The organism is Pseudomonas sp. Choline-02u-1, assembly GCF_002836515.1.
In the GTDB taxonomy this organism is placed as follows: Bacteria; Pseudomonadota; Gammaproteobacteria; order Pseudomonadales; family Pseudomonadaceae; genus Aquipseudomonas.
Genome location: NZ_PJBC01000059.1, coordinates 56,248 through 112,085, shown reverse-complemented (window position 1 = coordinate 112,085; position 55,838 = coordinate 56,248). Strand labels below are relative to the sequence as shown.

Sequence of the window (55,838 nt, the reverse complement as noted above, 5' to 3'; positions counted from 1 at the left end):
CGCCGCACCGATACCATCGGATATGCATACCAGACAAACCAAGGCATGGTCGGCCCAGAGGCCGCCAAGACAACCTGAGCGAGAAAATGTTAGCGTGCTTGCAATCAAGCCCCGACGAGCTCAAATCCAATGAAAAAAACAGTCCTGGCCTTCAGCCGCATCACCCCGCCCATGATCGAGCGCCTGCAAGAAGAATTCGACGTCATCGTCCCCAACCCCAAGACCGGTGACATCAACGCCCAGTTCAACGAAGCCCTGCCCCACGCCCACGGCTTGATCGGCGTCGGTCGCAAACTCGGCAAAGCCCAACTGGAAAACGCAACAAAACTCGAAGTGGTCTCGAGCGTCTCGGTCGGCTACGACAACTACGACCTGGACTACTTCAACGAGCGCGGGATCATGCTCACCAACACCCCCGACGTGCTCACCGAAAGCACCGCCGACCTCGCCTTCGCCCTGATCATGAGCAGCGCCCGCCGCGTTGCCGAACTCGACGCCTGGACCAAGGCCGGCCAATGGCAAGCCAGCGTCGGGGCCCCGCTGTTCGGCAGTGATGTGCATGGCAAGACCCTGGGCATCGTCGGCATGGGCAACATCGGCGCCGCCGTTGCCCGCCGTGGCCGCTTCGGCTTCAACATGCCGATCATCTACAGCGGCAACAGCCGCAAGACCGAACTGGAAAAAGAACTCGGCGCGCAATTTCGCAGCCTTGAGCAACTGCTCGCCGAAGCCGACTTCGTCTGCCTGGTGGTGCCGCTCAGCGACAAGACCCGCCACCTCATCAGCCATCGCGAACTGGCGCTGATGAAGCCTGGCGCCATCCTCGTCAATATCTCGCGCGGCCCGGTCGTCGACGAACCGGCGCTGATCGAAGCCCTGCAAAACAACCGCATCCGTGGCGCCGGGCTGGACGTCTATGAGAAGGAGCCGCTGGCCGAATCGCCGCTGTTCCAGTTGAAGAACGCCGTCACCCTGCCGCACATCGGCTCAGCCACCACCGAGACCCGCGAAGCCATGGCCAATCGCGCACTGGCCAACCTGCGCAGTGCCCTGCTTGGCGAACGGCCGCAGGATCTGGTCAACCCGCAAGTCTGGCGCGGCTGAAAAAAAGGGCCAGCGCATGGTTGCGCTGGCCCTTGATTACTCCTGATACATAACTCGCAACTGAACAACCCATCCCAACCCAGTAACTGCACTATAAGCTCTCGCCACCTATCAACTCATTGATGGGTTGCCATGGAGAGCATATTTTTTGAACACCCTGACCACCGACAAACTCATTCGTTACAGCAAAGTCATCCTGATGGCTTATATAAGTTTCTTCGGCGTGCTGGTGATAATTCATAACATCATCGACTATGAATCCAACTATAACTATGTCGCGCATATCCTGAGCATGGATACCACCACGGCCGGCGAAAACATCCTGTACCGCGCCATTGAATCGCCGATGATCCACCACCGGATCTACTGGTTCATCATCACCCTGGAAGTCACCTACACAGTGCTCTGCCTGATCGGCACGTACCAGTTATATCGCTACGTTGATGCTTCGGCAGCGGCATTTCACGAAGCCAAGAAGTTTTCGATCATGGGCATACTGGTCGCCATCTTCATTTATTACGTGTGCCTGCAAACTGTCGGTGTCGAATGGTTTGACATGGACACTTCGCAATCATGGAATGCCAAAGACTGGGCAAGACATATTGTCGACTTCATTTTCCCGGTGATGATATACATCAGCTTGAAAGTGGAGGGTTGAACAGCAGCGCTCGTTTATCAAGCCAACGTCCTCTGCCCGGCAGACAACAGCTTTTTCGGTTTACGGAACACCAATACGTTGCCCAGCATCACCAACACCAGCCCCGCCAGTGCCGGCGTGGTCCATTGATAACCTTCGGCAAACGCCGACACGTTCAGCGCCACCACCGGGAACAGCACCGTGCAATAAGCCGCACGCTCCGGGCCCATGCGCCCGACCAGCGTCAGGTACGCGGTGAAGCCGATCACCGAGCCGGGAATCACCAGATACAGCAAGGCGCCGACATAACGCGGCGACCAGTCCATGTCGAAGGGTATGCCGTTGAACAGACACCACACCGACAGCATCACCGCGCCATAAGCCATGCCCCAGGCATTGGTCGTCAGCGGCCTCAATCCCGCTTTCTGTTGCAGGCTTGAGAGCATATTGCCCGCCGAAAAACACAAGGTGCCGCACAACGCCAGACCAAGCCCCAGCAGCGTTTGCGGGCTGGCCTGATGCCCGGCCAATTGCGGCCAGAACAGCAGCCCCAGACCGAACAGCCCCAGCGCGCCGCCCATCAGCACATTGCGTGCAATGCGCTGGCCGAAGAACACCCGCGCATTGAGCGCGTTCCACAGCGTTGCAGTGGAAAACACCACCGCCACCAGTCCGCTGGGAATCCATTGGCTGGCCGTCAGAAAGCACATGAAGTTGACACAGAACAGGCACACCCCCTGAGCCACACAGATCAAGTGCCCACGGCGGTTCATCGGTTGCAGGCGCCGGCTGAGCAACAGCAGCGCAAACAACACCAATGCAGCCAGGCCGAAGCGGTAGACGATCGACACTGGAATTTCGACCACGCCCAATTGCCATTTCAAGGCAATCCAGGTGGTGCCCCAAATCAGCACGGTCAGCAGGTACAACGACAGGTTCATGGCAGGCACTCCTCAAACAGGTCTTGAGTGTCTGCCCGTGCGTCCTTCGACGCTTGCACAATCTTGCGCTTTTGTCTGGCGGCGGCTGGCAGCGCGCGGTCTACGGAGTAGGATGCAAGGCGTTGGAGAACCGCACATGGCCGCTATCGATACCCTGCAAGTGTTTCAAGCCCTCAATCGCTCGCCGAATGCACGTCTGGTGCACAGCGCCGAGCTCGGTGACGGCTTGTCTGCGGCTTTGTGGACCAACCACCACGATGCCCAGGAATATGAAGCGCCAAGTCATCACACGCTGTCCTGCTACATCGCCGGCGGCACCGGCACTTTTCGTCGTGGCCAGCCGGGCCGCAAGGGCGGGCCGGACAAGCTGTGCATCCTGCCGGCGGAACATGAGTCGGGCTGGGTGATCAACGGCGATATCCGTCTGGCGCACCTGTATCTCAGCGCCGAACAGTTCGCCCTCGGTTGCGTCACTTTGCTGGATCGCGAGCCGCGCGAGATGCAATTACGCGAACAGACCTTTCTTGAAGATCCGCAGCAGGCGCAGCGCTTCAGGCAATTGCTGAACCTGAACTGGCAAGAGCCGGCCGAGCGCTTGCTGACCAGCAGCCTCGCCCATGAGTTGATCAGCCACACGTTGCTCAGTCAGGTCGGTGCGCGTCAGGGCTTGCGCTTGAAGGGCGGACTGGCGCCGCATCAGCGGCGGCAACTGGTTGAGTACATCGACAACCAGTTGGCCGAACCGATCAGCCTGGGTCAACTGGCGGGGTTGTGTGCGCTCTCTGAATATCACTTTGCGCGGATGTTTCGCGCAAGCTTCGGACTGCCGCCGCACCAATATGTGCTGGCGCGGCGCTTGAACCGCGCACGGGAGCTGCTGCGCGGGACGGCGTTGCCGCTGGGCGAGATTGCGCTGGCCTGCGGGTTTGCCAGCGCCAGTCATTTCACTAATCGCTTCAAGCAGGTTCTGGGCGGGACACCGGGCGAATATCGACAGGCATTTTTGCGTTAGAGCCAAAATCTGTTTCACCGATACGGGCCTCTTCGCGAGCAAGCCCGCTCCCACATTTGCAATGCAGTCCCCTGTGGGAGCGGGCTTGCTCGCGAAGAACGATGACGCGGTTTGCGATCAGAACTCCAACGTGCTGGACAAAGAAACCTGCCGCGAATCCCCCATCGACACAAAGAAGCGGCTTGCCGACGAGGTGTAATAGGTGCGATCAAACAGGTTCTTTACGTTCAACTGAAACTTGACCTTTTGCCCCTCGACCGTGGTGTCGTAAGTGGCAAACGCATCCGCCACGGTATAGCTCGGCAGATCAAAATCATTCACCGCGTTGCCGGCACGCTCGCCGACATAACGCGCCCCCGCACCGACACGCAATTGGTCGCCGCCAAACACATTGCCGAAGTCATAGACCGCCGACAGCGAGCCGGAATTCTTCGCTACGTTCTGCAGGCGCTTGCCTTTGTATTGCGGGTCTTCGGTGACTTCGGCATCGGTGTAGGCGTAACTGCCGATCAGGTTCCAGTGCTCGCTGAGCTGCCCGCTCAGGTCAACTTCCAGCCCGCGTGAACGCACCTCGCCCGCCGCGCTGTAAATCGTCGTCGGACCTTCGGAGTTGGCCACCAGCACGTTGCGTTTCTTGATGTCGAACAAGGCGATATTGCCGGTGATGCTGCCGGGCATATCCAGCCGCGCACCCAGCTCCCACGACTTGGCTTCCTCTGGCGCGATGCTGCCGTCGAGCACGGTACTGCTGCCGCTCAGCGGGGCGATGGTTGAGTTGGGTTTGAACGATTCGGTGTAGCTGCCGTAGAACGACACGGCGTCGGTGTAGCGATACACAAGCCCTGCGCGTGGCACCCACTTCTGGCCGTTGCTGTCGGTGTTTGCCTTGAACGGCACGCCTTTGCCAGCGTACTGGTCGTACTCCTGAAAACGTCCACCGGCGACGAGAATCCATTGCTCGTTGAGGTGAATCGAGTCCTGCAGGAACAGCGAATCGCTGCGCAGTTTATCGGTCTGTGCGCTGTCGGGCGCACTCACCGTAGTGCCCATCACTTCGCGGCCATACACCGGGTTGAGATAGCTGAACGTGGTCAGGCTTTTCTGCCGGATCAGATCCTCGCGGTAGATCTTGCGGTATTCGTCATCAACGCCGAACACCAGATCATGCTGCAGGCCCAGCACATTCATTTTGCCTTCGAGGCTGGCGGTGGTGAAACGATCGGTGCTGATCGCGTTCCGGGTGCCGTCCATGCTGCGGGTCAGTGTGCCTTTTTTCGTGTCGATCGCAGTCACGCGCACCTGGCTGGCGTCGTAGGTTTCACGGTTCCAGCTGTAGCCGAAGTGGGCTTTCCAGTCGTCGTTGAGTTCATGGTCGGCTTCGAAATGGTAGAGGTCCGAGCGCCCTTCCATGTCGTTGAACGGCTCGTCGAGACGCTGCTTGCGCGAGATATCCAGCGGATGGTTGGTGCGCGGATCGATCAAGGTGCCACGGTCGAACGGGGTGAGAAATTCGCGATGTTCGTAGGCGAACAACAGCTTGGTGCGCTCGCCGTACCAGGCCAGCGACGGTGCGATCAGCGTCTCGCGGTGGGTGCCGAAGTTGCGCCAGTAATCTTCGTCTTCATGATCGACAACCATGCGATAGGCGAAGCCGGAATCGCCCAGCGCGCCGGTGCTATCGAAGGCGCCACCGCTGCCGTTCTTGCCGTCTCCGTAGGTCGAACCGCGCACGGTCACGGCGTTGTACTGGGTCAGTTCGGGCTTCTTGCTGACCAGGTTGACCACACCGCCCGGGTCCTGAATCCCGTAGAGCAACGAGGCCGGGCCCTTGAGCACTTCGACGCGATCCACGGTCGCGTTCATGCCGCGGCCCTGCACCAGCGGCATGCCGTCGCGCATGATCGAGCCGTTGCGGTTGTCGCCGAAACCGCGAGTCATCACCGAATCCTGTGTACTGCCCAAGGTGTTGCCCTGGGTGATGCCGCTGACATTGGCCAGCGCATCATCGAGATTGCGCGGCGCCTGATCGCGAATGACCTGCGCCGGGATGACATTGACGGTCTGTGGAATCTCTTGCAGCGATGCCGATGAGCGCATCACCGAACTGGTGGCCGGCGGCTGATAACTCATTGATTCGTCGCGCGTGGACGTGATGGTGGTGGCGCCGAGATTGAGCGCGCCTTCGGTCGGCATCGGCTCCAGAGCCAACGTGTGGCTGTCAGTGCGGCGAAAGCTCAGGCCGGAGCTGCCGAGCAGGCGTTGCAGAGCCTGTTCGGCGCTCATCTGGCCGTTGACTGCCGGAGCATTGAGGCCGTAGGGCGCCTCATCGGTGTAGACCACGCTTTGCCCGGTCACGCGGCTGAAGTCGCTCAGGGCTTGCGGCAACGGTTTGGCGACGAGGGCAAATTTGAACTGCTGTTGCGCCTGAGTACTCACCGCTTCTGCCGCCAGCGCGATACTCATAGGCAGCGATGCCAATGCGGAAAAACTCAACGCCGACACGCTTAACCACTGTTTGACCGAACCGGATTTTGCCCTGGACTTCATTGCTCAATGACCTGTGTAGTACCGCAACGGATGCGAATGGCTCGCAGTTTCAGTCACTACACGGATGGGGCTCGGCGTTACCTCACCACAGAAATGAAAATAATTTTGAAGATTAAAAGATCGTCCGAAAGCTCGGGCCGCGTTCGGATGATCTTTTGCTTTGCCTCAGCGCAAAATAATCAACTGCCCCAACACCCGATGCTGCTCAAACCCCAACACCCCTTGCAGCGAATTGAGCACCGCTTGTGGATCCTTGCTCGGAAAACTGCCGCTGACCTTGCGCGCCGCAAGCGTATCGTTGAGCAGCACAATTCGCCCCGGGTAATAGCGGCGCAGATCCTCGACGACATCGGCCAGCGTGGTCTTGTAGTAAGTCAGCCAACCCTGACGCCAGGCCAGTTGCGCCTCACTGTCCACGGCATGCACTTTTTCCGCCGTGCCGTCGGCATAAGCGACCTGCTGGCCGGCCGTGAGAATCTGCTGTTGACCATGCTCATCCGCCGTTACCCCGACCCGCCCGGACAACACCGTCACTCGTGCGCCGTGAGGTTGCCGGCGCACTTCGAACTGCGTACCCAGCACCCGCGCCTCGCCCTGCTCCGCCGCCACCACAAACGGATCGCCAGTGTGGGTGACGCTGAAGAAAGCAGCGCCACGGATCAATTGCACGCGGCGTTGACCGTGGCTGAATTCAACAGCAATCGCGCTGTCGGCATCCAGCGTGACTTGCGACTGATCGGCCAGTTTCACCGTGCGGATTTCACCGGGCGCCGTGACATGATCGGCGCGCAGATCGTCGAGCCAGCGCTGCGCTTGCCAGCCCGTGCCGAGGCTGACCATCAGCAGCAGACACGCGGCCATCGCCAACGCTCCAGACCAACGCAACAACCGCGAACGACGCGGGGTATCCATCGCCTGCAAATACCCTTGCAACGCGAGGGCATCTTCACCGGCCAACGTGCGCGCCGGGGCTTCACTGAGTTCCCAGATCACCTGCGCCTGCGCATACGCCTGGGCATGAGCGGGGTCAGCGCGCAGCCATTCGCTGAAGGTCAGTTGATCGCCAGTGCTCGGGCGATCGTGCAACAGGCTCAGCCAGGCCAGCGCGGCCTGCTCCTGGGCCGGTGTCGGTGTGATCGGATTGGATGGCTTCACGGTGCTTTCCCTGGCAGACGTGGCGCGGGATCGCGCAGGCTGGCCTTGCAGGCCTCGAGGGCGCGCATCATATGTTTTTCCACGGCACTTTGGGACAGCCCCATGGCCTTGGCGATGTCGGCGTACTTGCGTCCGTGAATGCGATTAAGCAGAAAAATTTGCCGGGTACGCTCGGGCAACGCGCGCAATGCCGCTTCGACATGGCGCAGATCATTGCCGGCTTCGAGCGCGGCCTGGGGTTCAGTGCCGTGGCTGTCGGGTTCGTCCGGCTGCCAGCCTTCGTTGACCCGCGCGCGCGTTCCTTCGCTGCGCAAATGATCGATGGCAATGTTGCCGGCGCAGCGCAGCAGATAAGTGCTGAGTTCTTCGACCTGCACCAGCGGCCGGCGCCAGAAGCGCAAAAACAGATCCTGAACCAGATCCGCCGCCGTCGCCCGGCAACCGACGCGCCGGTTCACCAGTGCTTCCATCTGCGCACGCTGGGACAGAAACACCTGGAGAAAATGCGCCCGCGCGCCACGTGCTTCGTCATCGCCCGATTCCGGCGGCAGACCGATCAACACTTCAGCACTGCGCCCATGCGGCAACCGGGCTGGCCAGCAGGCTCAACCCGGCCAATGCCAAGGCCAGACGCGGGCGATACGGCAGCAACAGCACCAGTGCCAAAGCGCTAAGCATCAGCACCGCGAACCAATCGACCAGACCGAAACTCCAGCCATTGGCCGCAACTGCCGCCCACAGCGACAGCGCCAGCAACAGCCATCCCGCCAACGCCAAACCGTGACGGCGGCGAGCAGACGGTTTGGCGCCGAGCAATTCGGCGTGATGGCGTGGCATCGACAGGCACAAAGCGCTGAAGCCGGCATAGCTGAGTAACAGCGCCAGCAGCATCAGCTGGCACCTTGTTCGACAGTGATCGGCCGAGGCGAAGCACTTGCTTTGCGAACGCTCACGCAATTGCCCGTACGCTGCATCTTGCGCGCAGCCCAGCCGAGGAAAATCCCTGTCGCAAGGCACGTCAGATCGAATCCGGCCAGTGCCCAGTCGCGCTGCATCAGGCTGGCGCCAAGATTCCACCGCGTGGTCAGCGCATTGATCAGCGGCACCGCGATAAACAGCGCTGCGCCAAGCGTCAGCTGTTCGATCCAGGCCTTGCGTCCCCGACGCAACAGCGCGTGCACCAAGGTCAGCGCCCAGGCCATGAAGAACGCATTCACTTCCCAATCGGCCCGCCCCGCCAGACTCACCGGCAACAACCGATTGGCCAGAAAGAACACCGCCACCGCCGACACCAGCCCGGCCATGCTGGCGATATTCAGCACCTCGACCAGGCGCAATTCGAAGGGCAGCGCTGCGCTTTTTGCGTGCCTGAGCTGCCGTTTGCCCAGCCAGATCACCAGCCCGGTGCCGATCATTGCCGTGCCGGCCAGACCGCACATGAAATACAGCCAGCGCAACAGCGGTCCGGCGAAATGGCCCATGTGCAAGCCATAGAACGCGCCACCCACGGCCATCGCTGCTGGCTGTTCAGGTGTGCTGCCGACGAGATCCCCGGTGACACCATTGAAAGTCACCGCCCGGCCGAAATCATGCACCACGCGATCACCCGCGCGGGACAGCACCACCGTGGCACTGGCATCGCCCGGATTGCTCACCGACAGGCGCGCGGTGTGGCCGCCCGACCATTGCGCGCTGGCCTTGGCCAGCAAAGGCGCCATGGCAGTCAGCGGCGCGGCGAGATTAGCGCGCTCGGGTGTTTTAGAGGCGGGGAAGACTTCATCGTAGAACTTGCGCACGTCGCTCCCGTAAGAGGCGACGATGCTGGCGGGCATGACCATCGACATGAAAATCACCAGGCTGCTGTAGGTGATCATCAAGTGAAACGGCAGCACCAGCACGCCCACGGCGTTATGCCCGTCGAGCCAGGAACGCTGGCCCTTGCGCGGGCGGAAGGTGAAGAAGTCCTTGAAGATTTTCTTGTGGGTGATGATGCCGCTGATCAAAGCGACGAACATCACCATCGCAGCGATGGTCGCCAGCCAGCGCCCCCATGGATAAGGCATCTGCAACTGGAAGTGGAAACGGTAAAAGAACTCGCCGCCCATGCTTTCGCGGCCCTGTACTTCGGCGCCGGTCTGAGCGTCGAGGGTTCTGGATTCGAAACGACCGCGCTCGCCGGGTTTGCCCGGCGCCTGCTGCCAGCGCACCGTCAGGCCCGGATCGCGGGCATCGGGCAAATCGATCAGCCAGCGCGAGGCACCGGCGGCGTGTTGCTGCAGATAGTTTTGCGCCTGCGTCAGGCTCGCTTCGGCATCCAGCGGATGCGCAGCAATTTCCGGCTGCATCCAGTGGCTGATTTCATCTTTGAAGTAAGCAAGCGTTCCCGTGAGGAAAATCGCGAACAGCAACCAGCCGAACACCAGCCCGGCCCAGGTGTGCAGCCAGGCCATCGCCTGGCGAAAGCCCTCTTTCATGCCAGCCCCAGACCGCGTGCGGCACCGGAAATCGTGGCGAGAATCACGCTCGGTACCAGCAAGCCGACCCACGCCGACCACGCGCTGCGGCAGGCGAAACACCAGAGCACCGCGACCAGATAGACCACAAAGGACACCGTCATGCCGGTGACCACCGCTTCTGCGCGGTTCAGCGGCAGCCACAACGTCAGGGTGACACTGGCCAGCGCCGCGACCAGATAGCCGCCGAAAACCGCCGCCAGCACTCGGGAAGTGACGGCCAGACGATAGGACATGGGAAGGGTTGCGAGTTTGCCTTTCATGTTTCGACCCTGAAACGAAAAACGTTCGGCCGACAAGCCGAATCTACAGGCGAGCAATATTAATGATAAATATTCTCATACGCAAAAGCATCTGATTGCCGGGCACCGCCTCCAGCCCCTACAATGCGAACCGTTCTTGTTCTCTAACGCACGTTCTCTACGCAAGCATTGCGTCCGGAGTCATTTCGTTGCCGCCCGCCCATCCTGTCGAATCGCTCTATCACGCTCATCACAGCTGGCTCACCGGCTGGCTGCGGCGCAAGCTCGGCTGCCCGGACAGCGCGGCGGACCTGGCTCAGGACACGTTCATCAAGGTACTGACCGCCCGCGAGCCACCGCTGATCATCGAACCGCGTGCCTTTCTCACCACGCTGGCCAAGCGCGTGCTGTTCAACCATTACCGGCGTCAGGATGTGGAACGCGCCTACCTCGAGACGCTGGCGCAAATGCCCGAGATGGTCGCGCCGTCGGAAGAGCACAAAGCGATCATCCTGCAGACGTTGATCGAACTCGATGAGCTGCTCGACGGCTTGCCGCGCCAGATCAAACGCGCTTTCCTGCTCGCTCAGGTCGATGGCCTGACTTATCCACAGATCGCCGCAGAACTGGGTATTTCGGTGGCCACGGTCAAACGCCATTTGAACAAGGCGGCCCTGCGCTGCTATTTCGCTTTATGAATCGTGTGCCGGAATTCTCCGCGCAGGTCGCCGAACAGGCGGTGCAATGGCTGCTGGAAATGCAGCAGGGCACGCTGACGCAGCGCCAGCAACAGGCCTGGCAACAATGGCTGGATGCGCACAGCGAACACCGTCGGGCGTGGGAACACATGCAACGGGTCAACCAACGCTTGCGTGGTGTGTCATCGCCATTGGCCCACGCCGCGTTGAACGGACCGAAGTCCGGCAGCCGCCGTCAGGCGCTGAAAATGTTGCTGATTCTCGGTGCCGGCTCAGCGGCGACCTGGGGCCTGCGCGAGCACACGCCGCTGCCGTCGCTGCTCGCCGACTACCGCACGCCGGTCGGGCAGCGGCGCGAGATCGCCTTGGGCGGTGCCGATTCGGTGCAGCTCAATACCGCCAGCTCGGTCGATGTCGATCGTGCGCAGCGGTTGATTCGCCTGCTCGAGGGCGAAATGCTGCTGAGCGCTGCGAGTCCGTTCGAAATACGCACGGCGCAAGGGCTGTTGAAAACCCACGGCGCACGCCTCAATGTGCGGCAGTTTGCCGATCGCACGCAGATCGCGCTGTTCGAAGGACGAGTCGAACTCACCGCCGAGCACCGCGCGCCTCTGCTACTGCCGGTCGCGCGGCAGCTGAGTTTCACTGCGAGCTCCGTCAGCGAGGCAACATCGCTGGATGCCAACAGCGGCGCCTGGACTGACGGCATGCTGGTCGCCGCGCACATGCGCTTGGGCGATTTCCTCCACGAGCTTGGTCGCTACCGGCGCGGGCAGTTGAGGTGCGACAGCCAGGTCGCCGATCTGCTGATTTCCGGGACGTATCCGCTGGATGACAGCGAGCGAATTCTCGACCTGCTGCAGATCAGTCTGCCGGTCAGAGTGAAGCGCTTTACCCGTTATTGGGTGAGCGTCGAAGCGCGGGTTTGAACAGCAAGATCAAAAGATCGCAGCCTTCGGCGGCTCCTACAAAAGGCTGCGATCTTTTGATTCTGAAAAAATAAATGAGCCGTTTTTCAGATCTGGCGTGACAGAGAAGGAAAGCCCCCTTGATTCCCACCTTCTCAGGATCATCCCCATGCAGCCCACCCGTCTCACGCCACTGGCCCGCAGCCTGCGCAATCTGCTGCTCGGCGCCAGCCTGAGTTTCACCGCCCTGCCCGCCGCGCTGGGCGCCGAAGCCAGGGTTTATCACATCGCCCCGGCGTCACTGGAAACCGCGCTCAACCAGTTTGGCCGTGAAGCCGGCGTGCTGATCTCCTTCGGCTCGCAAGTCACCAGCGGTGTGCAGAGCCGGGGGCTGGAAGGCAACCACACCGCGCAACAAGGCCTCGATGCCTTGCTTGAAGGCACCGGCCTGCAGGCCCGCGCCGAAGGTGACAATGCCTTCAGCCTGCAACCACTGGGTGATGCGGCGCTGGAGTTGGGCACGTCGACCGTGGTCGGCGACTGGCTCGGCGATGCTGCGCAGATCAACGTTTTCGAACACCCCGGCGCGCGTGATGTGATCCGCCGCGAAGAGTTTGAACGCCAAGGCGCAACGCAGGCCCGCGATGTGCTCAACCGCATCCCCGGCGTCAATGCGCCGGAAAACAATGGCACCGGCAGCCATGACATGGCGCTGAATTTCGGCATTCGTGGTTTGAATCCGCGCCTGGCCGCGCGCTCGACCGTGCTGATGGACGGCATCCCGGTACCGTTTGCGCCGTATGGCCAGCCGCAGTTGTCGTTCGCGCCGATCAGCATGGGCAACATGGATGCCGTGGATGTGGTGCGCGGCGGCGGCGCGGTGCGTTACGGCCCGCAGAACGTCGGAGGTGTAGTCAACTTCGTGACTCGGGCGATTCCCGACGAGCCAACGGTCAAGGGTGGCTTGCAGACTGAAACCAGCCCATCGTCGAGCCACGACGGCTTCAAGACCAGCGCCAATCTGCTGGCCGGCGGCACCAATGCCAACGGCCTCGGTGGTGCGCTGTTGTACTCCGGCACCCGTGGCGGTGACTGGCGCGAACACAGCGATACCGAGATCGACGACCTGATCCTCAAGGGCAAGTACCAGCTCGACGAGGCCAACAGCTTCAACGCCATGGCCCAGTATTACGAAGGCAAGGCCGACATGCCCGGAGGTCTGAACGTCGCCGACTATGATGCCGATCCCTATCAGTCAACGCGGCCGAAAGACCAGTTCTGGGGGCGCCGGACGATGTTCAACTTCGGCTATCGCTATCAGGAAGATCGCCGCGAGTTCACCGCCAACACCTTCTTCACCAAGACCCTGCGCAGCGGTTATCTGGATCAGGGCACCTTCCTTTCGCTGTCGCCGCGCGAGTACTGGGTACGTGGGCTGGAAACCCGTTTCGCCCAAGGCTTCGACCTGGGCTCGAGCAGCCACGAAGTCGGCGTCGGCTACCGTTACATCAATGAGGCCGGCCACGAACTGCGCTATCGCACGCCGATCAGCGCCAACGAATACCCGACCACCAGCAGCCGCAACGACCGTGACACCCGAGGCGGCACCGAGGCCAACGCGTTCTTCGTCGACGACCGCATCGACATCGGCAAATGGACCGTCACCCCGGGCATACGCTACGAGATGATCGAGTCGCAGCAGACCAACAATTTGACCAACGTCAAATACAAGGGCGACTACAACACCGCACTGCCGGCGCTCAACGTGCTCTATCACCTGACCGACAGCTGGAATCTGTACGCCAACACCGAGGGCTCGTTCGGCAGCGTGCAATACAGTCAGATGCCCAACCGGGTGAGCAGCGGCGAAGTAAAACCGGAAAAGGCCCGCACCTGGGAGCTCGGCACGCGATATGACAGCGGCGCCCTGCGCGCGGAAATCGGCGCGTTCCTGATCAACTTCGACAACCAGTACGAAAGCAACCAGACCAATGACTCGGTGATCGCCCGCGGCGAAACCCGTCACCAGGGCATCGAGACCCGCGTCAACTACGCTTTGGATGACCTGAATCCAGCGCTCGCCGGTTTCGATGTTTACGCCAGTTATGCGTATGTCGACGCAACCATCCGCGAGGACGGGCCGAACAAAGGCAACCGCGTGCCATTTTCTTCCAAACACAAAGGCACGATTGGCGTCGGTTATACCGAAGGGCCATGGAAGCTGAATCTGGACAGCAGCTTCCAGAGCGACCAGTTTGCCGACAACGCCAATACCTCGAAGGAAAGTGCCGATGGCAGCACCGGCAAGATTCCCGGTTACATGCTGTTCAGCAGCCGCGCCGGTTATGACTTCGGGCCGCAACTGTCGGATTTGAATGTAGCGGTGGGGATAAAGAACATTTTCAACACGCAGTACTTCACGCGCTCGTTCGATGACAACAACAAGGGCAAGTACGTGGGAGAGCCGCGGACGGTTTACCTGCAGACTTCGGTGGCGTTTTGAAGAAGTTTTGAAATCCCCCCACGTCGCGTAAAAAAAACGGGCCTGCATCAGCAGGCCCGTTCTCCTTGTGACTTATGAAATCAGCGCATCAACTGTTGATCGCTGCCTGTTCGTTCTCGTCGAATTCCTCTGCCAACAGTTTGTCATTGGCTTTGCCGGTAAATGGCACTACGGCGGCGCGTGGTTTACCTCGTAGTTTGCCGAACAGGTGATCCAGTTTGTGCTCGAGTTTCTCGGCAGCACCGTCGATCGCCTGTTCCAGCGAATCGGCTTTGTGGGTCACGGAAATCGGTTGGTGGCCTTTTGGCCGCGCTTCCAGTTGGCAGCGCAAGTCATGGGGACCTGGTTTCTCGCCGTTCTCGTCGCTCAGGTGGACTTCGACACGGGTCAGGTCTTCTTCATAACGGTCGAGCGTGCTCTCAATAGTTGTACGTACCCACTCCTCCAGTCGCTTACTGCTTTGAATATGGTTATCGCTGTTGACTTGGATTTGCATAGTTCATCCCTTATTTCAGCTAGCTCGCTGGAGGCCGTGAGTTGAATTTCCTGACCTCCTGGTTACAACAATCGGCCCGACCGTCGAACATTTCAACCCCTGAAAAAAGAAAAATATTCATTCGCAAAAAAAGCCGGACAACCAAGCGAAGCGCTGTTAATGTCGGGAGTTGATTCGCCTCGCCTGTTGGCAAAATCTGCTCACAATTGCCCGTCGTTCAGCGGGTGCAGACCGCGAAAAATCCCCGCCTCCTCCACCAGCCAATCATGCACAGCGCGCACGCCCGGATGGCTCAATGCCCCCGGCGCATAGAGCAGCACGTAGCGTTTATGGTTGGGCACCGACAAGCCGAACGGCACAATCAACGTGCCGCGCTCCAGCTCATCGTTGAGCAACGTGCGCCGGGCAATTGCCACGCCCATGCCGGCAATCGCCGCTTCGATGGTCAGGTGATTGCGATTGAAGGTATGTCCGCGTCGCACATCGGCGCCTTCGAAGCCGATCGCATTCAAATAAAACTCCCATTCCGCGTATTCGTAACTGCCACGCCAGGCGGTGATGTCGTGCAGCAGCGGGAAATGCACCAGATCCGCCGGCCCGTGCAGCGGCGGCCGCCCGCGCAGCAAGCCTGGTGCGCACACCGGAAAAATCTGCTCGTCGAGCAAGGCTGTGGATAACAAACCGGGGTAGCTGCCATCGTTGAGGTCGATGGCCAGATCGAAATCGCCCTCATGCAGCGGCACGCTGCTGTCCTCGGCCACCAGGCGCAACTGGATGTCCGGAAAGCGTTGCTGCAAGCGCGGCAGGCGCGGAGTCAGCCACTTGCCGAGAAACGACGGGATCGAGCGCAACCGTAACGTCCCGCTGATCATCCCGGCGTCCAGTCGGCGCAATTCGGCGTCGATGCTGCCATACGCTTCATTGACGGTAATCGCCAGCCGCTGCCCTTCTGCGCTCAACTCAACGCCGCGCGCGCGCCGATGAAACAGGCGAAAGCCGAGGCGCTCTTCCAGTTGGCGAATCTGCTGGCTGACCGCGCCCGGGGTGATGTGCAGCTCTTCGGCACAACGGGTGAACGACAAGTGCCGCGCGGCACAGGCAAATACCTGCAGCCAGACGTAGGTCTGAGCATGCAATTGACGATTCATTGTTTAGTCCTGCTAAAGGCTGTCTTAGGAGGTTTCGTTGGTCACCTCGAACTGAGGCAGGCAGTATCGCCGACATTGCGCTTGTCCGACAAAAAATGGCAGCGATTCCTACTCCATTGCTTGTAAGGGTTTAGCATGGCTATCAGTGTTTTCGATCTATTCAAAGTGGGCATCGGCCCGTCCAGTTCCCATACCGTCGGTCCGATGCGCGCAGCGGCGACATTTGCCCAGGCCCTGATCAATCAGCATCTGCTCAATGACGTGCGACGAGTGGAAATCCGCCTGTACGGCTCGCTGTCGGCCACCGGTGTTGGCCACGCCACCGACCGCGCGACGGTCATGGGCCTGATGGGCGAGTGGCCGGACAGCATCGATCCTTCGACCATCGATCCACGCATCCAGCAATTACGCGAAACCGGGCAATTGTCTCTTGCCGGTCAGCGTTCGATCGCTTTCGACTGGCAGAACGATCTGCTGCTGCTCGACGAAAGCCTGCCCTATCACCCCAACGCCATGTCGCTGACGGCCTTTGGCGAAAGCGCCGAGCTGTTCGCGCAAACCTATTACTCGGTGGGGGGCGGTTTCATCGTCGAAGCGGCTGAAGCCGAATCTGGCGCGGCGCCGGCGAGCGACGTGGTGTTGCCGTACGATTTTTCCAGCGCCGCCGAACTGCTCGCCCTGTGCAAACAACACAATCTGCGCGTATCCGAACTGATGATGGCCAACGAGCGCGCCTGGCGCAGCGACGCCGAGATCCGTCAGGGCCTGTTGCACATCTGGTCGGTGATGCGCGAGTGCGTCGAACAAGGCCTGCGCCACGAAGGCATCCTGCCCGGCGGGCTGAAAGTGCCGCGTCGCGCGGCGAAACTGCACCGCAGTCTGCTCGAAATCGGCAAACCGAATGTGATCAGTTCAACCCTGTCGGCAATGGAATGGGTCAACCTGTTCGCTCTCGCCGTCAACGAAGAAAACGCCGCCGGCGGGCGCATGGTCACCGCGCCGACCAACGGTGCCGCCGGAATCATTCCGGCCGTTCTGCATTACTACATGAAATTCAATCCGGACGCGTGTGACGATGACGTCGTCGCGTTCTTTCTCGGCGCAGCCGCCGTCGGCATTCTGTGCAAGAAAAACGCCTCCATCTCCGGCGCCGAAGTTGGCTGTCAGGGGGAAGTTGGTTCGGCTTGCGCAATGGCCGCCGCCGGCCTGGCCGACGTCCTCGGCGCGACACCTGAGCAACTGGAAAACGCCGCCGAGATCGGCCTGGAACACAACCTCGGCCTGACCTGCGATCCGGTCGGCGGTCTGGTGCAAGTGCCGTGCATCGAGCGCAACGCCATCGCTGCGGTGAAGGCGATCAACGCCACACAAATGGCCCTGCGCGGCGACGGCAACCACTTCATTTCCCTTGACCGGGTGATCCGCACCATGCGTGACACCGGCGCCGACATGCATGACAAATACAAGGAAACGTCGCGGGGCGGGCTGGCGGTGAATTGGGTGGAATGCTGATCCGCCTGATTGCACCGTCCGCGATCATCGACTCATTCCTGCCCTGAAAACGAGCCATAAAAAACGGCGAGCCCGAAAGCTCGCCGTTTTTTATGGCGCGTTTATTGTTCGACAATTTTTCCGGCATGCCCCTTGCTACATCGCCCTTGAGGCAAACGGAGATTGCGAACCTCAGCGAACGAGATGCCAGTGGTCTGGTGTTGCGAACCAAATCGGATCATGGCCGGTCAACAACTGCACGTTCAATCAGGCGGTGACGCATCATGGACAACCCATTTCAAATCATTACCGATGCCTTCGCGCCGGACTATCAGATCAATCTGAGCATTCAGGGGCTGGACGGCAGCATCATGCTGACCCTGTCCAACGCCGGCCGCATTGTGGCCAAACGCATGATCAGCGCCGAACAGCGCAACGATCCCGAGCGTTTGAAACGCCTGGTGCAAAGCATCCAGTTCGGCATCGCCATCGAACAGGGCCACAGCGCCATGTCGATCCTCGAAGCCATGACCAGCGGCGCCGGGCTGACCCCGCCACCGCCACGCGTCAAAGGCCAGCCCGGCCAGGCGGCGGGCCTTTAAAGCTCGCCCTTTTCCACTTCTGGATGCTCGCCGGAACCCGTGCCGATCTTGCGCTGCGGGTTCTCGATCTTGACCGAGGGAAATTGCGACGAAGCATAACGCACCACCAGAATCGCGAACGCCAGCAACAGGATGCCGCCGCACAGGTAGATGATGCCCATGTCCGGCGGGTTGTGGTGCGAGACATTGGAAATCAGCAGCCGCGTCAGCGCAGTGATTGCCACGTAGATCAGAAAGCGCACCGGCATGTGGTTGGTCTTGAAATAAATCCCGACCATCGCGCCCAGTTCCAGATAGATGAACAGCAACAGGATGTCATCAATCTTGATGTGCCCGACTTCGAGCATCCCGAGAAACTCCATCACCGCCGCCCACGCCGTCACCGCGCCAATGGCGAAAAGCGCCAGGTAGTGAAAGGTCTCGACGAACAGGTTGCCCAGGGACTCGGCCAGTTGATGCACGTTACGCCGCAGTTTCTCGGCCCAGTTGATTTTCACGATGAGTTTCCTTAGCCCGTTTCGGGCGGATGATGCGTATCGCACGTGACGTTTTTGCGCGCGCGCCTTGTTGCAATGAGTTTCATGCAGGTTCAGGGCCACGCATCATGGCGATCCGCCGCAAATCCCGCGCCGTGGCGTTTGGTCGCACCGCTGGAGTTTCCGTGGGAGCGAGCCTGCTCGCGAATAGCAGTCACACGTACCCCTGACAAACGCCAAATCCGGTCTACATTGAAAAGCCACTACCCATGGCGCAGGGATTCGCTTATCCTTTTCGCTGTATATGGATACAGTAGTCGTCAAGACAACTTAACGTGAAGGCATGTGAGGTGGTGAATGGCCGTCGAAGTGGTATACCGCAGCAGCCGAGATCTGGAGCGCTTGTTCATGGATAAAGCCGAAGCTGATCGTCATGACAAAATGCTCGAACTGGCCGAATATCTGGCCGATGTGCTGCAAAAAGCCGTTCCGTCCCTGACCGAACAGCAAGTGGAAGAAGCCGGGATCTACATGGCGAAGAATCGCGATGTGTTTGCCCGGGCATTCAAAAGCCAGCCCGATGCGCTGTCGGAGCTGATCAATGCGCCGGCCGAGCCTGTCGAAAAAGCTGAAGCGGCAGAACCTGACGAGGCGCCGGCGAAGCCCGCCAAAGCAGCGAAAGCGCCGAAGTAATCAGAAAGATCGCAGCCTTCGGCAGCTCCTACACTCGGAATGTAGGTGCTGCCGAAGGCTGCGATCTTTTGCTTTTTCAGCGATACAAAACCTTCTCCGCCAGCTCATCCGCCACCCGCGCCGGCGAGCGTTTTTCCGCCTGGGCGTGAGCAAAGACTTCGGTCAGCCGCGAACTGATTTTCGACAGATGCGCCGTGATGATCGGCAATTCCTCGCCACGATGCTTCAGCGAAACGTAGATCAGCCCGCCGGCATTGATCACATAATCGGGCGCGTAAAGAATCCCGCGCCGTTCCAGTTGATCTGCCACATCAAGGTGCGAAAGTTGATTGTTCGCCGAGCCGGCAACTGCCGAACAACGTAGCTGTGACACCGAATGACTGTTGAGCACACCGCCCAATCCGCAAGGCGCAAGAATATCGCAAGGCGTGCTGAGCAATGCATCGTTGGCGATCGGGTGGGCATTGAGTTGTTCCATCGCCAGTTGCACCTTGCCGTGATCGATATCACTGACCAGCAATTCAGCGCCCGCAGCATGCAGTTGCTCGGCCAGCGCAAAGCCGACATTGCCAAGCCCCTGGATGGCGATGCGCAGGCCTTCCAGGTTGTCGCTACCCAGACGCGCCATCGCCGTCGCGCGAATGCCGGTGAACACGCCCATGGCCGCGTGCGGCGCCGGGTCGCCTGCTGAAGTCGTGCTGGTGACATGCCGGGTCTGCTGGGCGATGCAGTCCATATCCGCCACTGAGGTGCCGCTGTCGATAGCGGTGATGTAGCGGCCGTCGAGTTGCTCGATACAGCGGCCGAAAGCCTCGAACAACGCACCGCGATTTTCTACGTGGACCGGACGCACGATCACCGCCACCCCGCCCCCCTGCGCAAGGCCGGCCAGTGCTGCTTTGTAGCTCATGTTTTGTGCCAGGCGAATGGCGTCCTCGACCGCTGATTCGTCGTTGGGATAGGCAAGGTAACGGCAACCGCCCAAGGCTGGACCCAGGCGGCTGTTATGAATGGCAATGACCGCCTTCAACCCGGTGCCCGGGTCAACGCTCAGATGCAGCGATTCCAGGCGAGTGCTTTGCATGAGAGCGAACATCGACAGGCTCCCGAATCACTTCTGGTAGAACGCCAGTATAGGCTTGCCCTTGGAAATTGCTGCCGCGCGCTGGCATCAGCCGCCGAGCGGACACTGTCAGGCTGCTATAACTTGCGCTCAAGGAGCCAGCCACTGGACGAACCACCCGGACGGGGCTAAAACGAGGCATTGGAGGAAGTTTTTTGATGAGTCCGCGCCAACGCTTTTTCGACTGCCTGCACCGCTCGCCGCCAGCCCTGCTGGAAGCTGCGCTGTGGATAAGCGCTGAGCACGACAAAACTCTCGAACCCGAGGCGCTGCTGCGCTCCTTCAATGATCTGCAACAACGAATCAGCTACGGCTTGCCGATGCTGCCGGTCAGCGAACTGGCGCAACCGCTGTTGCGCCGCATGGTCGACCTGGGTTTTGCGCAGGATGATTTCCTGCCGCTGCGCCCGCAAGCGGCACTGCTGCATCGTGTATTACAGACCCAACGCGGGCAGCCGCTGGCACTTGCATTAATTGCGCTGGAGCTGGCACACGGCCTGGAGATTCCTTTGGTCGGGGTCAACTTCCCCGGACATTTTCTGCTGCGGGTTCCCGGCGCCGACCACTTGCTGGACCCATGCGGCGGGCGACGGCTGTATCCCAATGACTGTCGCGAACTGTTACAACGACAATACGGGCCGAACATGCAGCTCAGCGCCGAGCATCTGCTGACGGCAACGCCGGTGCAGATGCTGCAGCGCCTGTCACGCAACCTGCGTCAATTGCACCTGACCCACGACGACTTTATCGCCGCGCTCATTGACGCTGAGCGGGTACTCGAACTGGGTGGCGCCAAGGCCGCCGACTACATGGCTCGCGCCAGTCTGTATCAACGGCTGGATTGCCCGAACGCAGAACGATTCGACCTTGAACATGCGTTATTGCTCAGCGAAGACCCGATCCAGCGCCTGCGCCTGACCGAACGCCTCGGGCATCTGCCGCCCAACTCCGTCGTTCATTGACCGCTTTGTGCAGGCTCGCTCCCCTTGAACCCGATACAAACCTCTGTGGGAGCGGGCAAGCCCGCCCCTACAAGGTTACGGTGTGTCCGGCTGATTGGCCGGATGCGCTGTGATAAACGCCGGATGTTCAGCCGCCAATGCAGCCACGCGGCGGATTTTCGGATACGCCTCGAGGCTGACGCTGAACCGCTCTGCTGCATACAACTGCGGAATCAGATACACATCCGCCACACACGGCCATTCGCCAAAACAGAATCCGCTGTCGCCGATCAACTGCTCCACCGTGGCCAGCCCTTGGGTGATCCAGTGACTGATCCACTCCACCACCTGCGCCTCATCCTGCCCCGACTGGCGCAGGCGATTGAGTACGCTGACGTTATGCAACGGATGCACATCGCAGCCGATCACCGCCGCAACACCGCGAACCTGTGCGCGCGCCACCAGATCATCCGGCAGCAACGGCACCTGTGGATAACGCTCCTCCAGAAACTCAATGATCGCCGGCGACTGAATCAGCACCGCTCCGTCGTCAGTGCGCAAGGCAGGCACCCGGCCCTGGGGATTGATCGCCAGAAATCCTGCTTGCCGGTGTTCACCCCCCGACGGTGCGATGAGGTTGACCGGCAGCGCCTGGTAATCAAGACCCTTCAACGCCAGCGCAATTCGCACCCGGTACGACGAAGTGGAACGGTAATAGCCATAGAGATCCATAAGCGGCTCCTGTCAGCGTGCAGCGATCACGGTGCCGCGGCACTCGCCGAAGCCGATCGAGGCAAAACCTTCGCGGGCGCAGCGGGCGCGCAGGATGATTTCGTCACCGTCCTCAAGGAACTTGCGCACTTCGCCGGAGGCCAGTTCGATCGGTTTCTTACCGCCCTCAGTGATTTCCAACAGGCTGCCGAACTGACCGTTTTCCGGGCCGGACAAAGTGCCCGAACCGAACAGATCGCCGGCCTGCAACTGGCAACCGTTGACGCTGTGGTGCGCGACCATTTGCGCGACGGTCCAGTACATGTAGCGGGTGTTGCTCAGGGTCAGGCGATGGGCCGGCAGGTTCTGCTCGCGCATGGCTTCGGTACGCAGCAGCACTTCCAGCTCGATGTCGAAGGCGCCGCCGTCCTGATCACGCTTGTCGAGCAGATACGGCAGCGGCTGCGGATCACCTTCAGGGCGGGCCGGCTGTGCCGTGCGGAACGGTTCCAGCGCTTCGGCCGTCACCACCCAGGGCGAAACACTGGTGATGAAACTCTTCGACAGAAACGGCCCGAGTGGCTGGTATTCCCAGGCCTGGATGTCCCGCGCCGACCAGTCATTGAGCAGGCAGAAACCGGCGATGTGCTCGGCAGCGTCACCGATGGCAATGGGCTCGCCCATCTCGTTGCCCTGCCCGATCCAGATACCCAATTCCAGTTCGTAATCCAGACGCGCGCAAGGGCCGAAGACCGGTTCGGTCTGCCCGGCCGGCAGCGTCTGGCCTTTTGGCCGGCGTACGTCGGTGCCGGACGCGCGCACCGTGGAAGCGCGACCGTGATAGCCGATCGGCACATGCTTGTAGTTCGGCAGCAGCGGGTTATCGGGGCGGAACAGTTTGCCGACATTCTGCGCGTGCTCGATGCCGACATAGAAATCGGTGTAATCGCTGATCCGGGCCGGCAGATGCATCTGGCAATCGGCAGCCAACGGCAAGACTTTCGCGCCTTGCGCTTCGATGTTGCCGCGCAGGGTACTGCCTTCACTGAACAGCTCGATCAGGCGTTCGCGCAGAGCAACCCGCGCCTCACGGCCGAGCTCAAAGAACGCGTTCAACTGCCCGCCGTGCATGGCTTGCACCGCACTGCGTGCGAGACCATCAAACAGCCCCCCCTCAAGCCCGACTTGCAAATCGAAGATGTGCTCGCCGATCGCCACGCCTGCGCGAGGCGTCGAACCGTTCAGGCTGAACACGCCCAGCGGCAGATTCTGCAACGGGAAATCGCTGTGACCGTTGGCCGAAGCGACCCAGCTGCGGGGGATGGAATTCTGTGTCATGGGTTATCTCCGGGTCGGGTCGAATGTGGCGGGCAGCGTCGCCCAGCAGGCGTCGTAACTCGATTGCAATTGTGGGCAGTCGAGGGCAAAGCGGGTTGGACGCAGCACCTGGCTGGTCTCGAACATGAAGGCCATGGTGTTGTCGATTTTCGCCGGTGCCAGCTGGGCGTTGATCGCCCTGGTGCAGGTCTCGCCGTCCGGGCCATGGGCGCTCATGCAGCTGTGCAGCGACGCGCCGCCGGGCACGAAGCCTTCGGCTTTGGCGTCGTATTCGCCCTGGATCAGACCCATGAATTCATTCATCAGGTTGCGGTGGAACCACGGTGGCCGAAAGGTGTTTTCGGCAACCATCCAGCGCGGCGGGAAGATCACGAAATCAAGGTTGGCCAGACCGTGCACACTGGTCGGAGAGGTCAACACGGTGAAAATCGACGGATCGGGGTGATCAAAGCTCACCGTGCCGATGGTGTTGAAACGGCGCAGGTCATATTTGTACGGCACGTTGTTGCCGTGCCAGGCGACCACGTTCAGCGGTGAGTGATTGAGTTCGGTGGCCCACAACTGGCCAAGAAATTTCTGCACCAGAGTGGTCGGTTGCTGGAGGTTTTCGTAGGCGGCGACCGGAGTGAGGAAATCCCGTGGATTGGCCAGACCGTTGCTGCCGATCGGCCCCAGATCCGGCAGGCGCAGCGGCGCGCCATGGTTCTCGGCGAGGTAACCGCGTGCCTGCGGGTCGAGCAATTCGACGCGGAATTTCAGGCCACGCGGCAGTACGACAATTTCCAGCGGCGCCACATCAAGCACGCCCAGTTCGGTGGCGATGCGCAGGCGACCGAGTTGCGGCACCAGCAGCATCTCCCCATCGGCGTTGAAGAACACGCGCTCCATCGAACGGTTGGCGACGTAGTTATAAATGCTGATGCCGGACGGTTTCTCAGCGCCAGCGTTGGCGGCCATGCTGATCAGTCCGTCGATGAAATCGGTCGGTTCGGCCGGAATATCCAGCGGGTTCCAGCGCAGACGATTGGGTGTCACTTCACCCAACGATCCGCCTGCCAGTTGCCGTTCCAGTTTGACGAACGCCGGGTGGTTGGCCGATGGCTGAATCCGGTACATCCAGGTACGCCGCGCTTCACTGCGCGGCATGGTGAAGGCGGTGCCGGAGAACAGTTCGGTATACAGGCCGTACGGGGCTTTTTGGGGGGAATTCTGGCCAACAGGCAGCGCGCCGGACAAAGCTTCTGTGCTGAATTCGTTGCCGAACCCGGACTGATACGCCAAGGCCTGAGCGGTTGAATCGGAGTTCATGGAGCCTCCTGAACAGGGAGTCGGCAGTGGCCCACCGCTCTGGTTCAGAGGTCTCGGCACGCCGGGGTTGTTATTATCGTAATCTGATTACGCATAACGTAATTTGCTCGCTATCCAGCGTCAAGCTATAAAGACGCCCATTCGAACCGGAACCGCCAGCCCCCATGGAAAAAACCAGCGACAGCAACGGCAAACAGAAAGTCCGCTCCGCCGAGGTCGGCACCGACATCCTCAAGGCCCTGGCCGAGTTGTCGCCGTCGACTTCGCTGTCGCGTCTGGCCGAACACGTGCAAATGCCGGCGAGCAAGGTGCATCGCTATCTGCAGGCGTTGATTGCCTCCGGATTTGCCGAACAGAATGCCGCGACCAACCATTACGGCCTCGGTCGCGAAGCGCTGCGCGTGGGCCTGGCCGCACTCAACAGCATGGACGTATTGAAAGTCGCCGCCCTGCCGCTGTCCGAGTTGCGCGATGAACTCAATGAAACCTGCTTCCTCGCGGTATGGGGCAATCAGGGCGCAACCGTGGTGCACATCGAACCGGCCGTGCGCGCAGTGACAGTCGTGACTCAATTGGGTTCGGTGCTGCCGCTACTCAGCTCGTCCACCGGGCTGGTGTTCAGCGCCTACCTGCCGCACAGGGAAACCGATGAGTTGCGCCAACAGGAAATCGCTGTCGCGGAGCATCCACTAAAGGACGAAGCAGTTTATGCAGCGCTGTGCGAACAGATCCGCGAACGCGGTCTGCATCATGTGCACGGTTTGTTGATGCCGGGCGTGGACGCGCTCTCAGCGCCAGTATTCAACGCAGTCGGGCAAATCGCTGCGGTGCTGACCATCGTCGGTCCGACTTCGTTGTTTCATGCCGACGAAAACGGCCCGGCGGCGCAGCGGTTGTTGGCTGCGACGCGGGCCGTGAGTTGGCGGATGGGGTATGAAAGATAAGGGCGAACCATGAGCGTTCGAAACAGCTCAACGAACCGTGGTCTTGCTCGACGCGGCGTCAGCCTCTTTCATCAGTGACTTGAAGAAACCGATCAGTTGATGCACAGCGCGCTCGCTCAAATCCCGCTAAACAAGTATCCCCATTACTTGGGCTTTGGCCACAGCCTGGGTTCTACGTTCCACACCCAGTTTGCCATTGATGCGCCGTGCGTGAGTCTTGACCGTATGTAACGAAATAAACAGTTGTTCAGCAACTTGCTGATTCGACGCTCCTTGAGCAATCAGCATCAACACTTCGCGTTCACGCCGACTCAACCCCGGCGCAGGCTCGCCCGGCTCGGGGTGCAAGGCCGGCACTTGCGTGCCGATCAACCTGCCCGAACCTCCGCGCAATTCCCATTCGCGCAGCGCCTGCTGTAACTGGCAGCGTTCCACCAGCACCCCGGCTCGCTGGAAAGCTTGATGTGCCGCTGCCGTGTCACCGTTTGATTCGGCCAACTCGGCGCAGGCCAGCAGCAGCTCCGTTTGCGCCGTCAACATGCCCCGGGCCTGAGCCTGTTCCAGCAACTGCTCGATGGCTGCAAGACAGCTTCCATCTGGATGCAATCGCGCGTGCGCGCAGGCCAGCAAATATTCCACGCGGATAATCAGCTCGAACGTTGCGGGCGGCGCCTGCAGCGCAGAGGGACCGCGATAATGCCGCAACAGCCGGCCCAACGCTTCTTGCGCCAGTTGCGGTCGGCCCTGCTGCAACCAGAACTGACTGCTGACCTGCAGCACGACACCGCGATAGACCGTATCGGGAATCTGGCGCTGCTGCATGACTCTTTCGGCCTCGCGCAAACGCTCAAAGGCGCAAGCATAATCACCGCGATTGCCGGCCAGTTGCGCTTGCCCCAGGTAGCCGTACAAGACCCGTTTGTCGGCACTGCGCAAGCAATCTTCAAGGCCCCGGCTGAACAGATCCGCAGCCTGCTCTTCGAGGCCCATGCACAGCGCCAGCCGTCCGCGTCGCAGGGCAATCCGGCCCAGCAGCGGCACGGGCACCATGGCGCGCTGGCGCAGCAAGTGCTCGATGTCCACCAGCAGTTGCTCTGCACGCAGCGGCGCTCCTCGCTGTTCGAGCCATTGTGCATGGTCAAGCTCAAGCAACCCTTCGAACAGCAACGAGCCGTGGGCGCGCGCCAGGCACAACGCCTCCCGATTGAGGGCATGAGCCTGATCGAGTTCACCGCCCAGTAACGCTTGCTGGGTCAGTCCCGACAGGCACATCAATCGCGCCTGCCAGGCATCCCCAGCCAGCCCTGACAACGCCTCCTGAAAGCTGGCGCGTGCGGACTCCATCTGCCCCTGCAGATGGCTGAGCCAACCTTGATGCGCCAGCCAACGTGCCAGCAGTTGCTGCTCCTGATGGGCTGTCGGCTGCGGCATGAAGCGGGCGAGATGGGCCAGGCATTGCCCGGCCTGTTCGAATCGACCGGCGAACATCAAGGCCCCGGTGACCAGCCCGATGACCTGCGGTGTCATCAGGGTCAGCTCCTGAGTTTGTTGCTCATGCAAGCGCAACAACAGGACGACGATCTGGTCTTCGAGCAAATCCTCGACGCTCAAATGCTGCAACAGGCTCACGGCAGTTTCGCATTCCTCGGCCAACAAGGCTTGCTCAAACGCCGCTCGCCAATCCTGCGCCGCAGTGAACCACTGACAGGCGCGTCGGTGCCAGGATCGCGCGCACGGCCAATGCGACTCCTGGATGATTCGCGACAGCGGGCGGAACACTTGGAGCCAGTCAGCGGACGCTTGCCAAGGCTCGATGAAGCAGCCCAGCACTTGCAGATCACGCAGCAACTGAGCGCCTTCGCCAGGGCCGAACAAATGCTCGCATAACGGCGCGTTGAACCGTGGCAGATGAGCCAGCACACGCCATGCCTCGTCCTGCTCCGGCGTCAGGTTGCTGAAGAGTTCGTGCTGCAGATAATCGAGCAGAGTGTCGACACGCTGCTGCGGCTGCAGGTTCTGCGACCAGTCGCACTTTTGCAGGAGCGCCATGCGCGTCCCCGCGCACCAGCCGCCGGTACGCTGGATGATACGGGCAGCGACACGCTCCGCCTCGTCTGGCGGCAAATGGCGCAACACCGATACCACTTCGTCGTGAGTCAGCGCCAGGCTGGCGCTTTCGAATTCGTAGAGTTCGTCATCGAGCAACAGCCGCGGCCAGTTGCACTGCGGCCGGCGCCGAGTGCTGATCCACCAGGTGAGCGCCGGGCTGCTGACCGCCAGCAAGCGATCCAGCAGCGCATCCACAGCCGGATCCGGCAGACGACTGTAATCGTCGATAAACAGCGAAGTCGGCCTCGACCAATGGGCCAGTTCCGCCATCAGTTGCGTATCGTCAAGGCCTTCGACCAGCCCGAGCGCCCGCGTCAGACGCAGGCAGAATTCTTCGGTGCTGAGCGCCGCTCCCGCCAGCGGCAGCCAGATGGCGTCGCACTCTGCACGCACCTGAAGAAGACATTCGGTGAGCAGTGCGGTTTTGCCACTGCCCGCGGGCGCGCACAACAGCTTCACCCGCGCGCTGGATGCCCGCAAAGGTGCGCTCAAACGGCTGCGAGGTTGATGATGCGAAGAAAGCCTGGGCAAAAATCCGGGTCGATCCAGGCACGGGGTCATGGCGGTCATCGGGTGAGCCTTCTTATCGTTGTGCGCTCACCCTAGCCCTCTCCTGCGTGCTTGTTGACGAGTATTCAGCACGCTGATTGATGGCCATAAAAAAGGCGACCGTACGGTCGCCTTTTGCCCAGCGGTGCAGCAGCCCCGTTACCGTACGCCCTCGGCGCGCAGAGCCGACGGGGTGTAATCCGCAGCCTTGGCTTCGAAGCCGAATTCGAAGCTGTGCTTCTCTTCGTTTTTCATGCCCAAGGCAATGTAGCGGCCGGCGATGATGTCGTAGAGCGCTTCCAGCGTGTAGGCCTGCGCTTGGTGATCGTAATAGTACTGCGCGTGACCTTCGGCGACACGCCACAGTTGCCCGCGACCGTCATAGTGATCAGCCAGCGCCACTTGCCAGCTGTCCTCGTCGATGTACATGTGGCGTTTGGCGTAAATGTGTCGCTCGTTCGGTTTCACCGTGCCGATGACTTCCCAGACGCGATGCAGTTCGTAACGGGTCAGGTCCTGATTGATGTGGCCTGCCTTGACGATGTCGTCGTACTTGAGTTTCGGCGAGTCGAGTTTGTAACTGTTGTAGGGAATGTACATTTCCTTCTTGCCGACCAGTTTCCAGTCGTAGCGATCCGGGGCGCCGGAGAACATGTCGAAGTTGTCGGACGTACGCAGGCCGTCGGCCGCTGTACCCGGCCCGTCATAGGCCACTTGCGGGGCACGGCGCACACGGCGCTGACCGGCGTTGTAGATCCACGCAAGGCGCGGCTCCTTCACCTGATCGAGAGTCTCGTGCACCAGCAGCACGTTACCCGCCAGCCGCGCCGGGGCGGTCACCGATTGCTTGAAGAAGGTCAGCACGTTGGCGGCTTTTTCCGGGTCGATATCCTTCATCAGTTGTGGCACGGCGATCTCTTCTTCGAAGCGGATCGGCGTGTAGCTGCCGTTGGTCTGCGGTGTGACCTGGGTAATGATCCGCCGCAGATTGCCACCGTGATAACGGGTGATGTGGTTCCACAGCACCTCGACGCCGTTCTTCGGAATCGGGAAGGCGTAGTAGCGATTGCCGGTGAAATTGGCCAGGCCGTTGCCGTCGTTGATCGCGTTGACGTTCAGCGCGCTGCGCTTGGCCGACTCGTAGATTTCCGCTGGCGCCCCTACGGTGCGGTGAGTCGGGTAGACCGGGATCTTGTAGGTTTCCGGGTAGCGTTTGAACATCGCCACCTGGCCATCGGAGAGCTTGCTTTTGTACTGCTCGACGTTGGCGGCGGTGATGGTGAACAACGGTTTTTCGTTGGCAAACGGGTCGGCGAGGAAGCCCTTGCTGTCCACCGCACCGGCGTTTTTCGGGATGCCGCCGGTCCAGGCCGGAATCGAACCGTCCGCATTGCCGGCCTTCTCGGCGCCGAGCGGGGTCAGGCTGGTGCCGAGTTTGTTCGCTTCGTCCGGCGACACCGCCGCCATCACGTTGGCGGCCAGCAGACTCAAGGCCAGCACGCCACATTGCAGAATCGTTTTGCGCATTGCAGTCATCCTTCTCGGGCAGATCAGAAGTTCACGCCGAAGCTCAGCGCCACGAAGTCACGGTCTTCGAGGACGTTGTAATCGCCACCGAAAAAGTCGGTGTAACTCAGGCTCGCGGTGTAGGTGTTGCGGTAGTCGGCATCGACGCCAACGCTGATGGCTTTCGCGCCTTCGTTGAACAGGCCGTTGGGACCGTACCCCGCGACGTCATGCGACCACGAGAGGTTGGGCTTGAGGTTGATCCCGCCAATGACGTTGGCGTAATCGAGAATCGCCCGGGCGCGATAGCCCCACGAAGTCGAGGTGACGAAACCGTCGGTATCGCCGCCGAATCCGTACTGGCCGTAGACCGAATCACGGCCGTAACGCAGCTCACTGCGTGACTCCAGACCACCGACATGCACCACTGCCGCTTCGCCGACCACTGTCAGGCGCTCGGCGCCCAGTACCTGATCGAAGAAGTGCGTAAGAGTGCTCTGAACCTGCGTGACTTCCTTGCGTCGGTAGCCTTTGTTGTCCGCGCCCGGCGAGGTGGCGAGTGGCGATGCGGTACCGCCGGCAATCGGGTTGACCAGGGCCAGGGTCAAGTCGTTGGTATTGACCTGCACCGGCGCGTTCGGCCGATAGCTGATCTCGCCGGTCCATGCGGTGCCGGTGGGCAGAGTGGTGGAGAAACTGGCGCCGTACAGGCGAATGTCTTCCGGATATTCGAGGTAGTACTGACCGCGTCCGAGCATCACGCTTTGCGCCAGCCCCGCACCGCTGCCAGGCGCCAGGCCATTGGCGATGCCGACCATGCCCGGCAATGCCGCCAGTGTCGACAGCCCCGCCGTGGTGGTGCCGACCGTCGGCGTACGGCTGTGGTAATTCATGAAGTACAGGCCATATTCGGTGTCTTCGCCGAGCCAGCGCAGCGCCGTACCCCACTGCCCCGAATCGCGCGCATCACGATCGCCACCGCGGGGGATCACCACGCCTTCGCGGGTCACTTGTATACCTTGGCCGAACGCAGTGGTCAGCGGCACCAGCGGCGCCACCGCCGGACTGCCGACGGTGTAGCCGTTGGTGCAACCGTCCGCCGCTACGTCGACGCCGAAAAACGTGCCGCAGTTGTCGAGAACGGTCTGATCCCACTCCAGTTGGTAGAAGCCTTCGACCGAGAGTTTGTCGGTCAGACTTTGTGAACCGAACAGCATGTTCACCGGGATCAGGCCTTCCTTGATCTCGGCACCGGGACGCCGAAATGCCGAAACGTCGACCGGGTTGATGCTGTTGATCGAGTTGCCGATGAAGGTACTTTCGCCCCAGCTCACCACCTGCTTGCCGGCGCGCACGGTGCCCGGCAAATCGGCGATGGCGTAGTTGTGATAGACGAAGGCATCGAGGATCTGCGCGCCGGAAGACTTGGCGCCTTCCTTGCGGCCGCTGTCGCTGATCTGTTTGAACTCGCGGTCTTCGTCCTTGAGCTCGAAGTCGTACCAGTATTTGCCCCGCACGAACACGCCAGTGTCGCCGTACTTCAGCTCGAGGTCGTGGATGCCCTTGAAGATCTTCGAGAAGGTTTCGCCCTTCTTGAAATTCAGACGCCCGTCATCACCAGTGGAAGATTGTCCGCTGCCTCCATTGACCGTGCCCACCAGCGAGTTGTCGGCATCACGAAGGCCCCAGCTCGCGCCGATCGATAGGGACGAGTCGAAGGTGCCTTCGATTTCGCCGATGTTGAACGCAACCGCTTGCGCCTGGGCGCAGCAACCCAAAGCCACCGCTGCGGCCAGCGCGTGCGGCGTGAAGATGGCGCGCATTGTTGTTTTTGTCATGCGTCTTCCCCGGTGAGTGACAGAAGGCCCCACCCTACTGTCGGGTGAAGCGGTCGATAAGCGCACCAAGGAGGTATTTGCGTTGTCGCCCGAAAGGATGAATCGCCTTGCACGGCGGTGCCTGGAGCAGTTCATGGACTGGCTGGATGGCCCATCATCAGCGCCATCCATGTGCACGCCACTGTTGCGCGCCCCGTAACAGTGCATGTCCGGAATCGGTATTTTTCCTACAGCCTCAAGCCCGTATTCTGAGACCGCTTTCCCGCATACGTGAAAGCGCCGAGCTCGCTGCGCTGAACGCGCGAGCAATTGGCTTCAGATTTCGGATGAATCGATTTTCGGTTTATCGCCCCGCTGTTCACTGACGTTGATTTGTAGCTCCTTGATCCAACGTCTTACCTTGGCCGCTGCGTTTGCAGCGGCCTTTTTTATGGGCATTTAAAAGGCTGGATAGCGGTTCGGCAACGCTTCCGATCAGCGCGTCAGACATTTCTTCGAAGCCTGGACGAATTCCTTCTGCATCGATGAAAACCAGCGAAAACCCTTTCGACATAACGCCCTGTTACTGACGGGCTTCTCGGATTTGATTACCGCCACTCTGAGGTAACTTGAAACACCTCAACCATTCGCTGGTGACACGGATGTCATCGCCACCCGTGCGCACTTTCGATCGAGTGAACACGCACATTCAAAAGGATATGAATATGCCAAAGCCTCCACCGTTGGAACTGGATCCAGTACATATCAGGGAGTTCGGTCCTGATGGCTTCGAACCATTCAAAGAACGCGACATGAATTACTCCTACAGCGGCATGTTCGGCCCTGCCGGCGCCAATCCGCAGACGCGTGAATTGATGCATGAAACGCAAGTCGCCGTGGAACAGGAATTCAACGCAAGAACCGCCTCGATTCCACAAACCATTGAGGTCGAACTGGCGGCGACCAGGCTGGAAGGGCCGACGAATCCTCTGCCACCTGCCGCAGCACTGGCCCGCGAAGTGGGCGTCAGGAACACGTTGATTCAACGCAAGAGCGCCGAGTTTCAACGGCAGACCGCGATTGCCAATCGCTTTTATGGCAGCGATCCACTGGGAAAAACCTTCAAGGATTACCTGAATCAGGCATAGGCCAATCGGCGCGCGCATGGCGCAGCGGTCCGCAGCAGAGCGTGGTGGAGCGAGTCGTTTCGGGCCGCCCACGAAGCGCGGCTGCTGGGCCAGACATTGGCGCTGCTCAACCAGCAACAGGCTGGCGTACTCAATTGGCTGGCCACCGTACAAGCCCAGGATCAGGCACAGGCGGCAGCGGCAGAGGCGCAACGCCAAGCTGCAGAACGTGCCCGCATTGCCGCGGAGCAACAGCGCCAGCGTGACATTGCCGAAGCGGTGCGCCGTGAGCGGGAAGAAACCCGCGTACGCGAACAGGCGCGTCTGGCCGCGTTGGCGCAGAAACAGCGTCGGCATGCCGAACAGGCTCGATTGGCGGCTGAGACCGCGCGCCTGAATGCCGAGGCTGAAGCTCGGGAGAAAGAGCGGCTGGCTGAGTTGAAAATCGCCCGGGCCGAGGCACAAGCCAAAGCTGAAGCAGCGGCGCTGGCCCATGCGGCAGATCAGGCTCGGTTACAGGAGGACAGGAAGCATGTCTTTCCAGCCTCTGGAGCAATGGCCAGCAACGGCCCAGCCGTTTCTTTCGCTTCGACAGCCGTCCCGCTCAGCCCGGCTACCTCGGCGGGAATACTCAATGCGCTACGTACGGCAAAAGCGACCCTGACAGCGACGGGCACGGCGCTGTTCGGCAGTCCGGTATTGATGGGGTTCGCAGCGCTATTGATGCCGTCACCTCTGGGCAACGGGGAACGCTTTGCGATGAGCGTTCCACTGGCCGAGTTGTCGTCCGAGCCGGCCGAGACACTGCGTGAAATCGCAGACCGGCAAGGTACTTTGGAGATGCAGGTCGGGCTAGGCATCAGGCGACTCGGGGCTGGCACGCAAGTGTTCGTCGCTACGAGTGATGACTTCCATATTCGCTCAAGTGTGCTGGTTCTCAATGCCGCATACGATTTGCTCACCGACGTATACCAGATCGCGCTATCGGACTCGCCCACCGACGTGCTGACCTGGACACCCGCTATCTCACCGGGTGAGCAATCGACCGCTTTGCCAATAGTGGATACCGGTTCTCCCGCCTATCCCGGCGCTTCCATTGTTCCGCTTGAGGGGCGGCTGGATCTGAACCCGATCCTGGTCGAAGGCTGGGATCGATTCATCATCGTGTTTCCGGCTGATTCGGGGATAGAGCCGCTTTATGTGGTGTTCAGCGGTCCGTATGAGGGGGCGACCGAAGAGGGGAAGCACAGCGGACGTGGTTTCAACCCTGACGAGATCGGAGATGAAATAGCAGATCTGCAGTGGACAACAGCCATTGTTTCACCGGAAGGAACGGACATAGTGAAGTTACACATTTCGAAGTTTCCGCAATCAGCTGCCAATGACGTAATGCTTGAACGCCTGGAGCGAATCGCTCGTGGAGAACTCGAAGCTACCGACACTGACAAACGTTTCTACACTCACGAGATAAGGGAGTTCGAAAGATTCAGAGCTTTAGGCTTTGGTGATACCGAGATGCCTGAGATCGGGTCACCGATCTGGAATAACGTGCATACGGCAACGTTGGAAGATTTCCAGTTGAAAGACGATCCCAAACTTCTTTACACGCCCGAAGCACTGGCTGCTGCAACGGAGCAGGAAGAACGTGATTACCAGAAATTGCTGAAGGAGGTGTGGCAATGAGCACCGTTGAGATGATCGTTAAAAATGAACCTCTGGATGACATAGTCACGGTGTTCGCGTTACTTCAGGCAACGCCACATCTGGACATGACGATCAGACGCCACAATCGAGACCTGATCAACGAGTATGGGGCCCTGGAAGCATCGTACTCTCGGCTCTTCGCTGCCGGAATCTTGCTGGAGGGAGAAAAGGGCCTCGCTATCAAAGGACCTAACTGGAAGCCCCCCAAGTTCATGACAGAAAAAAGATACATCTGAAAGCTGGAGCCACCAGGCAAGAAGGCTGGTGGCTCCGATACTTTCAAATCGAATACTTCTGCAAATTCGCCATCATTTCCTTCAACGCTTCAATATTGTCCTTCGGGTGCGCCGCGCCCTCGAAATCACAAATCTGCTGCCAGTGCGCCGCCACATCCTCCGGCGAGAACCCTTCGCGCGGGTCGAAGCCGGCGCCGAGGCTACGTTCCCAGCGCACCTTGCCCATCCAGCCGCCGCCGACTTCGAACAGGCCGGACGTTTCCTGACACTGCTCACTGGCCAGATACACCACCAGCGGGCTGACCAGTTCCGGCTTCAGCTGCTCGAAGACTTGCGGCGGGATCAGGCCTTCGGTCATGCGTGTGCCGCCGGTCGGGGCGATGGCGTTGACCAGAATGTTGTTCTTGCGTCCCTCGATCGCCAGCGTTCGGGTCAACCCGTAAAGCCCGAGTTTGGCCATGCCGTAGTTGGACTGCCCGAAATTGCCATAGATGCCCGAAGTCGATGCCGTGAAAATCACCCGACCGTAGTTTTGCTCGCGCAGATGCGGCCAGGCAGCACGAGTCACCTTGTAGGCGCCTTCGACGTGGACGCGATAAACCAGATCCCAGTCGGCGTCGTCCATCTTGTGAAACGATTTGTCGCGCAGAATCCCGGCGTTGTTGACCACCACGTCGACGCGGCCAAAGACGTCGAGGGCGTTTTGCACCAGTTTGTCGCCGTCGGTGACCGAGTCATGGTTGGCTTCGGCGATACCACCAGCCTCGCGAATTTCCGCCACCACGCGGTCGGCGGCCGAGGCATTGGCGCCCTCGCCCTGCGTCGAGCCACCGAGATCGTTGACCAATACCCTGGCGCCCTGTCTGGCGAACAGCAGCGCATGCGCACGACCGAGGCCGCCACCGGCGCCGGTGACAATCACGACTTTATCTTCGAAACGCACAGGCTCATTCATTGCAGCAACTCCAGCAGGCCAAGGGATAGTGGTCCCGAGTGTCAGGCACGGCGCTTTGGGTCACAACGAACACGGCTGGGGCTGAATGGTGCGCGATAAGGCTGGGGGATGATCGAGACTGCCAGCTCGCCGAGAGCCTCTGCTCTCGATGAAAATCAGGAGTAAGCCACCTTGCGCGGAGGCAATACCAGACGATCACGAAACGCCAGATAGTGCTTGAGCACCTGCACCGGGGCTTCGGTCTGCGGATAGTGGCCGATGCCCGGCAACAAAATGGTGTCCGCATCAGGGATGAGTTCGCGATAACGCTCGACCATGTGCACGCCGGAGATCGGATCGAATGCGCCGTCGATCACCCGCAAGGGAATGTCCCCCCGCTGCATGGCAGCCACCCAGCGGTCGCGTTGCACCCGGCGCTCCGGAATGTAGGTGATCAATTTGTGCAGGATGCGCGGGCCATGGTTGCTGTCGACCAGACTCCAGTAATCATCCAGTTCGCTTTCAGTCGGCTGGGTCTGCGGGCCGAAGATCTGCCGAAATCCTTTGACCAGCGCTTCACGGCTGAAGGCGCGGCCGAGCAGCCAGCCAATCGGGCTGAGCAGCAGTTTTTGCATCAGTAAAGGCCGGTGGGTCTCCGGAAACAGACCGCCATTGAGGAACACGCAACTGGCAACTTCGATGCGTTTTTCGTAATGCCGCGCGAGTAATTCCTGAGCGACGCTGTCGCCATAGTCATGAGCGAAAATATGCACGGCTTGTTCAACCTGCAGATGGGCGAGCAGCGCCTGTTGCAGATCGGCCTGTTCCAGCAGGCTGTAGGTGTGATTGCGCGGTTTCGCCGAATCGCCGAAGCCGAGCATGTCGCAGGCGATCACCCGATAACGCTGAGCCAGTGGCTGCCACAGGTAATGCCAATCCCAGCTGGCGGTCGGGAAACCGTGGATCAACAGCAGCGGCTCACCCTGCCCGACCGTCCAGTAACGAATCGTCTGACCACGGAAAACGAACGTCCGGCTGCGCTTGCGCCAGACACTCAGCGGAATCTCGGCGAGCGGCATTAGAATTTATACCCCGGATCCTGGAGATCGAGTTTGCGCAGCAGCGCCGGCCACGCCAGCGCGCCGCCCATGCCCTGCGCGCTCTTGGTCACGCCCGCAATCATCGCCTTGGCGCCGGCGAGAATCTGCGGTTCGATGGCGATCAGTTCCGCCCCACCCGTTTGTGCCATGACCTGAATATCGCAGGCACGCTGGAAGGTGAACATCATCAGAAAGGTATCGGCGATGGTGCCGCCGCAGGTCAGCAAACCGTGGTTGTGCAGCATGAGAAAGTTGTTGTCGCCGAGATCGGCCTGCAGACGCGCCTTCTCTTCATGGTTCAGCGCCACACCTTCATAGGCGTGATAAGCCAGGCTCGACAACACGAACAACGACTGCTGACTGATCGGCAGCACCCCCTGCTTTTGCGCCGACACCGCCACGCCCGACGCAGTGTGCGTATGCAGCACGCAAACCACATCGTGGCGCACCTCGTGGACGGCGCTGTGGATGGTGTAACCGGCCGGGTTGATCTCGTAAGGGCTGTCCATGAGTTTATTGCCGGCCTGATCGACTTTCACCAGGCTTGAAGCGGTAATTTCATGGAACATCAAGCCAAACGGATTGATCAGAAAATCTTCGGTGCCGGGCACCTTGGCGGAAATATGCGTGAAGATCAGATCGTCCCAGCCATGCAGCGCGACCAGGCGATAACAGGCGGCAAGGTCGACGCGAGTCTGCCACTCGGCAGCGCTGACCTGGTCTTTGACATTCGGCGACGACTGGACGGGGGCTACGCTCACTGTATGCACCTCTGCGTTCTTCTTGTTCTGCTCGTGTCAGCAGTCTAGTCAGGCGCAGGGCATCGCGTAGTTGCATTGGCAGCCAGCTTGATGACTGAACGAGTCAGTCAGGCAGACAGCCTGTATCACTGCCGACACAACGACGCTTGCAAGGTGCAGCGAAAATCCTGGCCGATCAGCCCTTGAGCGCTTCGATCAGTTGCGCCAGCCACGGCTCGGCATCGGTTTCCGGCGTCACGCTTTCGCTGGCGTCGATGCGCAGCATTTCCTGCACCTCATTCACGCCCAATTCGGCAAACAACTCGCGCATCTGCTCGCCACCGCCGCAAAAGGTGTCGCCATAGCTGGCATCACCGAGGGCGATCACCGCGCCGGGCAGGCCGCGCAATGTGGCAGGCAACTGATCGCGCAGGGTCGAATACAACGGTTGCAGGTTGTCCGGCAACTCGCCCATGCCAGTGGTCGAAGTGACGGCAAGAAGGGCCTCAGGGCCGGACGCCAGAAGATCGGCCAGCGTGGCGCGCGAGTTGTAAAAGGTATCAAAGCCGGCGGCTTTCAGCAGGTTCTGGGCGTGGCGGGCGACTTCTTCGGCGGTGCCATAGACCGAACCGGAGAGAATGGCGACTTTCATCAATCTGATCCTGAAACTGAAAAAAAGAGCCGCGATAGTAACAGCCCATGCGCCGTAGCTGCGATCAGCCCTCACTGCGCGCTGATGGCCTATAGACAGTCCGTGCCTTTCTTCTAGAATGCCAGCCACTGACACAACGGGAGGGGTTCTGGGATGATCAACGCAAGTCTGCTGCAAATGGTGATCAACGCCTCGAATGACGGGATCGTGGTCGCTGAAAAGGAAGGCGAGCAGGACAACATCCTGATTTACGTAAACCCCGCTTTTGAACGGCTGACCGGCTACAGCAGTGAAGAGATTCTCTACCAGGACTGTCGCTTCCTGCAGGCTGGCGACCGCGACCAACAGAGTCTGCAGCTGATTCGCGAGACGTTGCGAACGGGTGGTTCGTGCCGCGAAATCCTGCGCAACTATCGCAAGGATGGCACACCGTTCTGGAATGAGTTGTCGCTGTCGACAGTAAAGAACGCCGATGACGGCCAGACATATTTCATCGGTGTGCAAAAGGATGTGACCGTTCAGGTCAGGGCGCAGCAGCGGGTAGCGCAGCTGGAAGCACAAGTGGCTGCATTGCAGGACGAGCTGGCGGCTATCAAAGCGACGAACGGCGCAAACAAAAGCGCGAACTGATGGTCATTAACTACAATCACCAATGACTTTGTAACTATCCACTTCGAGTTAGCCATGCAGCGCGACGCCCTTCTCACTCAGGATGAGCTGGATTTCATCCAGACCATGCAGCACAACCCGCAACTGAATGTGCGGGATGCAACGTCGAGTCTGCTGGTTAATGGCGGTTCGCAGATTCGCGATTTGCTGACGCGCCTGGCAGCGCATGAGCAAGTGACGATCCAGGCCAACTTCGAAAATCAGCAGATGACTTTTCCGCTGCATCTGGTGGAAGACGAGTTCCACGCGTTGCACCTGCGTCTCGGTGTCCCGAGCATTTACGAAGACGGCCCGATGGTGCGCCCGTGGCGCTTGGTACTTGAAGAGCCAGTGGCACTGGAAAACGCCAAGGGCCAACCCGGCATGTTGTGGGTGCATGAAGTGTCCCACAAAGGTGTATTGCTGGAAGTACGCAACAAAACCAAACCCCCGAAACATTTCGCCCTGTGGTTCAGCCCTTCCGGTTATGAGCGCATCTCGTTGCGCGGCCATTTCGAGCGTGAAACCGAGCAAGGCTTCTTCGCTTACGAACTGAGCCAGACCGATGCCGACGAAACCGAGCGCCTGCGCCAGTTCATCCTGCAACAGCATCGCCTGACCCACCCTGCCCTGCACGCCTGAGTTTCAGGTATCAAGCTTGCCTGCGAGGAATTGTTTCATGCGCTGACGCATCGTCGCGCCCTCGCTACCCAGGCATGCCACTGCCGAGCCGGCCAGGCTGTCTTCGGCCAGTTCGCAGGCATCGCCGGCCAGCATCAACTGACAATCCAGGCTTAGCGCCAGGCGATTAAGACGCCGGGGCAAGTCCGGCCCGGGGGCATGATTGGAAAACAGCACAAGCGCGTCAGGCTTGATCTTTTCGCAGACCAGCGTCAATTCATCGAAAGGCTGGCCCGTCGTCAGCACCCGCACGTATGAGTCGTTGCCGCTGAGAAACAGCGCCGCGACCAGCAATTCAAGCTCTCTGCACTGACCTGCGAGTGCGCTGACGATCACCCGACGCGGCTGCGCGCCCCGCAACATGACGATGCGCTGCAACACGCGCGCCCTGAGAAAACTATCGAAAAACAACCACTCGCTGGTCTGCCCGAAGGCGTCATGGCGCTGTAGCAGCTGCCGCCACAACGGCATGATGATGGCTTCAAATACCACCGCTAGCGTGTACGACGAGAAAACCTGCCCGTAGACGCGATCCAGCTGCTGGTCGTCGAATTCACTGACCGCCTGCTGAATCTGCTCCTGCCATTGCCTGTAATCGGCCTGCACATGGTCGTCGGAAATGAAGTTTGACAGAACCTTGTGAGGCTCTGTCTTGGCCAGGATCTTGCCAACTTTGCTCACCGCCACGCCGCGATCGATCCAGTCGACAATAACGCGAACGCGCTCGATATCGTGCATTGAATACAGACGATGGCCGCTTTCGGTGCGGGTTGGCTGGATCAATCCGTACCGACGCTCCCAGGCCCGCAGGGTCACTGGGTTAACCCCGGTCAGGCGCGCCACTTCACGAATGGGAAACAGCTCTTCGCGATCGAGTGTGCCGGGAGATGTCGAAGCCGGGCGAGGTTCCATGATTACAGGCATCTGGCGATCAGCTTCCAAGTCGGTTCGTCGTTCGCCATTCTAACCATGATGAGCCGCAAAGGTTCAAGTAGCGATCTGCGACGAAAGTAACTGGTTTAATCCACAAAATCAGGAATAATCTTTGCTTGTTGTATAGCGCAGGCCTTCACCCTGGTCTGCGTCAGGCGATGCTCTTACCCGGAGCGAAGCACTCGAAATGCGGAGATACACAATGTCTACTTCCCCCGTCACGCTGATGGTAGCGCGTCGCGTTGCCGATGGCCGGTATCACGATCTGATCGCCTGGCTGCGCGAAGGCGAACAATTGGCGACCGATTTCCCCGGCTACTTGGGCTCCGGCGTCCTTGCGCCACCGCCCGGTGATAACGAATTCCAGATCATTTTTCGCTTTGTTGATGAGCAAACCCTGCATGCGTGGGAATACTCTGCATCGCGCATGGCCTGGTTGAACCGGGGCAGCGACCTGTTCGCACATCCCAAGGAACATCGGGTCAGCGGCATCGAGGGCTGGTTTGGCGCTGCCGGACAACGTCCGCCGCGCTGGAAACAGGCCGTGGCGATCTGGCTGGCGTTTTTTCCGGTGTCGCTGATATTCAATTTTGTTCTCGGCCCGCTGCTCGCTGAGTTGAGCCTGTTGCCGCGCATATTGATCGGCACGGCCTGCCTGACACCGCTGATGGTGTACTTCTTCATTCCGTTGTCGACGCGCCTGCTGGCGAACTGGCTGAACAGCACGCCGACGAGGCCACTGCCTGCCACACCTTCGGCGCAGAATCGCTGATCTCCACAGGGCGGCGAGCCTGTTATAGTTTTCGCTTCAGCCGCGATACGAGCCGCCCATGCCAGATTCCGTAGCCCCGATCCTCATCACCGGCGCCGGCCAGCGTGTCGGCCTGCACTGCGCGCAGCGTCTACTCGAGGATGGCCATCGAGTCATCTTCACGTACCGGACCGAGCGTCCGGGCGTGCAGCGATTGCGCGATCTGGGCGCGACAGCCTTGTTCGCGGACTTTTCCAGCGAGGCCGCCATCCTGGCCTTCATCGACGCACTGAAAGCTCACACCGACAGCCTGCGTGCGATCGTGCACAACGCCTCCGAATGGTTGGCGGAAACTCCGGGCAGTGAAGCTGAAGCCTTCAATCGTATGTTCAACATTCACATGCTCGCGCCCTATCTGATCAACCTGCACTGCGCCGAGTTGCTGCAGCGCTCGGCGCCTGCCGACATCATCCACGTCAGCGACGACGTCACCCGCAAAGGCAGCAGCAAGCACATCGGCTATTGCGCCAGCAAGGCCGGTCTCGACAGTCTGACGTTGTCGTTCGCCGCACGCTTCGCACCCGCAATCAAAGTCAACGGCATCGCACCGGCGCTGTTGCTGTTCAACCCCGACGATGACGCTGCGTATCGCGCCAAGGCGCTGGCCAAGTCCGCGCTGGGCATCGAGCCCGGCAGCGAAGTGATCTACCAGAGCCTGCGCTATCTGCTCGACAATCCCTATGTCACCGGCACGACCCTGACTGTAAACGGAGGCCGGCACGTCAAATAGGCCGTCCCGCTTCGACCACGAGTCGAGTAATATCCACCAGAACGCCTGCAATAGACTGGACGGAGCAAATCAATGCCACAACTTCAACCGGGAATGGCGCGCATCCGGGTCAAGGATCTGCGTCTGCGCACCTTTATCGGCATCAACGAGGACGAAATCCTCAACAAGCAGGATGTGCTGATCAACCTGTCCATCCTGTACGCGGCTCAAGAAGCCGTGCGCGACAACGATATCGACCACGCGCTGAATTACCGCACCATCACCAAGGCGATCATCGCCCACGTTGAAGGCAACCGTTTCGCGCTGCTAGAGCGCCTGACGCAAGAATTGCTCGATCTGGTGATGACCAATGCATCGGTGCTGTACGCCGAAGTTGAAGTCGACAAACCTCACGCGCTGCGCTTCGCCGAGTCGGTATCGATTACGCTCGCGGCAAGCCGCTGAGCTACAAGCGTCAGGCTTCAAGCGGTAAGCTAACGACCGACCCCGATCCAATCTTGCAGCTTGAAGCTTGCCGCTCAAAGCTGTCCCGCAGAGAACCCCATGACTGATCAACAACGCCTGGAACTCGAAGCCGCCGCCTTCCGCCGACTGGTCGCTCACCTCGACAGCCGCAAGGACGTGCAGAACATCGACCTGATGAACCTCGCCGGGTTCTGCCGCAACTGCCTGTCCAAGTGGTACAAGGCCGAAGCCGACCAACGCCAGATTGAGGTCAGCCTCGATGATGCCCGCGAAGTGGTTTACGGTATGCCGTACGCCGAATGGAAAGCCCAATACCAGCAAGAAGCCAGCGCCGAGCAGCAAGCAGCGTTTGCCAAAGGAAAACCCAATGACTGATTTGAACACCCTTCGCGCCAGCCTCAAAAGCGGCGAACATGCCTTCGCTGATACCCTGGCGTTCATTGCCGCCGGTTACGACTATCAACCGCAGGCGTTCAATAACGGCGGCGTGGAAAACGCTGCCGGGCAAAACGAAGGCTCATGCAAGACGCTCGGTCTGGCCCTGCTGGAAGGCTTGAGCGACGAAGAAGCGCTGCTGGCGTTCGGCGAGCATTACCGCTCGGTGCTGGCGACGCCTGAGGGCAGCGATCACGGCAATATTCGTGCGCTGATCAAGCACGGTCTGGCCGGTGTGAAGTTCGCCGCGCAGCCGCTGACGCGCCGCTGATCTCTGCAGCCACACATCCCCCTTGTGGGAGCGGGCTTGCTCGCGAATGCGATTTCACATCCGGCACACAAGTGACCTGACACACCGCTTTCGAGCAAGCTCGCTGCCACATTGGATGTACAGCGGCGGTGAATAGCGGACACAAAAAAACCGGCCAATCTCTGGCCGGTTTTTTTCTGCCCTGCGGTCTTAGAACGTGGCGTTCTGAAGGCCGTCCAGGTAGCGCTCGGTGTCGAGTGCCGCCATGCAGCCGGCGCCGGCCGAGGTGATGGCCTGACGATAGACGTGGTCAGCCACGTCACCGGCAGCGAAGATACCTTCGACGCTGGTGGCCGTCGCGTTGCCTTCACGGCCGCCTTGTACAACCAGATAACCGTCCTTCAGCGTCAACTGGCCTTCGAACAGCGAAGTGTTCGGGGTGTGACCGATGGCAATGAATACGCCGTCGACTTTGATCTCATCAAAGCTGCCATCGTTGTTGCGCAGACGCGCACCGGTCACGCCCATGTTGTCGCCGAGGACTTCGTCCAGGTTAGCGTTCAACTTGAGGATGATCTTGCCTTCGGCCACACGGGCGTTGAGCTTGTCGATCAGGATCTTCTCGGCGCGGAAGGTTTCGCGACGGTGGATGAGGGTCACGGTGCTGGCGATGTTGGCCAGGTACAGCGCTTCCTCAACCGCCGTGTTGCCACCGCCAATCACGGCGACCGGCTTGTTGCGATAGAAGAAACCGTCGCAGGTCGCGCAGGCCGACACGCCTTTGCCCATGAACGCTTCTTCCGACGGCAGGCCCAGGTAGCGGGCGCTGGCACCGGTGGCGATGATCAGCGCATCGCAGGTGTAGACCGCGCTGTCGCCGGTCAGGGTGTACGGCTTGGCAGCGAAGTCGACGGCGTTGATGTGATCGAAGACGATCTCGGTCTCAAAACGCTCGGCGTGCTCGCGCATGCGCTCCATCAGCACCGGACCGGTCAGGCCATGTACATCGCCCGGCCAGTTGTCGACTTCGGTGGTGGTGGTCAGTTGACCACCGGCCTGCATGCCAGTGATCAGCAGTGGCTTGAGGTTGGCGCGGGCGGCGTAGACCGCAGCGCTGTAACCGGCAGGGCCGGAACCGAGAATGATCACTCGCGAATGACGGACTTCAGACATGAATCTGCTCCTGTTGACCGGCCATGAAGAATCAGGCGCGGACGCCGGACGGCCGGCGGAATAAAAAAGGACCGTGGACACCTTGGGGAAGGCTTGAACTCGACAGTCCTGTAAAAAGTTGGGTGCAGCGTATCGAGGGGGGCAAGATTAAGGAAATACGGTTTAACAATCCAGCTCATAGGTGGTCTCTATGCGCAGACGCTGACGAGATAGACCTCTTTGTTACAGTGGATGTCGATCACTCTCCCGTGCTTTCGCGGTACTGACAAAGCCGGTAACGTCGGCGCGTTTTCCCTTGCTTCGGAGCACCTTATGCCCGCCCCTGTTCTATCCGGCCCGCAATACCTGCGCGAAGGCCTTCGATTGGTCTTGAGCCCTGGCTTGCGCCTGTTTGTATTGCTGCCGCTGGCGATCAACCTGGTGTTGTTCGTCGGATTGATCTATCTGGCCGGCCACCAGTTCAGCCTGTGGGTCGACACGCTGATGCCATCGCTACCTGAATGGCTGAGTTTCCTCAGCTATATCCTCTGGCCGCTGTTTGTAGTGCTGGTGGCGCTGATGGTGTTCTTCACCTTCACCATGCTTGCCAACATTATCGCCGCGCCGTTCAACGGTTTCCTGGCCGAGAAAGTCGAAGTAGTGGTGCGCGGCACCGATGATTTCCCGGCGTTCAGCTGGGGCGAACTGATCGCGATGATCCCGCGCACCCTGGCCCGCGAAATGCGCAAGCTCGGCTACTTCCTGCCGCGCGCCATCGGCCTGTTCATCCTTTCGTTCATTCCGGTAGTCAATATCATCGCCGCGCCGCTGTGGCTGTTGTTCGGCGTGTGGATGATGGCCATCCAGTACATTGACTACCCGGCGGACAACCACAAACTGGGCTGGAACGAAATGCTCGCCTGGCTGCGGCAGAAGCGCTGGCAGAGCATGAGTTTTGGCGGGATCGTTTATCTGGTGCTGCTGATTCCGGTGGTCAACATCCTGATGATGCCGGCCGCCGTGGCCGGGGCGACGTTGTTCTGGGTGCGCGAGCGTGGCGCCGAAAATCTGGTGATACAACACTGACCGCGTCACAAATCCATCATCCGAACGTCACAACGTCGACATGGCCTCAGCCGACACTGAGGTCATGACGACAGCTCTACATATCACCCTGATCAGCGAAACCTTCCCACCCGAAATCAACGGCGTGGCCAACACCCTTGGCCGCTTGTGCGAAGGTTTGCGTGCGCGAGGGCATCAGGTGGAACTGGTGCGTCCGCGCCAGGCCAGCGATCCGCAACGCAGCGAAGACGATGCGCTGTTGCTGTGTCGCGGATGGCCGTTACCGGGCTATCCCGGGCTGCAGTGGGGCCAATCGTCGATGCATAAATTGCTGCGGCGCTGGAAACGGCAGCGCCCGGATGTGCTGTATATCGCCACGGAAGGCCCGCTCGGGTTATCGGCCTTGCGTGCGGCACGGCGCCTGGGGATTGCAGTGGTGAGTGGCTTTCACACCAACTTTCAGCAGTACACCAGCCAGTACGGCCTGGGTCTGCTGACGCGGATGCTCACCCATTACTTGCGCTGGTTTCACAATCGTTCGGCAATGACCCTGGTGCCAAGCGTCAGTCAGCGCCTGGAGCTGGAACGACGGCACTTCGAGCGCCTGGCGTTGCTGTCGCGGGGTGTGGACAGCCAGTTGTTTCACCCCAGCAAACGTCAGAGTGCGTTGCGTGAAAAATGGGGGCTGACCGAGCAGGACATTGCCGTGATTCATGTCGGACGGCTCGCCCCGGAGAAAAATCTGGGTCTGCTTAAACGTTGTTTTGAAACCCTGCGGCAGGCTTATCCACAGCGCCATCTGAAGCTGATCGTGATCGGAGATGGCCCGCAGCGTTCGGCGCTGGAAAAAGACCTGCCTGAAGCGATCTTCTGCGGCGCGCAGCGTGGGGAAACCCTGGCTGCGCACTATGCCTGCGGGGATCTGTTCGTGTTTCCCAGCCTGACCGAAACCTTCGGCAATGTGGTGCTCGAAGCCCTGGCTTCGGGACTTGGCGTGGTGGCGTATGACCAGGCAGCGGCGGCGCAGCATATTCGCCACGGCTACAACGGCGTGTCAGCCATGCCCGGCGATGAGCAGGCCTTTTGCGAAGCGGCGGCGTGGTTGCTGGAGGAGGATGAGCGGTTGCGCTGTGTGCGGCTGAATGCGCGGCAACATGGCAGTCGCCAGGGCTGGGGGGCGATTATCGAGCAGTTCGAAGGGTATTTGCGTGGCGCTTGTGTGGGGGAGCAAGTGATCCCCGATGCGCAAACACTTCCTTGAATCGATGCTGACTGCGAAGCCGCTATCGCTGGCAAGCCAGCGATAGCGCCAGTGAGAACGCCGCTTAAACCAGCGTCATTAATGCCTCACGGCTGAACGGCAAGATATCCTGTTCACGCCCATCGCGAACCTTCTGCGCCCAGTCCGGATCGACCAGCAGCGCGCGACCCACTGCTACCAGATCGAATTCTTCTTTGTTCAGACGCTCCAGCAGATTTTCCAGGCTGGCCGGTTGCGCGACCTTGTCGGTGTTGACCATGAACTGCAGGAACTCGCCGTCCAGGCCTACGCTGCCCACGGTGATGGTCGGTTTGCCGGTCAGCTTGCGCGTCCAGCCAGCAAGGTTCAGATCGGAACCGTCGAATTCCGGCTCCCAGAAGCGGCGGGTCGAGCAGTGGAAAATGTCTACGCCAGCGTCAGAAAGCGGCTTGAGAAACTCGCCCAGCGCTTCGGGGGTTTGCACCAGACGGGCGGCGTAATCCTGCTGCTTCCATTGCGAGAAGCGGAAGATGATCGGGAAGCCTTCACCGACCGCCGCGCGCACCGCTTGAATCAATTCGATGGCGAAACGCGAACGATTGGCCAGGCTGCCGCCGTATTCGTCGGTGCGCTGGTTACTGCCCTCCCAGAAGAACTGATCGATCAGATAACCGTGGGCGCCGTGAATTTCCACGCCGTCCATGCCGATGCTCTGCGCATCTTTGGCAGCCTGGGCGAACGCCGCGATCACCTCGTGAATGTCCCGTTTGGTCATGCCGTGCACCACGACCTGGCCGTCCTTGAGTTTTTCCGACGGACCGTAGCCCGGCACGCTGGCGTCCGGCTCGGTGCCGAGGCGCCGTACGCTGCCGACGTGCCACAGTTGCGGAACGATCTTGCCGCCCTCGGCGTGCACGGCGTCGACAACCTTTTTCCAGCCGGCCAGCGGCGCCTCACCGAAGAATTGCGGGACATTCGGATAACCGTTGGAAGCGATGTGGCCGACCGTCGTGCCTTCGGTGATGATCAAACCAACGCCTGCGGCCGCGCGCCGGCGGTAGTACTCAATGACTTTGGAATTGGGTACGCCACCCGGTGAGAACGAACGGGTCATCGGCGCCATGACCACGCGGGTTGGCAGTTCGAGGGCACCAAGATGGAACGGTTTGAACAGGGCTTGAACGGGCATCGAGAGGCTCCACGAAACGTTGGCGACAGATATTAATCGATATGACGGCGATAATATGAAGCGCCGAGCCTGATGAACAGCATTATTGATTTTGGTGATTAAGGATTAAAAGATTGAAAAGCAAAAGATCGCAGCCTCCGGCAGCTCCTACACGGGTTTGTGGATCCCCTGTAGGCGCTGCCGAAGGCTGCGATCTTTTGATTGTGCTTTTCAGCTCAGCGCTTTTTCAATCGCATGCACGATCGTGGGATCATCCGGCGCCGTGCGCGGCGAAAACCGCGCCAGCACCCGGCCGTCCTTGCCGAGCAGAAACTTCTCGAAATTCCAGGTGATGTCGCCGGGAAACTCGGCGCCCTCTCCCGCCAACAGGCGATACAACTGATGCCGTTCGTGGCCATTGACTTCGAGCTTGCTCGACAACGGGAACGTCACGCCATAGTTGAGACTGCAAAAATCCTGAATTTCCTGCTCGGTACCCGGCTCCTGGCCGGCAAATTGATTGCACGGCAGGCCCAGCACACTGAAGCCTTTGCCTTTGTATTGTTGGTAGAGGTTTTCCAGTGCCGCGTACTGGGGGGTCAAGCCGCATTTGGAGGCCACGTTGACCACCAGCACGACTTGGCCCTTGAACGGCGCCAGCGGTAGCTCCTGACCATCCAGGGCTGTCAACTTAAGGTCGTGAAAAGCACTCATGCCGAACTCCAGGATTCTCGTGTTCTACTCGAAACAGCCACTTGGCGTGACCGCCAAGGACAGCCGCGGACTAAAAAGGCGCCCGCAGGCGCCTCTCCAGTACTCGAAGCTTAGCGCAGAAAATCAGTGGTGATGGCCACCTTCGCCATGGACGTGACCATGAGCGATTTCTTCCTGGCTGGCGTCACGGATGTCGACGATCTTCACCTGGAAGTTCAGGCGCTGACCGGCCAGAGGGTGGTTGCCATCAACGGTGACGTCGTCGCCGTCCAGATCACGGATGGTGACGATCTGCATCTGGCCGTCCGGTGCCGAAGCGTGAAACTGCATGCCGACTTCCAGCTCGTCAACGCCTTCAAACATGCTGCGGCTCAGGGTGCTGACCAGCTCGGCGGCGTATTCGCCGTAAGCGTCTTCCGGCTCGACGGCTACTTGCAGTTCGTCGCCGACCGCTTTGCCTTCGAGGGCTTTTTCCAGGCCAGGGATGATGTTGCCTGCGCCTTGCAGGTAAACCAGCGGTGCGCCGCCGGCGGAGCTGTCGATGACCTCACCAGCGTCGTTGGTCAGGGTATAGTCGATGGAGACAGCCTTATTGGCGGCGATCAGCATGGGGCGAGACCTTTTGCATAAGAATATAGAAAGGCCAAGTTTAGCGAAGCAATCGCGTGAAAGCGACCACAACCCGGACAAACGGGTTTCGACCATCACCGGTTTTCATCAGGACGAAGACGGCCATTGGGTGGTCGAGCTTTCCTGTGGTCACACCCAGCACCTGCGCCACCAGCCGCCGTGGCAAACCCGCGCATGGGTCCTGGATCCGGCGCAACGTATTGAAAAAACAGGTCAACCCTTTGCCTGCGGTTGGTGTGCACAGGGCTCGGTTAGCGCTAACCTTGGCGACTGAATTTCGGTAGTCGGCCAGACATAGGCTGACACCCTTGCATAGAGAATTCCCATGCAAACTTTTTTTATCGCCCCCACCGATTTTGGCGTGGGTCTGACCTCCATCAGCCTCGGGCTGGTGCGTACGCTTGAGCGCGCCGGTCTCAAAGTCGGCTTCTTCAAACCGATCGCCCAGCCGCACCCCGGCGACACCGGCCCTGAACGATCCACCGAACTGGTGGCGCGCACCCACGGCCTGAAACCGCCGCAACCGTTGGGCCTGGCGCACGTCGAGCGCATGCTCGGCGACGGTCAGCTCGACGAGTTGCTCGAAGAAATCATCGCCCTGTATCAGCAAGCGGCGGTCGGCAAGGACGTGCTGGTGGTCGAAGGCATGGTGCCGACCCGCAGCGCCAGTTATGCCGCGCGGGTCAATCTGCACTTGGCGAAGAGCCTCGATGCCGAAGTGATTCTGGTTTCGGCGCCGGAAAACGAAGTGCTGGCCGAGCTGTCTGGCCGCGTCGAGTTGCAGGCGCAATTGTTCGGCGGCCCGAAAGATCCGAAAGTGCTCGGCGTGATCCTCAACAAGGTCAAGACCGACGAGAGCATGGAGGCCTTCGCTGCGCGCCTCAAAGAGCATTCGCCCTTGCTGCGCAGCGGTGATTTCCGCTTGCTCGGCTGCATCCCGTTTCAACCGGAACTCAACGCGCCGCGCACCCGCGACGTCGCCGATCTGATGGGCGCGCAGGTACTCAACGCTGGCGACTACGAAACCCGGCGCATGAGCAAAATCATCATTTGCGCACGAACCATGCGCAACACCGTCGAGCTGCTCAAGCCCGGCGTGCTGGTGGTAACACCGGGCGATCGCGACGACATCATCCTCGCCGTCAGCCTTGCGGCGATCAACGGCGTGCCGCTGGCCGGCCTGCTGTTGACCAGCGACACCCTGCCAGACCCGCGCATCATGGATCTGTGCCGGGGCGCGCTGCAGGCCGGTTTGCCGGTGTTGTCGGTGAGCACTGGCTCTTACGACACCGCCAATTTGCTCAATGGCCTGAACAAGGAAATCCCCATCGATGACCGCGAGCGCGCCGAGATCATCACCGATTTCGTCGCCAGCCATCTCGACGCCAACTGGCTGCATCAGCGCTGCGGTACGCCACGGGAGATGCGCCTGTCGCCAGCGGTGTTCCGTTATCAGTTGATCCAACGTGCGCAAGCGGCGAACAAGCGCATCGTCCTGCCCGAAGGCAGCGAGCCGTTCACCGTGCAAGCGGCGGCGATCTGTCAGGAACGCGGGATCGCCCGCTGCGTGCTGCTGGCCAAACCCGAAGACGTCGAAGCGGTCGCCCGGGCGCAGGGCATCGTGCTGCCGCCGGGGCTGGAAATTCTCGACCCGGATCACATCCGCGAGCGCTACGTCGAGCCGATGGTCGCCCTGCGCAAGAGCAAAAGCCTCAACGCACCGATGGCCGAGCAACAACTGGAAGACACCGTGGTGATCGGCACCATGATGCTTGCGCTGGACGAGGTCGATGGGCTGGTGTCCGGGGTGATCAACACCACCGCCAATACCATCCGCCCGGCCTTGCAACTGATCAAAACCGCACCGGGCTGCACGCTGGTGTCGTCGGTATTCTTCATGCTGTTCCCGGAAGAAGTGCTGGTTTACGGCGACTGCGTGATGAACCCGCATCCGAGCGCCAGCGAACTGGCCGAGATCGCCCTGCAAAGCGCTGACTCGGCGGCCGCATTCGGCATTACCCCGCGTGTGGCGATGATCAGCTATTCGAGCGGCGAATCGGCCCGCGGTGAAGAAGTCGAGAAAGTCCGCGAGGCGACCCTGCTCGCCCATGAGCAACAAAACTCGCTGTTGATCGACGGCCCGTTGCAGTACGACGCTGCCGCCAACGCTGACGTCGCCCGGCAACTGGCGCCGAACAGTCAGGTCGCGGGACGCGCCACGGTGTTCGTGTTCCCCGATCTGAACACCGGCAACACCACGCATAAAGCCGTGCAACGCAGCGCCGATTGCGTCAGCCTCGGGCCGATGCTGCAAGGCCTGCGCAAACCGGTGAATGACCTGCCGCGCGGCGCGCAAGTCGATGACATCGTCTACACCATCGCGCTCACCGCGATTCAAGCCGCCAACCGACCTATGGATGTGTAAATGCTGGACTTTCTCCCTGCACCCGTGCGCGGCGTGATCGCTTCGCTGCTGTTGGCGCTGAACACGATTCTGCTCTGCTCCTTTCTGTTCTGTGTGGCGCTGATCAAAGCCCTGCCGTTTGCCTTGACCCAGCGCATTGCCGGCTGGCTGATGAGCCACACCCACGAAGCGTGGATCAGCAACAACAAGGGCTGGATGAACCTGGTGCGCCGCACCCGCTGGCACATCAGCGGTCTGCAAGGTCTGGACTATCAGCACTCATATCTGATCACCAGCAACCACCAGAGCTGGGTCGATATTCTGGTGCTGCAATACGTGCTCAACCGCAGGATTCAGCCGCTGAAATTCTTCCTCAAGCAGGAGCTGATCTGGGTCCCGGTGATCGGTCTGGCGTGGTGGGCGCTGGGTTTTCCGTTCATGAAGCGCTACTCCAAGGCATACCTGGAAAAGCACCCGGAGAAGAAAGGCAAAGACCTGGAAACCACGCGCAAGACCTGCGCGAAATTCCGGCATAACCCGGTGGGGATTTTCAACTTCGTCGAAGGCACACGCTTCACCGAAGGCAAGCATGCGCAGCAGCAATCACCGTTCAAGTACCTGCTCAAGCCCAAGGCCGGCGGGATTGCCTTCGTGCTGGATGCGATGGGTGAACAGCTGGAGTCGATCGTCAACGTGACGATTCATTACCCGGCCGGGCGTCCGGGGTTCTGGGACTTGCTCTGCGGCAATGTGCGCGATGTGGTGGTGCACTTTGAAGAGATCAAAATCCCGCCTGCCTTCATCGGCAAGAACTATGACCAGGATGGCGAGTACCGATTGCAGTTTCAGGGCTGGATCAATCAGCTGTGGCTAGACAAGGATGCGTTGCTGGAGCAGATGCACCTCGATTATCCATCCAGACACTGATCCTGTGGGAGCGGGCTTGCTCGCGAATGCGGTGGATCAGTCAGCTTCAATGTGAACTGACACACCGCATTCGCGAGCAAGCCCGCTCCCACAGTTGACCGAGTTGAAATAAAAAACCCGCCGATGATCACTCATCGGCGGGCTTTTTCTTGCCGCTAGAAGCTTGTCGCTGCTTCTGCCTTAGATGGCGCCACGTTGACGCAGCAGCTCCAGCACTTGCTTGACGCTTTCTTCCAGACTCAGCGACTGCGTGTCGATCACCAGGTCAGCGTCCAGCGGCACATCGTACGGGAAGGATTCGCCCGGGATGTTATCGCCGCCAGCGGCGTACAACCCTTGCGGATCACGTTCGGCGCACACGGTCGGTGAAGCCTGCACGTAGACTGTCAACAGACGATCCTTGCCGATCAGATCCTTCGCCTGCTCGCGGCCTTCGGCACTCGGCGCAACGAACGCGGCCAGTGTCAGCAGACCCGCCTCGTTGAACTGGCGCGCCACATGCGCGGCACGCCGCCAGTTCTCGGTACGCCCGGCACGATCCTGTGGCAGTCCTTTGTTGAGGTCGTGACGCAGGTTCTGCCCATCCAGCACGAACACCGCACGGCCCATGTCGAACAGCTTGCGCTCCACCGCGTAAGCCAGCGTGCTCTTGCCCGCACCGGACAGACCGCTGAACAATACGGTGGCCGGTTGCTGGCCGAAGCGCTGGGCACGTTCTTCAGTCGCCACGTGGGCCAGTTTGCCGTGGTGCGTGGCGGTGCCGTGCGTCACTGGCTGAGCGACGATCATGCCGGCGCCGACGGTGCCGTTGGTCAACCGGTCAATGACGATGAACGCGCCGGTGGTGCGGTTGCTTTCGTAACCGTCGAGGGCGATCGGCGCGTCGAGCGCGACCTTCACCTTGCCGATTTCGTTGAGCTGCAATGCGCTCGCCGGGCCTTCTTCCAGGGTGTTGACGTCGACCTTGTTGACGATGCTGGCGATCGAGCCCGGCACGTAACTGGTGGCGCGCTTGATGTCGTATTTCTTGCCCGGCAGCATCGGCTCTTCAGCCATCCACACCAGCATCGCTTCGAAGCTGTCGGTGACCGGCGGCACGTTGTCGGCATGCACCAACAGGTCGCCACGGGAGATGTCGATTTCGTCTTCCATGGTCAGCGTCACGGCCTGACCTGGGCCTGCGTGTTCCAGCTCACCTTCGAAGGTAACGATGGATTTGACCCGGCTGCTCTTGCCCGACGGCAGCACCACGACTTCGTCGCCCTTGTGCACGATCCCGCTGGCCAGCGTCCCGGCGAAACCACGGAAGTTCAGGTTCGGACGGTTGACGTACTGCACCGGGAAACGCAGATCGGTGAAGTTGCGATCGCCCGCCACTTCCACAGTCTCGAGGATTTCCATCAGCGACTGGCCGGTGTACCACGGCGAGCGCTCGGACTTGTTCACGACGTTGTCGCCCTTGAGGGCCGACATCGGCACGAAGTGCATGCTGGTCGGCTTCATCTTCAAGCCTTCGGCGAACTTCAGGTAGTCGGCCTTGATCGACTCGAACACGCCTTCGTCGAAGTCCTTCAAGTCCATCTTGTTGATGGCGACGACAATGTGCTTGATGCCCAGCAGGGAGGCGATAAAGCTATGGCGACGGGTCTGGGTCTGCACGCCGTAACGGGCGTCGACCAGAATAATCGCCAGGTCACAGGTGGACGCACCGGTGGCCATGTTGCGGGTGTACTGCTCATGGCCGGGGGTGTCGGCGATGATGAATTTGCGCTTGGCGGTGGAGAAATAGCGGTAAGCGACATCAATGGTAATGCCCTGCTCACGCTCGGCCTGCAGGCCGTCGACGAGCAACGCCAGATCGATGTCGTCACCGGTGGTGCCGGATTTCTTCGAGTCGCGGGTGATTGCTTCGAGGTGATCTTCATAGATCATCTTCGAGTCGTGCAGCAGGCGCCCGATCAGGGTGCTCTTGCCGTCATCGACGTTACCGCAAGTCAAAAAGCGCAGCAGTTCTTTACGTTCGTGCTGGCCCAGGTAGGCGAGGATGTCCTCGCTGATCAAATCAGATGCGTGCGACATGACAGCCCCTTAGAAATAGCCTTGACGTTTTTTGTCTTCCATCGAGCCTGCGCCATCGTGGTCGATGACCCGGCCCTGGCGCTCGGAAGTTCGCGTCAGGAGCATTTCCTGAATGATGTCCGTGAGGCTTTCGGCCTCGGACTCCACCGCGCCCGTCAACGGGTAGCAGCCAAGGGTGCGGAACCGCACTTTCTTTTTGACGATGCGCGCCTTGTCTTCATCAGACAGGTGCTCGAGGATGCGCTCGTCGTCGATCATGATCAGCGTGCCGTTCTTCTCGATCACTTCGCGCTCGGCGGCGAAGTACAGCGGCACAATAGGGATGCCTTCGAGGTAGATGTACTGCCAGATGTCCAGTTCGGTCCAGTTCGACAACGGGAACACACGAATGGATTCGCCCTTGTTGACCTTGCCGTTGTAGACGTTCCACAGCTCGGGACGCTGGTTTTTCGGGTCCCAGCGGTGCTTGCTGTCACGGAACGAGTACACGCGCTCTTTGGCGCGGGACTTCTCTTCATCGCGACGGGCGCCGCCGAACGCTGCATCGAAACCATGCTTGTCGAGGGCCTGTTTCAGGCCTTCGGTTTTCATGATGTCGGTGTGCTTGGCGCTGCCGTGGGTGAACGGGTTGATGTTCTGCGCCACGCCATCGGGGTTGATATGGGTGATGAGATCCAGGCCCAGTTCTTCGACCATTTTGTCGCGGAACTTGTACATCTCCTGGAATTTCCAGCGGGTGTCGACGTGCATCACCGGAAACGGCAGTTTGCCCGGGAAGAACGCCTTGCGTGCCAGGTGCAGCATCACGGCGGAGTCTTTACCGATGGAGTACAGCATCACCGGGTTGTCGAACTCGGCGGCCACCTCGCGGATGATGTGGATGCTTTCCGCCTCCAGCTGTTTCAGATGCGTCAGTTTGTCGACCATGGCTACTCACGAAAGCTTTCTTATGAACGGCCAGCGGGCCGTGTTCGAGCGGGGAATCCTAGCACAGCGACCTCTTCTAATCAGGACGCCAACTAGATCGAAAGGGTATATGAATATGCCTGCTCGTTTGGGCGCCCAAGGCCCATGCAGGAGCGGCCGAAGGCTGCGATCTGTTGATTTTGTTTTTAAAGATCAAGATCAAAAGATCGCAGCCTTCGGCAGCTCCTACACAGGGAACGGTGTGTCAGATAGGGTTCGGGATGTCGATGAAGATGTGCTCGAGGGCAAAGCGCTTCGCCAGGTACTCGCCCAGCGCCTGCACGCCATAGCGCTCGGTGGCGTGGTGGCCGGCGGCGATGAAACTGATGTCGTTTTCCCGAGCGCTGTGAAAAGTCTGCTCGGAGGCCTCACCGCTGATGAACAGATCGACGCCTGCAGCGACGCCCTGATCGATATAACCCTGGCCACCACCGGTGCACCAGCCGACGCGACGGATCATGCCGCTGCCTTCGATCAGCAGCGGCTCGCGGCCCATGGCGTCCTGCACCTTGCGCGCGAAGTCCCGGGCAGTCAT

55 protein-coding genes and 1 pseudogene (1 of these 56 running past the window's edge) are annotated in these 55,838 nt (G+C 60.2%); 26 read left to right on the top strand and 30 right to left on the bottom strand.

The window, feature by feature from the left end; translation table 11 throughout:
* Positions 1-129: 129 nt before the first annotated feature.
* Together CXF97_RS15840 and CXF97_RS15835 are read left to right on the top strand one after the other, a co-directional pair.
* The gene (locus CXF97_RS15840; RefSeq protein WP_101159298.1) at positions 130-1,104 is read left to right on the top strand and encodes a D-glycerate dehydrogenase; all 975 of its coding nucleotides are present in this window, start codon (positions 130-132) and stop codon (positions 1,102-1,104) included.
* Between the two features lie 148 nt (positions 1,105-1,252).
* Complete coding sequence (locus tag CXF97_RS15835) at positions 1,253-1,762, top strand: DUF2165 domain-containing protein (RefSeq protein WP_101159297.1); 510 nt, start codon at positions 1,253-1,255, stop codon at positions 1,760-1,762.
* Positions 1,763-1,779: 17 nt separating this feature from the next.
* Here the strand turns inward: CXF97_RS15835 and CXF97_RS15830 are convergent, their stop codons facing one another.
* Positions 1,780-2,682, bottom strand: a complete 903-nt coding sequence (locus CXF97_RS15830; RefSeq protein WP_101159296.1) for a DMT family transporter — start codon at positions 2,680-2,682, stop codon at positions 1,780-1,782.
* 136 nt (positions 2,683-2,818) lie between these two features.
* Between CXF97_RS15830 and CXF97_RS15825 the strand changes: the two genes are divergently transcribed.
* The gene (locus tag CXF97_RS15825; RefSeq protein ID WP_101159295.1) at positions 2,819-3,694 is read left to right on the top strand and encodes a helix-turn-helix domain-containing protein; all 876 of its coding nucleotides are present in this window, start codon (positions 2,819-2,821) and stop codon (positions 3,692-3,694) included.
* A 117-nt stretch (positions 3,695-3,811) separates the two neighbouring features.
* Here the strand turns inward: CXF97_RS15825 and CXF97_RS15820 are convergent, their stop codons facing one another.
* The 6 genes from CXF97_RS15820 to CXF97_RS15795 all read right to left on the bottom strand — a co-directional run bounded on the left by CXF97_RS15820 (position 3,812) and on the right by CXF97_RS15795 (position 10,172).
* Positions 3,812-6,241: a TonB-dependent receptor gene (locus tag CXF97_RS15820; RefSeq protein ID WP_101159294.1), complete on the bottom strand. Its 2,430-nt coding sequence runs from the start codon at positions 6,239-6,241 to the stop codon at positions 3,812-3,814.
* A 165-nt stretch (positions 6,242-6,406) separates the two neighbouring features.
* Positions 6,407-7,396, bottom strand: coding sequence for a FecR family protein (locus CXF97_RS15815; protein ID WP_101159293.1), 990 nt, complete (start codon positions 7,394-7,396; stop codon positions 6,407-6,409).
* Positions 7,393-7,959 (bottom strand): RNA polymerase sigma factor, encoded by a 567-nt coding sequence (locus CXF97_RS15810; protein ID WP_371918388.1) that lies wholly within the window; start codon positions 7,957-7,959, stop codon positions 7,393-7,395. Before CXF97_RS15810 ends, CXF97_RS15815 begins: the two co-directional genes overlap by 4 nt.
* A gap of 1 nt (position 7,960) precedes the next feature.
* On the bottom strand, positions 7,961-8,287 hold the full coding sequence (locus CXF97_RS15805; RefSeq protein WP_101159292.1) for a DUF3325 domain-containing protein: 327 nt from the start codon (positions 8,285-8,287) through the stop codon (positions 7,961-7,963).
* Positions 8,287-9,870, bottom strand: coding sequence for a PepSY domain-containing protein (locus CXF97_RS15800; protein WP_101159291.1), 1,584 nt, complete (start codon positions 9,868-9,870; stop codon positions 8,287-8,289). Before CXF97_RS15800 ends, CXF97_RS15805 begins: the two co-directional genes overlap by 1 nt.
* Complete coding sequence (locus CXF97_RS15795; protein ID WP_101159384.1) at positions 9,867-10,172, bottom strand: DUF3649 domain-containing protein; 306 nt, start codon at positions 10,170-10,172, stop codon at positions 9,867-9,869. Before CXF97_RS15795 ends, CXF97_RS15800 begins: the two co-directional genes overlap by 4 nt.
* A gap of 188 nt (positions 10,173-10,360) precedes the next feature.
* On the opposite strand from CXF97_RS15795, the gene CXF97_RS15790 reads away from it, so the two are divergent.
* The 3 genes from CXF97_RS15790 (at position 10,361) to fecA (ending at position 14,260) form a co-directional block, all read left to right on the top strand.
* Positions 10,361-10,849: a sigma-70 family RNA polymerase sigma factor gene (locus CXF97_RS15790; protein ID WP_101159290.1), complete on the top strand. Its 489-nt coding sequence runs from the start codon at positions 10,361-10,363 to the stop codon at positions 10,847-10,849.
* Entirely contained in the window at positions 10,846-11,778 is a 933-nt protein-coding gene (locus CXF97_RS15785) for a FecR domain-containing protein (protein WP_101159289.1), read from the top strand. The genes CXF97_RS15790 and CXF97_RS15785 overlap by 4 nt, the downstream gene beginning before the upstream one ends.
* A 148-nt stretch (positions 11,779-11,926) precedes the next feature.
* On the top strand, positions 11,927-14,260 hold the full coding sequence (gene fecA, locus CXF97_RS15780) for a TonB-dependent Fe(3+) dicitrate receptor FecA (RefSeq protein ID WP_101159288.1): 2,334 nt from the start codon (positions 11,927-11,929) through the stop codon (positions 14,258-14,260).
* An 88-nt stretch (positions 14,261-14,348) separates the two neighbouring features.
* Here fecA and CXF97_RS15775 read toward each other — a convergent pair whose 3' ends face one another.
* Entirely contained in the window at positions 14,349-14,756 is a 408-nt protein-coding gene (locus CXF97_RS15775) for an HPF/RaiA family ribosome-associated protein (RefSeq protein WP_016771629.1), read from the bottom strand.
* Between the two features lie 200 nt (positions 14,757-14,956).
* Positions 14,957-15,904, bottom strand: a complete 948-nt coding sequence (locus tag CXF97_RS15770) for a LysR substrate-binding domain-containing protein (RefSeq protein WP_101159287.1) — start codon at positions 15,902-15,904, stop codon at positions 14,957-14,959.
* 135 nt (positions 15,905-16,039) lie between these two features.
* Between CXF97_RS15770 and CXF97_RS15765 the strand changes: the two genes are divergently transcribed.
* Both CXF97_RS15765 and CXF97_RS15760 read left to right on the top strand, forming a co-directional pair.
* A complete protein-coding gene (locus CXF97_RS15765; RefSeq protein WP_101159286.1) occupies positions 16,040-17,416 on the top strand; it encodes an L-serine ammonia-lyase in 1,377 nt (458 codons plus the stop codon).
* A gap of 263 nt (positions 17,417-17,679) precedes the next feature.
* Positions 17,680-17,997 carry a DUF3509 domain-containing protein gene (locus CXF97_RS15760; protein ID WP_016771632.1) on the top strand — a complete coding sequence of 106 codons (318 nt, stop codon included), beginning with the start codon at positions 17,680-17,682 and terminating at the stop codon, positions 17,995-17,997.
* On the opposite strand, the gene CXF97_RS15755 is transcribed toward CXF97_RS15760, so the two are convergent.
* Positions 17,994-18,494, bottom strand: coding sequence for a phosphate-starvation-inducible protein PsiE (locus CXF97_RS15755; RefSeq protein WP_101159285.1), 501 nt, complete (start codon positions 18,492-18,494; stop codon positions 17,994-17,996). The genes CXF97_RS15760 and CXF97_RS15755 overlap by 4 nt on opposite strands.
* A 336-nt stretch (positions 18,495-18,830) precedes the next feature.
* Between CXF97_RS15755 and CXF97_RS15750 the strand changes: the two are divergent.
* Positions 18,831-19,085: pseudogene (locus tag CXF97_RS15750) on the top strand (YebG family protein); the annotation flags it as partial.
* A 157-nt stretch (positions 19,086-19,242) separates the two neighbouring features.
* On the opposite strand, the gene CXF97_RS15745 reads toward CXF97_RS15750, so the two are convergent.
* Positions 19,243-20,262, bottom strand: coding sequence for a Glu/Leu/Phe/Val dehydrogenase dimerization domain-containing protein (locus tag CXF97_RS15745; protein ID WP_101159284.1), 1,020 nt, complete (start codon positions 20,260-20,262; stop codon positions 19,243-19,245).
* A 185-nt stretch (positions 20,263-20,447) separates the two neighbouring features.
* Here CXF97_RS15745 and CXF97_RS15740 point away from each other — a divergent pair, with 185 nt between their 5' ends.
* A complete protein-coding gene (locus CXF97_RS15740; protein ID WP_101159283.1) occupies positions 20,448-21,251 on the top strand; it encodes a SirB1 family protein in 804 nt (267 codons plus the stop codon).
* A gap of 75 nt (positions 21,252-21,326) precedes the next feature.
* Here the strand turns inward: CXF97_RS15740 and maiA are convergent, their stop codons facing one another.
* From maiA to hmgA, 3 genes are read right to left on the bottom strand one after another with little or no spacing between them, the layout of a single operon-like run.
* Positions 21,327-21,962, bottom strand: coding sequence for a maleylacetoacetate isomerase (maiA, locus tag CXF97_RS15735; protein ID WP_101159282.1), 636 nt, complete (start codon positions 21,960-21,962; stop codon positions 21,327-21,329).
* Between the two features lie 12 nt (positions 21,963-21,974).
* Positions 21,975-23,279, bottom strand: coding sequence for a fumarylacetoacetase (gene fahA / locus CXF97_RS15730; protein ID WP_101159281.1), 1,305 nt, complete (start codon positions 23,277-23,279; stop codon positions 21,975-21,977).
* A gap of 3 nt (positions 23,280-23,282) precedes the next feature.
* Entirely contained in the window at positions 23,283-24,587 is a 1,305-nt protein-coding gene (gene hmgA / locus CXF97_RS15725; protein ID WP_101159280.1) for a homogentisate 1,2-dioxygenase, read from the bottom strand.
* Positions 24,588-24,751: 164 nt separating this feature from the next.
* Between hmgA and CXF97_RS15720 the strand changes: the two genes are divergently transcribed.
* Positions 24,752-25,531 carry an IclR family transcriptional regulator gene (locus tag CXF97_RS15720; protein ID WP_101159279.1) on the top strand — a complete coding sequence of 260 codons (780 nt, stop codon included), beginning with the start codon at positions 24,752-24,754 and terminating at the stop codon, positions 25,529-25,531.
* Between the two features lie 126 nt (positions 25,532-25,657).
* On the opposite strand, the gene CXF97_RS15715 is transcribed toward CXF97_RS15720, so the two are convergent.
* The 4 genes from CXF97_RS15715 to CXF97_RS28030 all read right to left on the bottom strand — a co-directional run bounded on the left by CXF97_RS15715 (position 25,658) and on the right by CXF97_RS28030 (position 32,086).
* Positions 25,658-28,210: a LuxR C-terminal-related transcriptional regulator gene (locus CXF97_RS15715; protein ID WP_101159278.1), complete on the bottom strand. Its 2,553-nt coding sequence runs from the start codon at positions 28,208-28,210 to the stop codon at positions 25,658-25,660.
* Positions 28,211-28,348: 138 nt separating this feature from the next.
* Positions 28,349-29,716, bottom strand: coding sequence for a DUF1329 domain-containing protein (locus CXF97_RS15710; RefSeq protein ID WP_039759308.1), 1,368 nt, complete (start codon positions 29,714-29,716; stop codon positions 28,349-28,351).
* 23 nt (positions 29,717-29,739) lie between these two features.
* Entirely contained in the window at positions 29,740-31,533 is a 1,794-nt protein-coding gene (locus CXF97_RS15705; RefSeq protein ID WP_101159277.1) for a DUF1302 domain-containing protein, read from the bottom strand.
* A 358-nt stretch (positions 31,534-31,891) separates the two neighbouring features.
* Positions 31,892-32,086 (bottom strand): hypothetical protein, encoded by a 195-nt coding sequence (locus tag CXF97_RS28030; protein ID WP_157830906.1) that lies wholly within the window; start codon positions 32,084-32,086, stop codon positions 31,892-31,894.
* A 55-nt stretch (positions 32,087-32,141) separates the two neighbouring features.
* Here CXF97_RS28030 and CXF97_RS28495 point away from each other — a divergent pair, with 55 nt between their 5' ends.
* From CXF97_RS28495 to CXF97_RS15695, 3 genes are all read left to right on the top strand, one after another.
* Complete coding sequence (locus tag CXF97_RS28495) at positions 32,142-32,660, top strand: hypothetical protein (protein WP_256589839.1); 519 nt, start codon at positions 32,142-32,144, stop codon at positions 32,658-32,660.
* Between the two features lie 96 nt (positions 32,661-32,756).
* Positions 32,757-34,322 (top strand): S-type pyocin domain-containing protein, encoded by a 1,566-nt coding sequence (locus CXF97_RS15700; protein ID WP_256589838.1) that lies wholly within the window; start codon positions 32,757-32,759, stop codon positions 34,320-34,322.
* Positions 34,319-34,579 (top strand): hypothetical protein, encoded by a 261-nt coding sequence (locus CXF97_RS15695; RefSeq protein WP_101159276.1) that lies wholly within the window; start codon positions 34,319-34,321, stop codon positions 34,577-34,579. Before CXF97_RS15700 ends, CXF97_RS15695 begins: the two co-directional genes overlap by 4 nt.
* 43 nt (positions 34,580-34,622) lie before the next feature.
* Here CXF97_RS15695 and CXF97_RS15690 read toward each other — a convergent pair whose 3' ends face one another.
* The 4 genes from CXF97_RS15690 to CXF97_RS15675 all read right to left on the bottom strand — a co-directional run bounded on the left by CXF97_RS15690 (position 34,623) and on the right by CXF97_RS15675 (position 38,005).
* Positions 34,623-35,534: an SDR family oxidoreductase gene (locus CXF97_RS15690; RefSeq protein ID WP_101159275.1), complete on the bottom strand. Its 912-nt coding sequence runs from the start codon at positions 35,532-35,534 to the stop codon at positions 34,623-34,625.
* Between the two features lie 155 nt (positions 35,535-35,689).
* Positions 35,690-36,592, bottom strand: coding sequence for an alpha/beta fold hydrolase (locus CXF97_RS15685; protein ID WP_101159274.1), 903 nt, complete (start codon positions 36,590-36,592; stop codon positions 35,690-35,692).
* Positions 36,592-37,374, bottom strand: coding sequence for a class II aldolase/adducin family protein (locus tag CXF97_RS15680; protein ID WP_101159273.1), 783 nt, complete (start codon positions 37,372-37,374; stop codon positions 36,592-36,594). The genes CXF97_RS15685 and CXF97_RS15680 overlap by 1 nt, the downstream gene beginning before the upstream one ends.
* A 175-nt stretch (positions 37,375-37,549) precedes the next feature.
* Positions 37,550-38,005 (bottom strand): flavodoxin, encoded by a 456-nt coding sequence (locus tag CXF97_RS15675; RefSeq protein WP_101159272.1) that lies wholly within the window; start codon positions 38,003-38,005, stop codon positions 37,550-37,552.
* 153 nt (positions 38,006-38,158) lie between these two features.
* On the opposite strand from CXF97_RS15675, the gene CXF97_RS15670 reads away from it, so the two are divergent.
* Positions 38,159-38,635 (top strand): PAS domain-containing protein, encoded by a 477-nt coding sequence (locus CXF97_RS15670; RefSeq protein ID WP_101159271.1) that lies wholly within the window; start codon positions 38,159-38,161, stop codon positions 38,633-38,635.
* Between the two features lie 54 nt (positions 38,636-38,689).
* Positions 38,690-39,295, top strand: coding sequence for a hypothetical protein (locus CXF97_RS15665; RefSeq protein WP_101159270.1), 606 nt, complete (start codon positions 38,690-38,692; stop codon positions 39,293-39,295).
* Between the two features lie 3 nt (positions 39,296-39,298).
* Here CXF97_RS15665 and CXF97_RS15660 read toward each other — a convergent pair whose 3' ends face one another.
* Entirely contained in the window at positions 39,299-40,258 is a 960-nt protein-coding gene (locus tag CXF97_RS15660) for a MerR family transcriptional regulator (RefSeq protein ID WP_101159383.1), read from the bottom strand.
* 211 nt (positions 40,259-40,469) lie between these two features.
* Here CXF97_RS15660 and CXF97_RS15655 point away from each other — a divergent pair, with 211 nt between their 5' ends.
* From CXF97_RS15655 to CXF97_RS15635, 5 genes are all read left to right on the top strand, one after another.
* Entirely contained in the window at positions 40,470-41,039 is a 570-nt protein-coding gene (locus CXF97_RS15655) for an antibiotic biosynthesis monooxygenase (protein WP_101159269.1), read from the top strand.
* A 58-nt stretch (positions 41,040-41,097) separates the two neighbouring features.
* Positions 41,098-41,808 (top strand): dihydromonapterin reductase, encoded by a 711-nt coding sequence (gene folM, locus CXF97_RS15650; RefSeq protein WP_101159268.1) that lies wholly within the window; start codon positions 41,098-41,100, stop codon positions 41,806-41,808.
* A 72-nt stretch (positions 41,809-41,880) separates the two neighbouring features.
* Positions 41,881-42,252 (top strand): dihydroneopterin triphosphate 2'-epimerase, encoded by a 372-nt coding sequence (folX, locus tag CXF97_RS15645; RefSeq protein WP_101159267.1) that lies wholly within the window; start codon positions 41,881-41,883, stop codon positions 42,250-42,252.
* Positions 42,253-42,351: 99 nt separating this feature from the next.
* Positions 42,352-42,648, top strand: a complete 297-nt coding sequence (locus tag CXF97_RS15640) for a DUF1244 domain-containing protein (protein ID WP_056782977.1) — start codon at positions 42,352-42,354, stop codon at positions 42,646-42,648.
* Positions 42,641-42,979 carry a HopJ type III effector protein gene (locus CXF97_RS15635; RefSeq protein ID WP_101159266.1) on the top strand — a complete coding sequence of 113 codons (339 nt, stop codon included), beginning with the start codon at positions 42,641-42,643 and terminating at the stop codon, positions 42,977-42,979. Before CXF97_RS15640 ends, CXF97_RS15635 begins: the two co-directional genes overlap by 8 nt.
* Positions 42,980-43,168: 189 nt before the next feature.
* On the opposite strand, the gene trxB is transcribed toward CXF97_RS15635, so the two are convergent.
* Entirely contained in the window at positions 43,169-44,131 is a 963-nt protein-coding gene (trxB, locus tag CXF97_RS15630) for a thioredoxin-disulfide reductase (RefSeq protein ID WP_101159382.1), read from the bottom strand.
* A 312-nt stretch (positions 44,132-44,443) separates the two neighbouring features.
* Here trxB and cysZ point away from each other — a divergent pair, with 312 nt between their 5' ends.
* Both cysZ and CXF97_RS15615 read left to right on the top strand, forming a co-directional pair.
* Positions 44,444-45,196 (top strand): sulfate transporter CysZ, encoded by a 753-nt coding sequence (gene cysZ / locus CXF97_RS15620; RefSeq protein ID WP_101159265.1) that lies wholly within the window; start codon positions 44,444-44,446, stop codon positions 45,194-45,196.
* Positions 45,197-45,236: 40 nt separating this feature from the next.
* Positions 45,237-46,436 carry a glycosyltransferase family 1 protein gene (locus CXF97_RS15615; protein WP_101159264.1) on the top strand — a complete coding sequence of 400 codons (1,200 nt, stop codon included), beginning with the start codon at positions 45,237-45,239 and terminating at the stop codon, positions 46,434-46,436.
* 64 nt (positions 46,437-46,500) lie between these two features.
* On the opposite strand, the gene CXF97_RS15610 is transcribed toward CXF97_RS15615, so the two are convergent.
* The 3 genes from CXF97_RS15610 to CXF97_RS15600 all read right to left on the bottom strand — a co-directional run bounded on the left by CXF97_RS15610 (position 46,501) and on the right by CXF97_RS15600 (position 48,906).
* Complete coding sequence (locus CXF97_RS15610) at positions 46,501-47,604, bottom strand: NADH:flavin oxidoreductase (protein ID WP_101159263.1); 1,104 nt, start codon at positions 47,602-47,604, stop codon at positions 46,501-46,503.
* A gap of 210 nt (positions 47,605-47,814) precedes the next feature.
* Positions 47,815-48,297 carry a glutathione peroxidase gene (locus CXF97_RS15605; RefSeq protein ID WP_101159262.1) on the bottom strand — a complete coding sequence of 161 codons (483 nt, stop codon included), beginning with the start codon at positions 48,295-48,297 and terminating at the stop codon, positions 47,815-47,817.
* 123 nt (positions 48,298-48,420) lie between these two features.
* Positions 48,421-48,906, bottom strand: a complete 486-nt coding sequence (locus CXF97_RS15600) for a peptidylprolyl isomerase (RefSeq protein WP_101159261.1) — start codon at positions 48,904-48,906, stop codon at positions 48,421-48,423.
* Between CXF97_RS15600 and CXF97_RS15595 the strand changes: the two genes are divergently transcribed.
* From CXF97_RS15595 to CXF97_RS15585, 3 genes are read left to right on the top strand one after another with little or no spacing between them, the layout of a single operon-like run.
* A complete protein-coding gene (locus CXF97_RS15595) occupies positions 48,875-49,201 on the top strand; it encodes a DUF3565 domain-containing protein (protein ID WP_073473919.1) in 327 nt (108 codons plus the stop codon). The two genes, CXF97_RS15600 and CXF97_RS15595, sit on opposite strands and share 32 nt — an antisense overlap.
* A 51-nt stretch (positions 49,202-49,252) precedes the next feature.
* On the top strand, positions 49,253-51,352 hold the full coding sequence (pta, locus tag CXF97_RS15590) for a phosphate acetyltransferase (protein ID WP_101159260.1): 2,100 nt from the start codon (positions 49,253-49,255) through the stop codon (positions 51,350-51,352).
* Complete coding sequence (locus CXF97_RS15585; protein WP_101159259.1) at positions 51,353-52,258, top strand: acyltransferase; 906 nt, start codon at positions 51,353-51,355, stop codon at positions 52,256-52,258.
* 180 nt (positions 52,259-52,438) lie between these two features.
* Here CXF97_RS15585 and cysN read toward each other — a convergent pair whose 3' ends face one another.
* The 3 genes from cysN to CXF97_RS15570 form a co-directional block, all read right to left on the bottom strand.
* Positions 52,439-54,337: a sulfate adenylyltransferase subunit CysN gene (gene cysN / locus CXF97_RS15580; RefSeq protein ID WP_101159258.1), complete on the bottom strand. Its 1,899-nt coding sequence runs from the start codon at positions 54,335-54,337 to the stop codon at positions 52,439-52,441.
* 9 nt (positions 54,338-54,346) lie between these two features.
* Positions 54,347-55,264: a sulfate adenylyltransferase subunit CysD gene (cysD, locus tag CXF97_RS15575; protein WP_007912374.1), complete on the bottom strand. Its 918-nt coding sequence runs from the start codon at positions 55,262-55,264 to the stop codon at positions 54,347-54,349.
* A 244-nt stretch (positions 55,265-55,508) separates the two neighbouring features.
* Positions 55,509-55,838: the end of a Nif3-like dinuclear metal center hexameric protein gene (locus CXF97_RS15570; protein ID WP_101159257.1), read on the bottom strand. It continues 429 nt past the right edge of the window; only the last 330 of its 759 coding nucleotides appear in the window; the start codon falls outside the window, past its right edge; its stop codon occupies positions 55,509-55,511.

Coding starts and splice junctions, on each gene's coding strand:
- CXF97_RS28030 (WP_157830906.1), bottom strand. CDS start 32,086: ATGTCGAAAGGGTTTTCGCTGGTTTTCATCGATGCAGAAGGAATTCGT.
- CXF97_RS15795 (WP_101159384.1), bottom strand. CDS start 10,172: ATGAAAGGCAAACTCGCAACCCTTCCCATGTCCTATCGTCTGGCCGTC.
- CXF97_RS15770 (WP_101159287.1), bottom strand. CDS start 15,904: ATGAATCGTCAATTGCATGCTCAGACCTACGTCTGGCTGCAGGTATTT.
- CXF97_RS15740 (WP_101159283.1), top strand. CDS start 20,448: ATGAGTCCGCGCCAACGCTTTTTCGACTGCCTGCACCGCTCGCCGCCA.
- CXF97_RS15840 (WP_101159298.1), top strand. CDS start 130: ATGAAAAAAACAGTCCTGGCCTTCAGCCGCATCACCCCGCCCATGATC.
- CXF97_RS15635 (WP_101159266.1), top strand. CDS start 42,641: ATGACTGATTTGAACACCCTTCGCGCCAGCCTCAAAAGCGGCGAACAT.
- fecA (WP_101159288.1), top strand. CDS start 11,927: ATGCAGCCCACCCGTCTCACGCCACTGGCCCGCAGCCTGCGCAATCTG.
- maiA (WP_101159282.1), bottom strand. CDS start 21,962: ATGGATCTCTATGGCTATTACCGTTCCACTTCGTCGTACCGGGTGCGA.
- CXF97_RS15805 (WP_101159292.1), bottom strand. CDS start 8,287: ATGCTGCTGGCGCTGTTACTCAGCTATGCCGGCTTCAGCGCTTTGTGC.
- CXF97_RS15830 (WP_101159296.1), bottom strand. CDS start 2,682: ATGAACCTGTCGTTGTACCTGCTGACCGTGCTGATTTGGGGCACCACC.
- CXF97_RS15670 (WP_101159271.1), top strand. CDS start 38,159: ATGATCAACGCAAGTCTGCTGCAAATGGTGATCAACGCCTCGAATGAC.
- CXF97_RS15710 (WP_039759308.1), bottom strand. CDS start 29,716: ATGCGCAAAACGATTCTGCAATGTGGCGTGCTGGCCTTGAGTCTGCTG.
- CXF97_RS15660 (WP_101159383.1), bottom strand. CDS start 40,258: ATGCCTGTAATCATGGAACCTCGCCCGGCTTCGACATCTCCCGGCACA.
- CXF97_RS15765 (WP_101159286.1), top strand. CDS start 16,040: ATGGCTATCAGTGTTTTCGATCTATTCAAAGTGGGCATCGGCCCGTCC.
- pta (WP_101159260.1), top strand. CDS start 49,253: ATGCAAACTTTTTTTATCGCCCCCACCGATTTTGGCGTGGGTCTGACC.
- hmgA (WP_101159280.1), bottom strand. CDS start 24,587: ATGAACTCCGATTCAACCGCTCAGGCCTTGGCGTATCAGTCCGGGTTC.
- fahA (WP_101159281.1), bottom strand. CDS start 23,279: ATGACACAGAATTCCATCCCCCGCAGCTGGGTCGCTTCGGCCAACGGT.
- CXF97_RS15825 (WP_101159295.1), top strand. CDS start 2,819: ATGGCCGCTATCGATACCCTGCAAGTGTTTCAAGCCCTCAATCGCTCG.
- CXF97_RS15600 (WP_101159261.1), bottom strand. CDS start 48,906: ATGCTGATCGCCGCCAATAAGGCTGTCTCCATCGACTATACCCTGACC.
- CXF97_RS15675 (WP_101159272.1), bottom strand. CDS start 38,005: ATGAAAGTCGCCATTCTCTCCGGTTCGGTCTATGGCACCGCCGAAGAA.
- CXF97_RS15800 (WP_101159291.1), bottom strand. CDS start 9,870: ATGAAAGAGGGCTTTCGCCAGGCGATGGCCTGGCTGCACACCTGGGCC.
- folX (WP_101159267.1), top strand. CDS start 41,881: ATGCCACAACTTCAACCGGGAATGGCGCGCATCCGGGTCAAGGATCTG.
- CXF97_RS15820 (WP_101159294.1), bottom strand. CDS start 6,241: ATGAAGTCCAGGGCAAAATCCGGTTCGGTCAAACAGTGGTTAAGCGTG.
- CXF97_RS15705 (WP_101159277.1), bottom strand. CDS start 31,533: ATGACAAAAACAACAATGCGCGCCATCTTCACGCCGCACGCGCTGGCC.
- CXF97_RS15690 (WP_101159275.1), bottom strand. CDS start 35,534: ATGAATGAGCCTGTGCGTTTCGAAGATAAAGTCGTGATTGTCACCGGC.
- folM (WP_101159268.1), top strand. CDS start 41,098: ATGCCAGATTCCGTAGCCCCGATCCTCATCACCGGCGCCGGCCAGCGT.
- CXF97_RS15695 (WP_101159276.1), top strand. CDS start 34,319: ATGAGCACCGTTGAGATGATCGTTAAAAATGAACCTCTGGATGACATA.
- CXF97_RS15760 (WP_016771632.1), top strand. CDS start 17,680: ATGGACAACCCATTTCAAATCATTACCGATGCCTTCGCGCCGGACTAT.
- CXF97_RS15665 (WP_101159270.1), top strand. CDS start 38,690: ATGCAGCGCGACGCCCTTCTCACTCAGGATGAGCTGGATTTCATCCAG.
- CXF97_RS15775 (WP_016771629.1), bottom strand. CDS start 14,756: ATGCAAATCCAAGTCAACAGCGATAACCATATTCAAAGCAGTAAGCGA.
- CXF97_RS15605 (WP_101159262.1), bottom strand. CDS start 48,297: ATGAGTGCTTTTCACGACCTTAAGTTGACAGCCCTGGATGGTCAGGAG.
- CXF97_RS15655 (WP_101159269.1), top strand. CDS start 40,470: ATGTCTACTTCCCCCGTCACGCTGATGGTAGCGCGTCGCGTTGCCGAT.
- CXF97_RS15615 (WP_101159264.1), top strand. CDS start 45,237: ATGGCCTCAGCCGACACTGAGGTCATGACGACAGCTCTACATATCACC.
- cysD (WP_007912374.1), bottom strand. CDS start 55,264: ATGGTCGACAAACTGACGCATCTGAAACAGCTGGAGGCGGAAAGCATC.
- cysN (WP_101159258.1), bottom strand. CDS start 54,337: ATGTCGCACGCATCTGATTTGATCAGCGAGGACATCCTCGCCTACCTG.
- CXF97_RS15745 (WP_101159284.1), bottom strand. CDS start 20,262: ATGTTCGCTCTCATGCAAAGCACTCGCCTGGAATCGCTGCATCTGAGC.
- cysZ (WP_101159265.1), top strand. CDS start 44,444: ATGCCCGCCCCTGTTCTATCCGGCCCGCAATACCTGCGCGAAGGCCTT.
- CXF97_RS15685 (WP_101159274.1), bottom strand. CDS start 36,592: ATGCCGCTCGCCGAGATTCCGCTGAGTGTCTGGCGCAAGCGCAGCCGG.
- CXF97_RS15640 (WP_056782977.1), top strand. CDS start 42,352: ATGACTGATCAACAACGCCTGGAACTCGAAGCCGCCGCCTTCCGCCGA.
- CXF97_RS15610 (WP_101159263.1), bottom strand. CDS start 47,604: ATGCCCGTTCAAGCCCTGTTCAAACCGTTCCATCTTGGTGCCCTCGAA.
- trxB (WP_101159382.1), bottom strand. CDS start 44,131: ATGTCTGAAGTCCGTCATTCGCGAGTGATCATTCTCGGTTCCGGCCCT.
- CXF97_RS15595 (WP_073473919.1), top strand. CDS start 48,875: ATGGAGACAGCCTTATTGGCGGCGATCAGCATGGGGCGAGACCTTTTG.
- CXF97_RS15715 (WP_101159278.1), bottom strand. CDS start 28,210: ATGACCGCCATGACCCCGTGCCTGGATCGACCCGGATTTTTGCCCAGG.
- CXF97_RS15785 (WP_101159289.1), top strand. CDS start 10,846: ATGAATCGTGTGCCGGAATTCTCCGCGCAGGTCGCCGAACAGGCGGTG.
- CXF97_RS15720 (WP_101159279.1), top strand. CDS start 24,752: ATGGAAAAAACCAGCGACAGCAACGGCAAACAGAAAGTCCGCTCCGCC.
- CXF97_RS15585 (WP_101159259.1), top strand. CDS start 51,353: ATGCTGGACTTTCTCCCTGCACCCGTGCGCGGCGTGATCGCTTCGCTG.